Source organism: Ensifer sp. 1H6, assembly GCF_001976035.1.
Classification (GTDB): domain Bacteria; phylum Pseudomonadota; class Alphaproteobacteria; order Rhizobiales; family Rhizobiaceae; genus Ensifer; species Ensifer canadensis.
In genome coordinates this window covers 282,779-340,138 of record NZ_MOAI01000002.1, presented here as the reverse complement: position 1 = coordinate 340,138, position 57,360 = coordinate 282,779, and the positions used below count along the sequence as shown (strand labels likewise).

Below are 57,360 nucleotides of genomic sequence, written 5' to 3'. Positions count from 1 at the left end.
TGCGCTGCGGTGAATGAAACACTCTGGTTGAGTGTGCTGTGTTGCAGCGGGCTTTTTGCGTCTGCGAGAGAGCATATGCAGCAAAATACCAGCATTTCTGCACAAAAAATATCAAAATCAGCGCGTTATCAACCCGCTATGCCGGATCTTCATGGTCTTGCCCGTGATCAGTTCACGTCTCTTTGATGTCCGAAAGTACGCCTGTAGATTGCAGAAAATGTTTCTGTTTAAATTCATTGGGGTGGGAGTTGCGGACCGGGATCGTTTCCTCTAAGTTTTTTACGGTAACGTTACAGTGAGGGAGGAGACTCATGAATTTACGTTCTTTCGCGGCCGCTTTGGCGGTGACGGTGGCGCTGCCATTTGGTGCAGCAAACGCAACCGATCTCGAGGTGACGCATTGGTGGACGTCGGGCGGGGAGGCTGCTGCGGTCGCCGAGCTTGCAAAAGCGTTCGATGCCACCGGAAATCACTGGGTTGACGGTGCCATTGCCGGCGCCGGCAGCACGGCGCGGCCGATCATGGTCAGCCGCCTGACCGGTGGCGATCCGATGGGTGCCACGCAATTCAACCATGGACGCCAGGCAGAGGAACTGGTCGAGGCTGGGCTGATGCGCGACCTGACCGATGTCGCCTCCAAGGAGAACTGGAAAGAGATCATCAGGCCGGCGAGCCTGCTCGATTCCTGCACCATCGACGGCAAGGTCTATTGCGCGCCGGTCAACATTCATTCCTGGCAGTGGCTCTGGCTGTCGAACGCTGCCTTCAAGAAGGCCGGCGTCGATGTGCCGAAGAACTGGGACGAGTTTGTCGCAGCGGCACCGGCACTTGAAAAAGCCGGCATCGTGCCGCTCGCCGTCGGCGGACAGCCGTGGCAGTCGGCCGGTGCCTTCGACGTTCTCATCGTCGCTCTTGCCGGCAAGGACACGTTCCTCAAGGTCTTTGGCGACAAGGACGAGGAAGTGGCCGCCGGTCCTGAAATTGCCAAGGTGTTCAAGGCTGCGGATGACGCGCGTCGCATGTCCAAGGGCACCAATGTCCAGGACTGGAACCAGGCGACCAACATGGTCATCACCGGCAAGGCCGGCGGCCAGATCATGGGCGACTGGGCGCAAGGCGAATTCCAGCTCGCCGGCCAGAAGGCCGGAACCGATTACACCTGCCTGCCGGGCCTCGGCGTCAACGAAGTCATCGCGACGGGCGGCGACGCTTTCTATTTCCCGGTGCTGAAGGATGAGGAGATATCCAAGGCCCAGGAAGTGCTGGCATCGACGCTCCTGAACCCGGCGACGCAGGTGGCGTTCAACCTGAAGAAGGGTTCGCTGCCGGTGCGCGGCGATGTCGATCTGGCTGCCGCCAACGACTGCATGAAGAAGGGCCTGGACATCCTCGCCAAGGGCAACGTCATCCAGTGGACCGACCAGCTTCTGTCGGCTGACAGCCAGAAACAGAAGGAAGATCTCTTCTCCGAGTTCTTCGCCAACCCCTCCATGACGCCGGAGGAAGCGCAGAAGCGCTTTGCCGACATCATCGCTTCGGCGGACTGATGGAGCTTCCTTGATCCGTCGGCCCCGCCCTCGGCGGGGTCGGCCAAGGCTCCCATTCGGCACGACACGTTCAGGCGGACCAGCGTGCCTTTGCCTGGCAGGCGTATTGGGAGAACGGCTTCAACGTGGCGAGGCGGTTTTCGAGCGACGGCACATCCGTTCGTCATCGACGCCGCCTGCCATCGGCAATCCAATGCAGTTCCGGAGGAACGAAACATGGGTCACACACGCGGTTCGGGTCGGCCGAACCAGTGGCTGCGGAATCTGAATGCGAAGCTGGCCTCGATCCCGATGATCCTGACGGCCGTGGTCATTTTCCTCGGCGGCACGGTCTGGACCGTGGTCTATTCCTTCACCAATTCCAAGCTCTTGCCGCGGCTTTCCTTCGTTGGCCTCGACCAGTATGAGCGGCTGTGGGCCGCGCCGCGCTGGCTGATGTCGGTGCAGAACCTGGCGATCTACGGCTTGTTTTCGCTGATTTTCAGCCTGGTCATCGGCTTCCTGCTGGCGGCGCTGATGGACCAGAAGATCCGCTTCGAGAACACGTTCCGCACGATCATGCTCTATCCCTTCGCCCTGTCCTTCATCGTGACGGGCCTCGTGTGGCAATGGCTGCTCAACCCGGAATACGGCATCCAGTCGGTGGTGCGCTCTCTCGGCTGGACGAGTTTTGCCTTCGACCCGCTCTACAATTCCAATATCGTCATTTACGGCATCCTGATCGCGGCGCTGTGGCAAGGGACCGGGCTCGTCATGTGCCTGATGCTCGCCGGCTTGCGTGGGATCGACGAGGATATCTGGAAGGCGTCGCGCGTTGACGGCATTCCGATGTGGAAGACCTATGTCTTCGTCATCATCCCGATGATGCGCGGCGTCTTCATCACCACGCTGGTCATCATCGCAAGCGGCATCGTCAAGGTTTACGATCTCGTGGTGGCGCAGACGAGCGGCGGCCCGGGCATCGCCTCGGAAGTGCCGGCCAAATACGTCTACGACTACATGTTCCAGGCGCAGAATCTCGGCCAGGGATTTGCCGCCTCGACCATGATGCTCATCACCGTCGCCATCATCATCGTGCCCTGGGCCTATCTCGAATTTGGGGGAGGGCGCAAGCGTGCCTGAGATCGTCGCTTTCAACGCCATCGCCGCCGGTATCGACCCCGAGGCGGAAAAGACCTCCGTTGCCCTTTCAGGCCCGCGGGGCCGCAAGCCGCGCCGGGCGCTTTCGGGCCGCAACATCATGGTCTACGGCACCCTGATTGTCGTGGCACTCTACTACCTGCTGCCACTCTACGTCATGGTCATGACCTCGCTGAAGGGCATGCCGGAAATCCGACTCGGCAACATCTTCGCGCCGCCGCTCGAAATCACCTTCGAGCCCTGGGTGAAGGCCTGGTCGAGCGCCTGCACCGGCCTCAACTGCGATGGCCTTTCGCGCGGCTTCTGGAACTCGGTGCGCATCACCGTTCCCTCGACCATCGTCTCGATCGCGATTGCCTCGATCAACGGCTATGCGCTGGCCAACTGGCGCTTCAAGGGCGCCGACCTGTTCTTCACTATCCTGATCGTCGGCGCCTTCATCCCCTATCAGGTGATGATCTATCCGATCGTCATCGTGCTGCGCGAGCTCGGCGTCTATGGCTCGCTGACCGGCCTGATCATCGTTCACACCATCTTCGGCATGCCGATCCTGACGCTTCTGTTCCGCAACTATTTCGCCGGGCTGCCGGAAGAATTGTTCAAGGCGGCGCGCGTCGACGGCGCTGGGTTCTGGACCATCTATTTCCGCATCATGCTGCCGATGTCGATGCCGATCTTCGTGGTGGCGATGATCCTGCAGGTGACCGGCATCTGGAACGACTTCCTGTTCGGCGTGGTGTTCACCCGGCCGGAATATTACCCGATGACCGTCCAGCTCAACAACATCGTCAATTCGGTACAGGGCGTGAAGGAATACAACGTCAACATGGCGGCAACCATCCTCACCGGTGCCGTGCCGCTTTTCGTCTACTTCGTCTCCGGGCGGCTTTTTGTCCGCGGCATCGCCGCCGGCGCAGTGAAAGGGTAAGGGCATGGAAAACGTCAGCGTATCGGTCAAGGATCTGTCGTTGAGCTTCGGTGCCGTCACTGTGCTCGACACGCTCAACCTCGACATCAAGGATGGCGAATTCCTGGTGCTGCTCGGCTCATCCGGCTGCGGCAAGTCGACCTTGCTCAACTGCATCGCCGGGCTCCTGGACGTCAGCGACGGCCAGATCTTCATCAAGAACAAGAACGTCACCTGGGAGGAGCCGAAGGACCGTGGTATCGGCATGGTGTTCCAGTCCTACGCGCTCTATCCGCAGATGTCGGTGGAGAAGAACCTCTCCTTCGGGCTCAAGGTGGCCAAGGTCGAAAAGGCCGAGATCGACAAGCGCGTCAGCCGCGCCGCCGAGATCCTGCAGATCCAGCCGCTGTTGAAGCGCAAGCCCGCCGAGCTTTCCGGCGGCCAGCGCCAGCGCGTGGCGATCGGCCGGGCACTGGTGCGCGATGTCGACGTGTTCCTGTTCGACGAGCCACTGTCGAACCTCGACGCCAAGCTGCGTTCGGAACTGCGCGTCGAGATCAAGCGGCTGCATCAGTCCCTGAAGAACACGATGATCTACGTCACCCACGACCAGATCGAGGCGCTGACGCTAGCCGACCGCATCGCGGTGATGAAGAGCGGTGTCATCCAGCAGCTTGCCGATCCGATGACGATCTACAACGCGCCGGAAAACCTGTTCGTCGCCGGCTTCATCGGCTCGCCGTCGATGAACTTCTTCCGCGGCGAGCTGCAATTGAAGGATGGGCGGGCCTTCGTGCGCGCCAATGGCGTCGATTTCGACGTGTCGGCCTATCCGTCGCGCGGGCCGTTCAAATCTGGCCAAAAGGTCGTCCTTGGCCTGAGGCCGGAGCATGTGCGTGTCGACGAGGCACCGAACGGCCAGCCGTCGCACCAGGCGGTCGTCGATATCGAGGAGCCGATGGGCGCCGACAACCTGCTCTGGCTGAAACTTGCCGGCCAGTCGATGTCGGTGCGCATCGGCGGCCAGCGCCGCTACAAGCCGGGAACGGCGGTGACGCTTTCCTTCGACATGGCGGTCGCCTCGATCTTCGACGCGGTCAGCGAAAATCGTCTCTGAACAACGGGGAAACGCGCCGGCTTTCATCATCCGGCGCGTTTCGACACACTGGCATGCCGGCAGTTTCGCCGGCAATCAACGGAATATGGAAATGCTCTCCCAGGACCCGAATCGAACCGCTTGCTATCTCGACCTCGCGGGAGAATGGCAGCTCGCTTCCAGCGATAAAAGCCACGCGACGACCATGGCGCTGCCGGGCGACGTGCACACGGCTTTGCAAAGGGCCGGCATCATCGACGACCCTTATGTGGGTCGCAACGAGGATGACGTGCAATGGGTGGCGCACGAGGATTGGGTGATCGAGCGCACAGTGTCGATCGATGCGGATGATCTCGGCGGCTACTGGTATCTCGACCTCGAATGCATCGACACGGTCGCCTCGGTCTTCGTCAACGACCGGCTCGTGCTCGAGGCCGACAATTGCTTCCGCCGTCATCGGCCCGATGTCTCCCGTACGCTGGTCGCCGGTGAAAACCGTATCCGCATCGTGCTGCCGTCCTCGATATCAGAGGGTGCACGCCGGCAGAGGGCGCAGCCCTTCTACGTGCCCTACCACCCCGGAAATTCGCCGATCGCCAACGGCAACATGCTGAGGAAGCCCCAGTGCCATTTCGGCTGGGACTGGAACATCGCGATTGCGCCGCTCGGTGTCTACGGTACGCTGGCGCTGCGCCGGCTGGAGATCGCCCGCATCGAGCATGTGACGACAAAGCAGATCTGGCTCGGCGACGGCTCGGTCGATCTGCAGGTAACGGTCACGCTCTTTGCCGATGGTCCGGGCATCGTCCCGGTTCATTTCTCTCTCGACGGCCAAAGGGAGCGGCTCGATTGCGCCGTCGGCACCGGCGAGACCCGCATCACCCACGTCTTTACCGTCAGTGAGCCGAAACGCTGGTGGCCGGCCGGCAGCGGCGAGCAGAACCTTTCGATGCTGACCGTGGAAGTGCCACAGGAGCAGGTGACGCGTCAGATCGGCTTTCGCACGATCGAGCTTCTGACCGACAAGGACGAGGCGGGAAGCCGCTTTGCCTTTCGCGTCAATGGCCGCGAGATCTTCTGTCGGGGCGCCAACTGGATCCCGGCCGACGCGCTGATGTCACGGGTGACGCCTGATGGTGTCGAGGACCTGCTGCGCTCAGCGTTTGACGCCAACATGAACATGATCCGCGTCTGGGGCGGCGGCTTCTACGAGCCGGACTGGTTCTACGATCTCTGCGACCGGCTGGGCCTGATGGTCTGGCAGGACTTCATGTTCGCCTGCAACCTCTATCCCTCGACGCCCGATTTCCTCGACAACGTCGCGGCCGAGGTCGACTACCAGGTCAAGCGCCTGTCGTCCCATCCGTCGATCGCGCTCTGGTGCGGCGACAACGAGCTGGTGGGGGCGCTCACCTGGTTCGACGAGCCGCGCAAGGATCGCGACCGTTATCTCGTCTCCTATGACCGCCTGAACCGTACGGTCGAAGTTGCGCTGAAGGCGGCGCTGCCGGACGCACTGTGGTGGCCCTCAAGCCCGGCCTCCGGCTATCTCGATTTCGGCGACGCCTGGCATTCCGACGGTTCCGGCGACATGCACTATTGGTCGGTCTGGCACGAGAACAAATCCTTCGACAATTACCGGTCCGTGCGCCCGCGCTTCTGCTCGGAGTTCGGTTTCCAGTCCTATACCTCCATGCCCGTCATCCGGCAGTTTGCTGCCGAGAAGGACCTCAACATCGCGTCGCCGGTGATCGAGAGCCACCAGAAGAACGTCGGCGGCAACGAGCGCATTGCCGGCACGATGTTCCGCTATTTCCGCTTCCCCAAGGACTTCCCAAGCTTCGTCTATCTCAGCCAGATCCAGCAGGGCCTGGCGATCCGCACGGCCGTCGATTACTGGCGCTCGCTCAAGCCCCATTGCATGGGCACGCTCTACTGGCAGCTCAACGACACCTGGCCGGTCGCTTCCTGGTCGAGCCTCGACTACGGCGGCAGCTGGAAGGCCATGCATTACATGGTGCGCCGCTTCTTCCAGCCGGTGGCCGTTGCCGCCATTCCGTCCGCCGACGGCAAGGAAATCACCTTTTCGATGGTCAACGACACCGCCGCGCCGGTGACTGTGGAACTGCAGGCCTTCGTCGTTACGCTTGACGGTGCGCGCACGCCGCTGATGGCGGCAGCAGGCACCTGCTCGCCGGACCGCGCGGCGACCTTGGTGAGCATCGCGGCGCGCGACATTCCCGAAAACGCACTGTTGTTCTGGTCGTTCGAGGCGTCGAACGGCATGCGTGGCGAAGGCCATCACGTGCCGGGCACCTATAAGGCTCTCGATCTTCAGCCCTCCAAGCTGTCGCTTGAGGTCTTGCCAATCGGCGACGGCGCCTACGACGTCTCGATCAAGGCGAGTGGCCTGGCGCTGCATGTGATGATCGAGGCCGACGTCGCCGGGCGCTACGCCGACAATGCCTTCGATCTCACATCAGGTGAAACGAAGGTCATCCGCTTCACGCCGAAGACATCACTTGCCGAAGGCACGGTGCCGCGCTTTGCCGCCTTCGATCTTGAATCCTGCCAGGGAAAGGGGTGACCCACCGTGAAACGCAGCCACGTCAATGACATCATCGCCAGCAGCGATGCCTTCATGCGCAGCTTCGGCTTCGTGCTTCCGCCCTTTGCCTATTGGTCGCCGGAAGAAATGAAGTCGCGCGTCGCTTCGGATTGCCCGACGATCTTCGATGCCCGGCTCGGATGGGACATCACCGATTACGGCAAGGGCCGCTTCGATGAGGTCGGTCTCGTGCTCTTCACGCTGCGCAATGGCGATGCCTCGAACCTGACGACGGGGCAGGGCATGGTCTATGCCGAGAAACTGATGATCACCCGCAACGGTCAGGTCAACCCGCTGCATCGCCACGCCGCCAAGACCGAGGACATCATCAACCGTGGCGGTGGCACGCTGGTGCTGCAGATGTACAATTCGCACTCCGACGGCTCTGTCGACGACGAAAGCGACGTCGAGGTAGCGACCGATGCGCGCCTGCGTCGGCTGAAGGCCGGCGACCTCCTGAAACTCATGCCCGGCGAAAGCGTGACGCTTTTGCCCGGCAACTGGCACGCCTTCTGGGCGGAAGACGGAGACGTGTTGATGGGCGAGGTTTCGACCGTCAACGACGACCTTACCGACAATTACTTCCGCGAACCCGTTGGTCGCTTCTCGGCGATCGAGGAGGACACAGCCCCCGTCCATCTGCTGGTGTCGGATTACGACGCCTGGCTCAGGGCCGGATGACGAAAAACCCGGCCGGTCTCGTCCCGCCCCTGGCCGATCAGACCGATCACGATGATTTCCCGAGGAGGATTTTCGATGAAAGACGTCAGTTTTCAGCTCTATAGCGCCCGCAACTTCCCGCCCTTCGCCGATGTGCTGAAGGCGATCGGCGAGGCAGGATATAGCCAGGTCGAAGGTTACGGCGCGCTCTATGCGGCGCTCAGCGATGCGGAGATCGCAAGCTTCAAGCACGGTCTCGACGAGAACGGCCTCGCCATGCCGACGGCGCATTTCGGCCTGGATATGCTCGAAAGCGATCCGGCACGGGTGCTTGAAATCGCCAAGGCGCTCGGCATCCGGGCGATCTATTGCCCTTATCTCCTGCCCGAGCATCGCCCGACGAACGCGGCCGGCTGGCGCGCCTTCGGCGAGCGCCTGCAGGCGGCGGGCAAGCCCTACCGCGATGCCGGCCTCATCTTCGGCTGGCACAACCACGACTTCGAATTCTTCGCCCTGCCGGATGGCAGCATTCCGCAGGACCTGATCTTCGAGGGTGGGCCGGATCTTTCCTGGGAGGCCGACATCGCCTGGATCATCCGCGGCGGCGCCGACCCGATCGCCTGGATCAAGAAATATGCCAACCGGATCACTGCCGTGCATGTGAAGGACATCGCGCCGACGGGCGAGAAAAAGGACGAAGACGGCTGGGCCGATGTCGGCGAGGGTACGGTCGACTGGAAGGGCCTGTTCCAGGCGCTCTCCGGCACCAAGGCGCGCTATTTCATTGCCGAGCACGACAATCCGAGTGACTTCCAGCGCTTCGCCAAGCGCTCGCTCGCCTCCATCCAATCCTACTGAAAAACAGGTAGATCCATGACCAAGGAACTTGGCGTCGGCATCATCGGATGCGGCAACATCTCCACCACCTATTTCAAGCTTGCCCCGCTTTTCAGGGGCATCAAAGTCGTCGCCTGCGCGGATATCAATCCGGCGGCAGCCGAAGCACGGGCGACTGAGTATGGCGTCAAAGCGCAGAGCATCGAAGCGCTTCTCGCCAACCCGGATGTCGATATCGTCGTCAACCTGACGATCCCTGATGCGCATTTCCCGGTATCCAAGAGTATTCTCGAAGCGGGAAAACACGTCTACTCGGAAAAGCCGCTGGTGCTCTCGCTGGAGCAGGGTGAGGAACTCCGCGCCCTTGCCAAGGCCAAGGGCCTGACGGTCGGTTGCGCCCCCGACACCTTCCTCGGTGGCGCCCACCAGCTTGCCCGCAGCTATATCGACGCCGGCAAGATCGGCCGCGTGACGTCGGGCACCTGCCACGTGCTCAGCCCCGGCATGGAGATGTGGCATCCGAACCCGGACTTCTTCTTTCTTCCCGGCGGCGGTCCGATCCTCGATCTCGGGCCCTACTACATCGCCAACCTGATCAACCTCATCGGTCCGGTGAAGCGCGTGGCAGCGCTGTCTTCGATGGCCAATCCGACACGCACCATTACCAGCGAGCCGCGCAACGGCGAGGTCATCCCGGTGAAGACGCCGACCAACATCCATGCGCTGCTGGAGTTCGCAAACGGCGCAACGATCACCCTGTCGGCGAGCTGGGATGTCTGGTCGCATCGCCACGCCAATATGGAGCTCTACGGCACGGAGGGCTCGATTTTCGTCCCTGATCCCAACTTCTTCGGCGGCAAGGTCGAAGCGAGCGGCAGGGACAAGAACATCCAGCCGCTGGAAATGTGGGATCATCCCTTTGCCGTCGAAAACCAGGAGCACCCGCAGGGCCCGATGGCGAACTACCGCACGGCTGGCCTTGCCGACATGGCGATCGCCATTCTCGAGGGTCGCGATGCCCGCTGCTCGCTTGACCGCGCGCTGCACGGCGTCGACGTGATGGTATCGATCCTGAAGTCGGGCGAGGAAGGGCGGTTCATCGAACTCAGTACCACCTGCACCCAGCCGGCAGCCCTCGGGATCGAGGAGGCGCGGGCGCTGCTCATCGAACCTCAAGAAGAAATATCGGGAAATCGTGCCGCTGCCGCTTCATAGCTGCATCGGACCAGTTTAGACGTTTCTGAACAGAGGTTTCCGCAGCCGCGGAAACCTTTCTCATTTGCAGGATGGCGGTCTCTTATTCGCCATCAAAACCCGATCGCGGAGGAATTGCGATGACCTGGCTACCGGCGGAAAACCGCTACGACACCATGAAGTACAACCGCGTCGGACGGTCCGGCCTGAAGCTGCCGGCGATCTCGCTGGGGCTTTGGCACAATTTCGGCGGCGACACCCCGCACGACCGCAAGGTCGACATGTGCCGTACTGCCTTCGATCTGGGCATCACCCATTTCGATCTCGCCAACAATTACGGTCCGCCTCCGGGATCGGCCGAAACCGCTTTTGGCGAGATCATGCGCACGGACTTCGCGCATCTGCGCGACGAGTTGATCATCTCATCCAAGGCCGGCTACGACATGTGGCCGGGTCCCTATGGCGAGTGGGGCAGCCGCAAGTATCTGATCGCGTCCTGCGACCAGAGCCTGAAGCGCATGGGGCTCGACTATGTCGATATCTTCTATTCGCACCGCTTCGATCCGGACACGCCGCTGGAAGAGACCTGCGGCGCCCTCGACCATATCGTGCGGTCGGGCCGGGCGCTTTATGTCGGGATTTCCTCCTACAACTCGCAGCGCACCCGCGAGGCGGCCGCGATCCTGAAGGAACTCGGCACACCCTGCGTGATCCATCAGCCGAGCTATTCCATGCTCAACCGCTGGATCGAGGACGACGGCCTCGTGCACACGCTCGAAGATCTCGGCATCGGCTCGATCGTCTTCTCGCCGCTCGCCCAGGGCATGCTGACGACGAAGTATCTCGGCGGCATTCCGCAGGACAGCCGCGCCGCACAGAACCACTTCCTCAAGAAGGACTTCATCCGTCCGGCGATCATCGACAACATCCGCAAGCTCAACGGCATTGCCGAAAAGCGCGGCCAGACGTTGGCGCAGATGGCGCTCGCCTGGGTGCTGCGCGGCGGGCGCATCACCTCGGCGCTGATCGGTGCCAGCCGTTCCGAGCAGATCGTCGATTGCGTCAAGGCGCTTGAAAACGACACGTTCACGGCGGAAGAGCTGGCCGAGATCGACCTTTACGCGCGCGAAGCCGACGTCAATCTCTGGGCCTCTTCGGCCGAGCTCTGATCCTGCGAATACATTGATTTGCCTCGATTTTGAGCAATTCCGATTACTTTCCGGCGCATTAGACAAAAGTCGAATATGCGCCGGAAAGCGTCCGCTGGACATGCATAAGTGAGCGTGTAAGGTGCGTCGATGCCACCGGTTCGCGCTGCGACACGGATGGCTCCAAAGCATGCCGTGCGCAGCGGCTTTGCAGAAACTACAGCGCCGCGCGTCTTATGAGACACGCAAAGGTCGCTGTAGCACTTTGAATTGCTGCATGTTTTTATTCTTAAATCGAATAGGATTTAAGGAAACTGCAGTAGAGCTTAAAGCGCAGCGAGCGAATCCTGGAGATCGCGACGCTTTGGGAGGAGGAGCGGGGCCTCGCACGTGCCGCAAAGGCGGTGAGGTTCCATTGGGCGGAGGCGCGACCACGGTTGCGCCGGATTCTGCCTCGGCGGAAATAGGGAGGAACCATGGATCGCCGTTCATTCATTAAAAACGCAAGCCTCGGTGGCCTGGCTGCGGCTGGCGCATCGGCGCTCGCATCGCCTGCGATCGCGCAGGCAAATCCCAAGATCAACTGGCGCCTTGCCTCGTCGTTCCCCAAGTCGCTGGACACGATCTATGGCGGCGGCGAAGTCCTTTCGAAATATGTCTCTGAAGCAACCGACGGCAATTTCCAGATCCAGGTCTTTGCAGCCGGTGAAATCGTGCCCGGCCTGCAGGCTGCGGATGCTGCCGCTGCCGGTACGGTCGAGGCCTGCCACACGGTCGCCTACTATTACTGGGGCAAGGACCCGACCTGGGCGCTTGGCGCTGCCGTTCCTTTCGCGCTCAACGCGCGCGGCATGAACGCCTGGCACTACCATGGCGGCGGCATCGAACTATTCAACGAGTTCCTGGCGACCCAGGGTCTCGTCGGCTACCCCGGCGGCAACACCGGCGTGCAGATGGGCGGCTGGTTCCGCAAGGAAATCAAGACCGTTGCCGACATGCAGGGCCTGAAGATGCGCATCGGCGGCTTCGCCGGCAAGGTGGTCGAAAAGCTCGGCGTCGTGCCGCAGCAGATCGCCGGCGGCGACATCTACCCGGCGCTCGAAAAGGGCACCATCGACGCTGCCGAATGGGTCGGCCCCTATGACGACGAGAAACTCGGCTTCTACAAGGTCGCGCCCTACTACTACTATCCCGGCTGGTGGGAAGGTGGCCCGACGGTCCACGCCATGTTCAACAAAGCGGCGTTCGACGGCCTGCCGAAGAACTACCAGTCGCTGCTGCGCACCGCCTGCCACGCAACCGACGCAAACATGCTGCAGAAGTACGACTACCTGAACCCGTCGGCGATCAAGCGCCTGGTGGCTTCGGGCGCCAAGCTCAGCCCGTTCAGCCCGGAAATCCTGTCGGCGTGCTTCGAAAAGGCGAACGAAGTCTATGCCGAAATGGAAGCTTCGAACCCGACCTTCAAGAAGATCTGGGACTCGATCAAGGCATTCCGCGGCGAGTACTACCTCAACGCCCAGATCGCCGAATACAACTACGACACCTTCATGATGATCCTGCAGCGGGGCGGCAAGCTCTAAGCCTGCGACTGGCTACAGCGCTTTCCATCGCTGATGGGAAGCGGCATCGAACCGGAATGAAAGCCGCTTGCAACTTCGGTTGCGGGCGGCTTTTTCGTTCCGGCTTGCGGGTGGACGCGGTCTCCAGATTTCGTGGTAAGGTTGCTGTCTTAACGCTCGATGAGGAGGATGCCATGCCGAGCGAAAGCCAATCGATCGTGCACGGGCCGGACGGCGGCCGGCGCTACGACATGGGCGCGATACAGGCCGTGTTCAAAGCCGACGGCCCGGAGACCCAAGGTCGGTTCTCGATTTCCGAATGGTGGGTGGAGGCGCGGCACGAAGGGCCGGGGGCGCATAAGCACGACGACAATGACGAAATCTTCTACGTGATCGAGGGGACCGCCAGCATCCTGGTCGGCGACACCTGGCACCAAATGGAGAAGGGATCGATCTGTGTCATCCCGCGCGGAACGATGCACGACTTCCGCAACGAGAGCACGTCGCGCATGGGCCTGCTCAATGTTTTCGTCGGCGGCCCGTTCGAGGAGATGATGCCGATGATCGTCGACTGGTATCGCGACAATCCGGCCAAGCGGCTGGATTGAGCGGACATCGGTGGCTGGAGCAGGCTTGTTGCCACATGAAGAGGGCGGCCCTTGTGGGGCCAGCCCTGACTGCCGACAAGGGCATGTTCGATCATCGCAAGTTTGCGGGGGAAAGCCCGAACGCCATCCAAAACCTCCATCATTCCTGTGCTTGTCACAGGAATCCAGTCAGCCCACGTCCTTGGGCTGAAAAGAGTCTTTTGGCCCGACGGACGTCAGGTCGCTGGATCCCCGCCACAACGGCGAGGATGAGGGAAAATGGGATGCCCGTTTGCCAGAAAGCGATCTTCGGGGGGCAGCAAGCTGAGAGGGCGGCCCTTTACGGGGCCGCCCTCTGTCTGCATAAGCCGAACGTTACTTGAACGAAGGCGGCTGGCTCAGGTCGTTTGACGGCGCCGTCTGCGGTTGTGCGCCAGCCCCGCCGTTCTGGTCCGCCGGCTTCTGGTCGAGCGGGCTGCCGCCCGGAAGCTGGAGACCGCCGGGAAGGCCGAGGCCGCCGCCGTTGTCGGGGAGCGTAAGCCCGCCGCCACCGGTCCCGAATCCGGGCACCTCGATCTTGATGGTGTTCGGATCGATGACTTCGCCGCTTCCCTTGTAGTGCATGACCATCTGCGGGAACATGATCGTCAGCGCCACCATGATGATCTGGATGCCGACGAAGGGCACAGCCCCCCAGTAAATCTGCCCTGTCGTCACCGGTTGTGTCATCTTTCCGGTGACCCTGTCGAGATAGGGCACCTTGGCCGCGACCGAGCGCAGATAGAAGAGCGCGAAGCCGAACGGCGGATGCATGAAGCTGGTCTGCATGTTGATGCCGAGCAGCACGCCGAACCAGATCAGGTCGATGCCGAGCTTGTCGGCGGCCGGAGCCAAGAGCGGCACGATGATGAAGGCAAGCTCGAAGAAGTCGAGGAAGAACGCCAGGAAGAAGACGAGCAGGTTGACCGTGATCAGGAAGCCGGTCTCGCCGCCCGGCATCGCCGTCAGCAGGTGTTCGACCCAGATGTGGCCGTTGACGCCGTAGAAGGTCAGCGAAAACACGCGGGCGCCGATGAGGATGAACAGCACGAAAGCGGAAAGCCGGGTGGTTGCCGCCAGGGCCGAGCGAACGACGTCCATGCTCAGGCGGCCCTTGGCCGCCGCCATGATCAGTGCACCGACCGCACCCATGGCGCCGCCTTCTGTCGGCGTGGCGATACCGAGGAAGATGGTGCCGAGCACGAGGAAGATCAGCGCCAGCGGTGGGATCAGCACGATGATGACCTGCTGGGCAAGCCGCGACATCGCATTGATCTTCAAGCCGCGATCCAGAAGAGCGACGACGTAGATGAAGCCGACGCCAACGGTGGCGCCGAGGATGTCGGCGTTCTCGCCATGGGTCGGATAGAGATAGATATGCGCCGCGTAGGCAAAGGCGCCGGCGACGATGAGCGCGACGATCAGTGAGGTGACGCCGGAGCCGAGTGTGCGGGCGGCCAGCGGCAGGGCCGGCATCGAGTCACGCCGGACGAAGGTCATGATCAGGATATAGATCATGTAGAGGCCGGTCAGGACCAGGCCCGGGATAAGCGCGCCGGCATACATGTCGCCGACTGAGCGGCCGAGCTGGTCGGCGAGAACGATCAGAACGAGCGATGGCGGGATGATCTGGGCGAGCGTGCCGGAGGCAGCGATGACGCCCGATGCGACCCTGCGGTCGTAGCCGTAGCGCAGCATGATCGGCAGCGAGATCAGGCCCATGGCGATGACCGAGGCTGCAACCACGCCGGTGGTGGCTGCAAGCAGCGCGCCGACGAAGATGACCGCATAGGCGAGACCACCGCGGATCGGGCCGAAGAGCTGGCCGATTGTGTCGAGCAGGTCTTCCGCCATGCCCGATTTCTCGAGCACGATCCCCATGAAGGTGAAGAAGGGGATGGCAAGCAATGTGTCGTTCGACATCACCCCCCAGAACCGGTCGGGAAGCGCGTTGAGCAATGGCCAGGACAGGTTGATCGAATCCGACAGCGGAGCGAGCTCCACGCCGATGATGAAGAACAGGAGGCCGTTGGCGGCGAGCGAGAAGGCGACGGGATAGCCCAGCAGCAGGAACACGATCAGCGAGACGAACATGATCGGTGCCAGGTTTTCAGCAATGAATTCGATCATGGACGGGCCTCCGGAGCGACGACGTCGTCAAGCGGTGCATGGGTCGGCACATAGGGTGTCGGGTCGTCCATGTTGCCGGTCATGATCGCGACCTTCTTGATGATTTCGGATACGCCCTGGAAGGCGAGCAGCAGGAAGCCGAAGAGCAGGATGGCCTTGGCCGGCCAGATGATCAGGCCACCGGCGCTGGAGGAGCCCTCGCCCGAGATGTAGGACATCTTCACGTAGGGCACGAAGTAATAGAGCATCAGCAGCACGAACGGCATCAGGAAGAAGACGTGACCGAACAGGTCGATCCAGTGCTGCACGCGGCGCGAGAACTGGCCGTAGACGACGTCGATGCGGATGTGTTCGTTCTGGCTCAGTGTATAGGCGGCGGCGAACATGAAGGCCGCCCCGAAGAGATACCACTGCGCCTCGAGCCAGGCGTTCGACGACATGTTGAACATTTTCCGGATGATGGCATTGCCGGCGCTGACGAGCACAGCGACCAGAATGAGCCAGGACACCGATTTGCCGATGAACTCGGTCGTCGTGTCTATGAGTCGGCTGAAGCCGAGTAACGCTTTCATCGATTTCCTCCCCGCAGTGGCTGTTTTGGTTTTTGTGCCAAGCACAACCAGAGTGCCGATTTCAAGCCAGCGTTCAAGTCCGAGGCTCGATTTTCCCGGTTAGTTCCGCCACCCCAGACTAAAGTCGAATGGAGCTGTCAGGCGATTGCCCAATCATTGTGCACAACAGGGTGCCAACCAGTATCGCCAGTGGGTTTCACTGCAGATGTGAAGGGCGCAAATGGCAATACTGCGTGAACCACTCGTGCCGCGTCGTGGGCTACGTCACCAACTGTAACGTTGCAGTCTTGAAAATCACGGCGGTTTGGGGCTGGATGCGGCCGACAATTGGAGGATGCCCGAGGAATGACTGCCCTGATTCGCAATCCGATCCTGCCCGGCTTCAACCCGGACCCGTCCATCTGCCGGGTGGGCGATGACTATTACATCGCCACGTCCACCTTCGAGTGGTATCCGGGCGTGCAGATCCACCATTCGCGCGATCTGGTGAACTGGCGTCTGGTGCGCCGGCCGCTGGAGCGGGCAAGCCAGCTGGACATGCGTGGCAACCCGGATAGCTGCGGCGTCTGGGCGCCGTGCCTTTCCTATAACGACGGCCTGTTCTTCCTTGTTTATACCGACGTCAAGCGCTTCGACGGCAACTTCAAGGACGCACACAACTACATCGTCACGGCAGAGGCGATCGAAGCCGTCTGGTCCGATCCTGTCTACGTCAATTCCTCCGGCTTCGACCCGTCGCTGTTCCATGACGACGATGGGCGAAAATGGTTCCTCAACATGCAGTGGAACCATCGCAGAGGCGGCTCGCCGAAACATCCGGCCTTCGACGGTATCCTCTTGCAGGAATGGGACGAGCGCGCGCGCAGGCTGGCCGGGCCGGTGAAGAACATCTTTGCCGGCTCGCCGCTCGGTCTGGTCGAAGGGCCGCATCTCTTCAAGCGCAATGGCTGGTACTATCTGACGACGGCGGAAGGCGGCACGGGATACGACCATGCCGTGACCATGGCGCGGTCGCGCACGATCGACGGTCCCTACGAAATCCATCCCGATACCTACCTAATCACGTCAAAGGATCACCCTGATGCGCCGCTGCAGCGCGCAGGGCACGGGCAATATGTCGAGACGCCGGACGGGCAAGCCTATCACACCCATCTCTGCGGCCGGCCGCTGCCGCCGGAGCGTCGCTGCACGCTTGGCCGCGAGACGGCACTGCAGAAATGCGTCTGGCGCGATGACGGCTGGCTCTATCTCGAAAACGGCGGGCCGGTTCCCGAAGTCCTGGTCGCAGCTCCAGGCCCGGTCGGGGCCTTGGTGGAGCCGCGCGTGGTCGAAACCGATTTCGATGGGGCCGCGCTTCCGGCCGAGTTCCAGTGGCTGCGCACGCCGCTGCCGGAGCGGATCTTTTCGCTGGAAAGGCGGGCAGGGCACTTGAGGCTCTTTGCCCGCGAAAGCATCGGCAGCTGGTTCGAGCAGGCTTTGGTCGCCCGCCGGCAGGAGCATCATTCTTTCCGCGCTGAAACCTTGGTCGACTTCGCGCCGGAGACCTATCAGCAGGTCGCCGGGCTGACGCACTACTACAACCGCCACAAGTTTCATGCGCTCGGCCTCACCTGGCACGAGACTCTTGGGCGGACGCTGACGATCCTGTCCTGCCCGGGCGACTTCCCGCTTGGCCGGCTGCAGTTTCCTGTCGGAAGCGGCATCGCCGTGCCCGGAGGGCCGATCGGGCTTGCCATGGAGATCCGCGACAATGACCTGCAGTTCTTCTGGCGCGCAGACGGGGCGGTCGATTGGCAGGCCCTCGGCCCGGTGCTCGACGCTGGCGTGGTGTCGGACGAGGGCGGCCGCGGCGAACATGGATCGTTTACCGGCGCTTTCGCCGGCATGTTCGCCTTCGACACGTCGGGTGCGGGACTGGCGGCGGATTTCGATCTGTTCCGTTACGTCAGCCTCTCAGAGTGAGAATATCAGTCTGTAAGGTAACGCTTATAAGTACTCGATATCATTACGTATTTGTAATGTAGCGTTTCATATTCGGTTCAGGAAGCCGGACCTATTTTCGGGGTGCAAATAACGAAAGGATACCCCGATGAAACGTCTCCTGACCGCTCTGGTCGCCAGCTCCTTCCTGATCACACCGGTAGCAGCCTTTGCCCAGCCGGCAGGTTCCTTCGAGGTCGCACAGAACTACGACCGCTATCAGCGTCGACCTGTCGACCGCCACGTGGACCGGCATGTCGACAAGCACGTGACAATCGAAAAGCGTGTCATCGTCAAGAAGAAGGAACGCTGGTCGCGCGGCCATCGGTTGAGCCCCGCCGAGCGCCGCCACATGGCGCAGGTGCGCGATTATCGCCGCTACAAGCTGCGCCAGCCGCCGCGCGGCCAGCAGTGGGTGCGTGTCGACAACGACTTCCTGCTGATCAGCCTTGCGACCGGCGTCATCGTCGGCCTGACGTCTGCGCGTTGAACGATTTGATCGAGGGCAGCCTTTCGGGCTGCCCCTTCAAACTTATTACAGCCTCTGAAAGAATCTATTGACGAAGGGCGAAACCCCCTCTCCTCATCCTCGCCCTTGTGGCGGGGATCCAGTGGCCCGACGTCTGTCGGGCCAAAAGACCCTTTAGCCCAAGGACTTGGGCTGACTGGATTCCTGTGACAGGCACAGGAATGAAGGAAGTTTCCGATCGCCTTGAGCTTGCCAATGGTCGGCAGATAACCAGCGGCAACTTTGTCAGCAGTCCGGGGGCGCTTTATGGCTACCCCTTCGATTTTCCCTACACCGTCGTTCGACGCAGCGACGGAATGTCCGCGGCTTCAGTCCGACCCCGCTCTCCGAAAAGCAGTCGCTCCAGCGGGCCGGGCGGGGCGAGTGCCTCCTCCCCATTATCCTGTCCATCAAAGAACGGATCGAACATCGGCACGGGCCTGCCGGCGGCATTGAGGCCCATGCAGGTGAAGCGCGGTCGACGTGGTCTTGGACCGGCCGCCTGCATCAGGCCGCCCGCTGCGACCAGTTCGCGAAGGGATCGGGCAGATCCCGCCAACGGTCCGGCTGGAAGCTGGTGTCATTGACCAGGCAGGCGTCGAGTTCGGCCGTCAGCATCGCCTGATCCATGGGGTCGGCGCCGATGAAGACGATCTCCTGGCGGCGATCGCCCCAGACGGGATCGATGTAGGGACCGACAGCCTTCAGGAAGCCCGGGTCGCGCGGCCATTGCTCCCTAGGCACTGCCGCCCACCACAGGCCCATCTTTGATGTTCTGACCAGCGGCCCGGCCTGGCTCAGTTCGCCGACATGATAGGGTCGCGTCGCCAGCCAGAAGAAACCCTTGGCCCGCACCACGCCCTGCCAGGAGCGATTGAGAAACGCCTGGAACCGGGTGGGATCGAACGGGCGGCGGGCCTTGTAGACGAAGGAGCGGATGCCGTATTCCTCGGTTTCCGGAATATGATTCTTGAAACCATGCAGCTCCTTGTACCAGAGCGGGTGCTGTTCGGCCTTGGCAAGGTCGAAGCGGCCGGTGCCGAGCACGTCGCGCAGTTCCACCTGGCCGAAATCCACTTCCACCAGCTGCGCATCCGGGTTCAGCCCGACGATGATCTTGCGTGCGGCATCGCGCTGCTCTGATGTAGCCGTGCCGATCTTGTTGAGCACGACGACATCGGCGAACTCGATCTGCTCGACAAGCAAGTCGACCAATGTGCGGGTATCGCCTTCGCCTGCCGTCTCGCCGCGATCGGCAAGGAAATCGAGCGAGGAGTAGTCAGCAAGCAGATTGGCGGCATCGACCACGGTGACCATGGTGTCGAGGCGGGCGACGTCGGTAAGGCTTTCGCCATCCTCGTCGCGAAAATCGAAGGTGGTTGCGACGGGCAGGGGTTCGGAAATGCCGCTCGATTCGATCAGCAGGTAGTCGAAGCGGTTCTGTTCGGCGAGATCGCGGACTTCGCGCAGCAGATCGTCGCGCAGCGTGCAACAGATGCAGCCATTGGTCATTTCAACGAGCTGCTCTTCGGTGCGCGACAGGTTGGCGCCGCCGTCGCGGATCAACGCGGCGTCGATATTGATCTCGCTCATATCGTTGACGATGACGGCTACACGCAAGCCGTCGCGGTTGGACAGCACATGGTTGAGCAGCGTCGTCTTGCCGGCGCCAAGGAAGCCGGACAGCACGGTTACGGGAAGTCTTTCCATCGTTGTTTCCTGTATGTTATACCATTACGCTTGACGCGCCTATAAAAGGCGGACGCTTACGCCCGCCTGAACAATCCGGTCGCTCGTGGACTGGCTTTGCCATCGGCCGCGAGGCTTCGGCCTTGTGCGCCGGTCCTGCCTCGACCGGTCTCAGTCATCGGTTAGACCTGTCCGCCGGTCACTTCCGGGGCTTGATCTGTCCTTTCGTCATCCTCGGGCTTGACCCGAGGATCCAGCGGCTGAAAGCCCCACAGGGAGGCACGCTGGATGCTCGGGTCAAGCCCGAGCATGACGGAGAGGGGCGGCGCGTGGCGCGCCTTTGCCGCCTTGGGAGGACGGCTATGCCGCCTTGGGAGCACGGATCAGCTTGCCGAGGCGAGGCAGGTCTTGAGCGACGTGCCGATACCTTCCATCAGCTGGAAGTAGAGGTCCGGCCCGGCATCGAGCGTGGCCGCCTCTGGATCGAGCGTCCCGGATTTCGCCGGCGTGCCTTCGATCACCACATTGATCAGTTTCGGTTCGAACTGCGGTTCGGCAAAGACGCAGGTCGCACCCAGTTCCTTGATCTTGGCGTGGATCTGCGACAGCCGATCGGCGCCGGGCAGAACCTCCGGGCTGACCGTGATCGAGCCCGCCACCCGCACCTGGTAGCGATGCTCGAAATACTGATAGGCATCGTGGAAGACGACGAAGGGCTTGTCCTTCACCGGCGCGACGGTTGCGACCAGGCTCTTGTCCAGCGCGTCGAGGCGCTGGTTGAGTTTCTCGAGATTGGCCTTGTAGGCGCCGGCATTGTCCGGGTCGGCCTCTGTGAGCGTCTTTTCGATCTCGGCTGCCATCGCCCTAGCATTTTGCGGGTCGAGCCACAGGTGCATGTCGAAGCCTTCGTGATCATGGCCCTCATGCGCATGATCGTGGTCATCTGCGGCAGCAGCCTCGGGAGCTGCGGCATCGTCGTGTTCCGCTTCGCCCTCGGCGTGCTTGTGGCCCTCCTCACCATGGCCCTCGTCGTCGTGATCATGCGCCTCGAAGGCGCGCCTTCGCGGAACTTCAGCTTCTCAAGACCCGGCGCTTCGCTGAGCTCCACCACCTTGGCGCCGCCGCTCAGCGCATCGAGCGGCTTGTCGAGGAAGGCTTCGAGCCCCGGGCCGACCCAGAAGACCACCTTGGCCGCCTGCAGCGCCGCGGCGTTCGACGGTTTCATGTTGTAGGTATGGGGCGAAGCAGCACCCTCGACGATCAGCGACGGTTCGCCGACGCCCTGCATGATCGAAGCGACGAGCGAGTGGACAGGCTTGATCGAAGCCACCACATTGGGGCCGGCCGCTGCAACGGGCGAAGACAGCAGGATTGTGGAGGCAAAGAGCAGGGCGGAAGACGATTTCATCGGTTTCTCCGGGCTTGAATGTCACGCAAGGCCCTGAACCGACTATCGTTTTCGGCCAGGGACAGGCGCAGTTCGGACACTTGAAACACCGAGCATACGTCCGGTTGAACGTGTCGATGTTTCAATGTAATGTTATTACATCAATTGCGTTATGCTATAACGTGTGCGATAGCCAGTGGCAACCGCCAATCCGGAATTTTTTGATGCTGAATTTCCGATCCCCAGAAACGACACCGCTGGTGCGGTTGAACAATGCCGGCGTCAGCCGCAACGGCCGCTGGCTGGTGCGTGGCGTGGAGTTTTCCATCAGCCCGGGCGAGATCGTCACGCTGATCGGCCCCAATGGCTCTGGCAAGTCAACGACCGCGAAGACGGCGATCGGCGTGCTGAAGGCCGACGAAGGTTTTGTCGAGCGCAAGCCGGGCCTGAAGGTCGGCTATGTCCCGCAGAAGCTTGCAGTCGACTGGACGCTGCCCTTGACAGTCGAACGGCTGATGACGCTGACCGGCCCGCTGAAGGGCAGGGAGATCGAGGAGGCGCTGTCGGCGACCGGCGTTCTGCATCTGGCGAAAGCCGAGGTGCAGCATCTGTCGGGCGGTGAATTCCAGCGGGCGTTGCTCGCGCGGGCGATCGCCCGCAAGCCGGACCTGCTGGTGCTCGACGAACCGGTGCAGGGCGTCGACTTCAGCGGTGAGATCGCGCTCTACGAACTGATCAAGCAGATCCGCAACCGCACCGGCTGCGGCATCCTGCTGATCTCGCACGATCTGCATATCGTCATGGCCGAAACCGACACGGTCGTCTGCCTCAATGGCCATGTCTGCTGCCGCGGCACGCCGCAGGCCGTCAGCCAGAGCCCGGAGTACCAGAAGCTGTTCGGCAGGCGCGCTGCCAGCACGCTTGCGGTCTACAGCCACAATCACGACCACACGCATCTGCCTGACGGGCGCGTGCTGCATGCTGATGGTTCGATCACCGAGCACTGTTACCCGGGCGACGGCCATCACCACGACGAGGACGACAACGTGCATGACCATGGCGAGGATTGCGGCTGCGGCCACCACACCCGCCTGCATGGCTTCGAGGTGAAGGAGAAGCGCGATGCTTGACGATTTCTTCGTCCGGGCGCTGATCGCCGGCATCGGTATCGCCGTGATGGCGGGGCCGCTCGGCTGCTTCGTCATCTGGCGGCGCATGGCCTATTTCGGCGATACCATGGCGCATTCGGCGCTGCTGGGTGTGGCGCTGTCGCTGCTTCTCGATCTCAACCTGATGGTGGCGGTGTTCATCGTTGCGGCTGCCGTGTCGATATTACTGCTGTTCCTGCAGCGGCGCGGGGCGCTGTCGACCGATGCGCTGCTCGGCATCCTGTCGCATTCGGCGCTGTCGATCGGCCTCGTCATCGTCGCCTTCATGACCTGGGTGCGCATCGATCTCGTCGGCTTTCTCTTCGGCGACATTCTCGCTGTGTCGGAATCCGACATCTACATCATCTGGGGCGGCGGCATCCTGGTGATCTTCGCGATCGTCTATCTCTGGCGGCCGCTGCTGGCCTCCACGGTCAATCCTGAACTCGCCGAGGCCGAGGGCATGAAGCCGGAGCGGGCGCGGTTGTTCTTCATGCTGTTGATGGCGCTGGTGATCGCCATCGCCATGAAGATCGTCGGCATCCTCTTGATCACCTCGCTGCTGATCATCCCGGCGGCCACAGCCCGCCGCTTTGCGACGTCGCCGGAAATAATGGCGGTTCTTGCCTCGGTGATCGGTGCGCTTGCCGTTACCGGTGGGCTTTTCGGTTCGCTGCACTGGGACACGCCGTCGGGACCGTCTATCGTCGTTGCTGCACTTGCGCTTTTCGTACTGAGTCTGCTGCCGATCGGGCGGCGTCGGTTGGAGACAGCGTCTCATTCCACGCCTGGAGGGCATCATTGATGACGACCCCGCAACTGACCAAGAACCAGACGATGGTGATGAATGCGCTCAGCCATTCCGAAGGCCCCTTGAGCGCCTACACAATCCTCGACAAGCTGCGCGACCAGGGGTTTCGCGCGCCACTGCAGGTCTATCGCGCGCTCGACAAGCTGCTCGAGTATGGCCTCGTGCACCGGCTCGAAAGCCTCAACGCCTTCGTTGCCTGCACATGCCCGCACGAGCACGAGCATGATCACGGGGTCACGGCGTTTACGATCTGCGAGGGGTGTGGGCAGGTAACCGAGTTCCACGACACCGCGATCGAGCAGCGGTTGTCGGCGCTGACGCGTGCACAGAACTTCAAGACGGAAAAGACCACCATCGAGATCCGTGGTCACTGCCAGAGCTGCGCCTGACTGAGCGCGGCGGGCTCGTCGCGCTTAGAGCAATTCCAGGAAAAGTGCGAAGCGGTTTTCCGTCAGCGTTTTGTGACTCCGTTTAAACCGGAAACGCTCTAGTCGAGCTTCGTCAGCTGCATCGCATAGCGCTGCCAGTTCTTGACGTAGTGGCTGGCCGAGCGCTTCAGCCCTTCGACGGCGGCATCGTCAAGCGTGCGGATGGCCTTGGCGGGCGCGCCGACGATCAGCGAATTGTCGGGGAACTCCTTGCCCTCGGTCACCAGCGCATTTGCGCCGACCAGGCAGTTGCGGCCGATCTTCGCACCGTTCAGCACCGTTGCGCCCATGCCGATCAGCGAGTTGTCGCCGATGGTGCAGCCGTGGATGATGGCGCCATGACCGATGGTGCAGCCTTCGCCGATGGTCACGGGAAAGCCGGGGTCGACGTGAATGACGGTGTTTTCCTGGATATTGGTGCGGGCGCCAAGCCGGATCAGCTCGTTGTCGCCGCGCAGCGTGGCGCCGAACCAGATGCCGACATCCTCGCCGATTTCCACCTGGCCGATGATGTTGGCATCAGGCGCCACCCAGTAGCTGCCCTCAGTAGGCGTTTGCGGACGCAGCGGTCCAAGGGCATAGAGCGGCATCGGGCAATCCTTGTTGTTGGAGCATTCCCTGAAACCGCGTGCAGCGCTTCCTTTATCGGGAGATGCGTCAAGACAATGCGATGGGGCGCTTCCGCGATGCGTTCCGAAACGAAAGCGGAAGCGCTCCGATCTTAGAGAACGGTAACGGCAAGCGCCGCGACGCCATCGACGCCGCAGGTCACCGCGTCGCCGCGCACCACCGGACCGACACCCGAAGGGGTCCCGGTCATGATGATGTCGCCGGGGGCGAGCGTGAACAGCCGTGAAAGCTCCGAGATGACTTCGGGTATCTTCCAGATCATCTGCTCGAGATCGCCCTGCTGGCGTAGCTCGCCATTGACCTTCAGCCAGATATTGCCGTTGACGGGATGACCGATCGCCTCGACCGGCACGATCTCGGAAACAGGCGCCGAATGTTCGAAGGCCTTGGCCGCTGCCCAGGGCTTGCCCGCCTTCTTGGCCTCGGCCTGCAGGTCGCGGCGGGTGAAGTCGATGCCAACAGCATAGCCGTAGACGCAGTCGAGCGCCTGTTCGACAGGGATGTCGGCGCCGCCGCTTTTCAAGGCGACAACCAGCTCGACCTCATGGTGCACATCGGCCGTGCGCGGCGGATAGGGGAAGGTCTTATCGGCCACCAGCAGGTTGTCCGGGTTCTTCTGGAAGAAGAACGGCGGTTCGCGATCCGGGTCGTGACCCATCTCGATGGCGTGGGCCGCATAGTTGCGGCCCACGCAATAGACCCGGCGCACCGGAAAACCCACGAGGCTACCGGCGATCGGCAACAGGACGGGTGGTGAAGGTGGAATGACTGTTTGCATGATTGTCCGGCTGTTTCGAATCCCAGCCGGACGTTAACACCCTGTTCGGGTGCTGCAAGGGTTTATCTCAGGCGCAGCAGGCGTAGGCTTGCAACTGGGCGCGCGTGAGAAACCGTCCATCCGACCGAGAGTTCAGTTCCGGATGGCTGTATTCGAGGCTCGGTACTTGAAGTTCCAGGGCTTGGCGCACGGTCATGATGCCGACATCGCGACGATCGCCGTCGCGCTTCACACTGACTTCAACGATGCGATAGAGATTCTGCTCGCTCATGATATCTCTCCCGTTTTCGTTGTCCCTTTTTTCTGGGACATTATGCTTTTTCCCTTGATGGGACTCAGACGCTTCGAAATTGGTTTTTGTGAGGCACCTCATGATATAGCGCAGAGAAATGAAGGCTTCACGACAGAAATCGGGCCATTTCCGGGAAATTTGCGTGCTATTTGAAGATGCTGCGCCGAATCGGCACGGTAACTCCACCACCGGATGCCATGCTCAGGCACTGTCTGGGGCGCGATCGCGCCGCCGCAAGTCATTTCTTCCAAGAGGGCGCAGATGCCAATCAACAGGCCCTCCGGCGTGCTCTTCGCATGCCAACGGCAAGGGGCGAGTGCAGGGCACTCAATGCGGGTGGCAAATGCCTCTTAATGCGCTTTCAATTCGGCTTCATTTGCAGCCGAGATGAACAGCGATCGCGCTTCTTCCACCGTGCGACGGCCGTCGATGGCGGCGCGGCAGGCGCTGCGGGCGGCGACGTAACTCGGTCCGCGCCGCGGCCAATGGTCGGCAAGGCAGGCAAGCGCGTCTGACGGGCCCTTGACGGTGCGGACATCGCCCGTCACGAAGTCGAGTTCGATCGGCTGGTTCCAGATGATTTGATGCATGCGTCTCCTCCTCGAGATCATCTCAATGAATGTCGGCATCGCGACTGCTTGCGACAGGGCTCCTCCCACGCGGCAAGGGTCAACTGTGCTAATGTAGCGCAGGATAACGCTTTTGTAAGCAGCTTTTCCGGGTGCGTCTTGCCGAAGCACAACCGCTGGACTTCGCCCCTAGGCCGAGGTCGATGTCTCCGCCAAGCGTGAGGCGAACAAGCGGCCGACGACAAGCAGCAATTGCTCATTGGTCGTGCCGGCCAGATATTCGTCGATCAGCATGCGTGCATGGCGGCGGGCACGGGCGCTGTCGCGCGGCCAGTGTTGCTCGGCGCAGATGTTGTCGAAGACGCGCTGCAGCGTGTCGATATCAGGCTGCGACAGCGCGATACATTGTGTCGAGCGCAAAGGGTTCACGTCTTTCTCCCCCGGCACCCAAGCCCCGGTGCCCGGCGAACTATGCCATAACCCCCCATAATAGAACCCCTTGGGAATAAGGGGTTCGCGAAGCGGATTGGAGAGAAAGCTCGATCAGCGCCAGGCGCTCGTCTGGACGGGCAGGGCGAATTTCGAGCGCGGGCATCTCCGCCTTTCTGAAGCATTGCCGCGACGCTGGTGCCCGCAGCGCTGTCGCCGGTTCAGGCCGGTCCGACGCCTGCCACCTTGGTCTGGCGGCCGCCTTCCTCGATCCTGACATAGTCGGGTCCGATCCGGGCGAATTGGTCGCAGCGCCTGCCACCATCCTCGAAGGTGATGCAGACTTCGTCGCCCGCAATCGTGTAGGTTCCGCCGTCGCGCACTTCGTAATCGCGGTAGCCATATCGGCCGTCGGCAAAATAGGAGGAGACGACGCCGTTAATGGTGTAGCGCAGCGACTTGCCGACGATAAGGGCCTGAAGATCGGTGCCGGAGAGCGTCGGCACGGAAGGCGGTTTCGGCTTCGCGATCTCCTGATCCTCGAGCGCCACTGACTGGCAACCCGCGAGCTGGAGGGTGAGGAGTGCCACGATCGCACGTTTCATGCCGTCTTCCCTTGTTCCTGCCTTCTGTATCGATACAGGGACGCTGCCCTAATCGCCTGTGATACCGCCTGTCAAGCCGAAGATGCTTGCGTCTGGTTGTTTGCGCGGCCCGGCCACCTGCGAATTCGTTTCCGTGCTGCGGTTCGAGCCATATCTACCGCTTCAATATTGCGCGTTGGCGAAGATCTCGCTCAACGTCCACCGGGTATCGCCCTCGGTGCTTTCGATGTCGTCGACCTGCCAGTTTCCGGCTTCGTTCATCAGACTGTAGCGCAGGGTGACGGGCGCCGAAAAATTCTCGAAGCGCACGGTGACGACAGCGGATGGGCCGGTGATTTCGGCCTTGCCGATGCGCAGGTTGGCGATGTCCCAATCCTGCCCGTTGATGACGGGGTCGAAGCCGATGGCGCCGACCTCACCCTGGCTCTTCTCCGCGTCGGTCTCGTAAAGCTTGGTGAGATCGTTGGAGAAAAACGCGTCGCGCTCCGAGGTGTCGCCGTCGCCAAGATATGGCGCATAGAGCGCCTCGATGAGCGCGGTCGGGGACCTGAATGGCTGAGCCCAGGCGCCTGTTGCAACCGCCGTCGCAAGCCCCAGCACAAAAGCAAATATGACATTTTGCATGAATGGTCCCCGATCGAGTCGCCTGTGATTTTTTATCAAGGATGACGGCTCGAGCGTGAGCCATTTTTGGTGCGTTTTTGCGCCCGGCTTTCCGGCCCCGCCGAACTGCCTCCGCCCGACGAAGGCTTCGGATGTCGCGACGCAAGTCTTGCAGGCGGCAGGGCGCAAGCCATCAAAGTCTGCCAGAAACTCTGGCGCGAAATGAAGCGTCTGTCGCAACAGCCCGTGGCGTTGCCGGCATTTCTGATCCGAAGCGTCCCGCCGTGCCGTTCGCGTGAGCAGCCACGCCCGATGACGGCGATCCGCAGCCAGGAGCCTTGCTGCCCGTCAAAGGCTCGCTTTCTTGCCTGCGCCATTATATAAGCCGGCAACGGTACAAGACGCTGGCCGTCGGCGGGCGCGTGGCCATCGCGCTGCCCTTTGCCGCCGCGAGCGAACAAGAGACAGAAGAAATGACTGAGAACGCAGCAAAATCTGCGGCCGGAAGAGCGTATTTCAAGGCTCCGATCTTCGCCGTGGCGCCGATGATCGACTGGACCGATCGGCACTACCGGTTTTTTGCGCGCCGGCTTTCGCGGCATGCGCTGCTCTATACCGAGATGATCGTCGCCGACGCGATCCTCAGGGGCGATCGGGTGAAGCTGCTCGGTTTTGATGCGTCGGAGCATCCGGTGGCGCTGCAGCTGGGCGGCAGCGATCCGCGCAAGATGGCGGAGGCGGCCCGCATTGCCGAAGCGTTCGGCTATGACGAAATCAACATGAATGTCGGCTGCCCGTCCGACCGGGTGCAATCCGGCACTTTTGGCGCCTGCCTGATGCAGGAGCCTGGCGTGGTGGCGGAATGCGTGGCGGCGATGAAGGCCACGGTCACGATCCCGGTGACGGTGAAATGCCGCATCGGCGTCGACGAGCAGGATCCGGAAGTGGCGTTGCGCGATCTGGTGTCGCGCGTCGTCGACGCCGGTACGGACGCGGTCTGGGTCCATGCCCGCAAAGCCTGGCTGCAGGGGCTCTCGCCCAAGGAAAACCGCGACATCCCGCCGCTCGACTACGCTCTCGTGCACCGGCTGAAGGCTGAAAACCCTAATCTTTTCATCGGCCTCAACGGCGGACTTCAGACTTTGAATCAGTCGCTTGACGAGCTCAAGCATCTCGATGGCGTGATGCTCGGTCGGGCCGCCTATCACGACAGCGCCATGCTTTCGTCGGTCGATGGCTTTTTCCCGCATCCGCTGACCGGCGCGCCGACGCTCATTCACGACGCTGCCGACTTCTCAGAGCGCGGCCACCGGCTGGACCTGTCCTTCTGGGCGGAATTGCGCGAAGCGATGGCCGATTATGCGGCCGGCCACATCGCCAATGGCGGCCGGCTCGCCCATGTCACGCGGCATATGGTCGGGCTGTTCCAGGGCTGGCCGGGTGCACGGCGCTACCGCCAGATCCTGTCGTCTGACGCCACCCGCCAAGGGGCTGGGCCGGAGGTCATCCACGCCGCCTTCGATGCCGTGTTCGAGGCGGCAGCCGCAAAGCAGGCGGCCGAGTAGGTCCGGAGACGTCGCGGAACGTCATCCTCTGCATGTCGCAGAGGGCCAGCGTCGGCACGGCCGGAATGTCTCACATGGCGACTAGGGACTGCGCCTACAGCTGCAACCTTGCGCCGCGGACGCGGCGCTGCTGGATTTCTGTGACGAGCACAGAAATGAGGGGCGACTTGTTCGAGGCAGAGCGGTGGCCCCGCTTGCTGGCCACATGGTGTGTTGTCGATCCTCACGGTGATCGAGAACGCCTGAGGCCAAATGAAAAGAGCTGGCGGACCCGCCAACATCGGCCGTCGTCCTCACACCGACGCGAGTCTCTCATTTGAGCCGGCGCCATACTCAGCCTTGAACCGCTGTCATCCTCGGCCTTGAGCCGATGATCCCCCTGGCCGCCCCGCGAATACTTGCGGATGCGGATGCCGAGGTCTCCTCGGTCGAAGCGAAGGCGGCTTCCGGCCAATGCGTCGGCACCCGCCCCGACACAAACCAACAGCCCAAGCGAAAACGGCGCCCCCTGGGGAGCGCCGCTTCCAAAAAGTCCAGTCGGACGATCCGGCTTACGAAGCCTGGATGTTGACGGCCTTCGGGCCCTTGCCCATGCGGTCAGCTTCGGTGTCGAACGTGACAACCTGGCCGTCCTTCAGCGTAGCAAGGCCAGCGGCCTGTACAGCGGAGATGTGGACGAATACGTCCTTAGCGCCGCCGTCCGGCGTGATGAAACCAAAACCCTTGTCCTGGTTGAAGAATTTTACGGTGCCCTTAGTGGCCATGGAAGAAGTCCTTTTCCTTCAGTCTTAAAGCTATACCCGCGCCCCCGTGAGGATGTGGGTGTGTCGTCTTCCGCATACAAGCGGATAGGCGTCGAGTAGTCACGATAACGGGGAAAGAACGTCCATTTGCCGCTTCCGGCCGGCCCGGCAAGCCGGGCACAAAAGAGAAAGTCCAGTCTCCGGGATTGAAAACGCCCGAACGGTAGCAGCAGTGACAGTATTTGCAAAAAAACGCAAGAGCCATTCGCGCGGCTTATTTCGGGAAAATGTGCCGCCAACCACAGCATTCTCAGGGGTTTTGGGGTTCTGCAATTCAAAGCGCCACAGCGACCTTGGCGCGTCTGATTAGACGCGCGGCGCTGTAGCGGCTGCCGCTTGGTGCAGACGAACGGCGAGGGGACGCAGAGCCGGGCGGGCTATCGGCGAGCATGTTGCAGACTGCCGCGTTCCGGCCGCTGGATGATCGCGATCTTGGTGTCATTCCTCAGCGGGCAACCATCGCCGCTATCGGCAAAAGTGGAAGAGGCGACCAAGGTTTTGGGGCAGGCGCGTGCCGCAGAAAAGAGCGAAGGTCACCCGCGGCGGGCGGAGTGCGTGTGAGGGCCGTTGATGGCGACGTCCGTTGATTGTCGCGGCCACGCGCGGGCCGATAAGCAGCCGAACAAGCGGGCCGAACGCGCATCGGTTTCCGCGTGCGCCAAGGTGCGTCGCCCTTCGATGGACCGCCTTCCGGCCATCGCTCCTGTTGCGGGCGACGCAGGTCACGTGGTCGGTTTGCGCCGTAACCATTGGTCCTGCATGGAAAAATCGGGGACGGCCCGTTTCCGACCACAATTTCGTCCCGACCACGGACGAACGTGCGCGCCGCCGCGTCGGAAGGGCGAGTGCTTCGGCGCGCCTCGACTTGATGAACGCGGCGCCCGGATGCGGTGATGATCCCATCACGCCGCATCAGCACTTGAACAAGTTTGGGATAACGCGCAGGCTTTACCGGTGATTGGTTCCGGTCTTCGGTTGCGTGCGTTAGGTCAGGCGGAGAAATCGGAATGCGAGACGAACAGGGGGCAGCGTGATCGATCCCTACGAGATGCTTGGCGTGGACCGCGACGCGAACGACCAGGCCATCCGCACGGCCTATCGCAAGGCGGCCAAGGCGGCCCATCCCGACTCGGGCGGCGATGCCGAGCAATTCGCCCGGCTGCAGGCGGTCTATGATCTCCTGAAGGATCCGGTGCGCCGCAAGGTCTTTGACGACACCGGCTACGACCCGCAGCTCGCCGAGCCGCGCGACCTCAAGGGCCTGATGATGCTGGAGACCCTGGTCAACGACTTCATTCTCGACGAGCGCGAGCCCGGCAGCTTCGACCCCGTCGCCGCCATGCGCCGCAAGCTTTCCGACGATATCGTCAAGAGCCGCTTCCACATCCTCGAGCTGGAGCGCCACCGCGCCCGCGTGCGAAAACACCTCGACCGCCTCGGCCGCCGGCCGGAAACCGACGTCCTCGGCTCGATGCTGCGCGCCCGCTCACGCTCGATCGCCGAGGCGATCAAGACCACCGAAGAGCAGATCAAGACGATCGAGCAGGCCTATGAAATGTTGGAAGGCTATTCCTACGAGCTGGAGGCGCTGGAGGTAAAGGCGCACGCCGCGGAGTAGCGCTGCTCGCATCTTGCCGCAGAAGGCAAGGGAGCCGTGCCGCTCGCCACTCGCGGCCCGACGCCGGCAGCCTGCGGACGTTCTGCCTCCAACTGGCCGTCACTGCGCTTGAAAACGCGGCGATCCGGTTCGCGTACAGCGCCGCGCGTCTTAATCAGACGCGCAAAGTCGCTGCAGCACTTTGAATGGCCGCCTGTTTTGCTATGGGCTTTGCGAGATGCAGGAATACTCGTCAACGGCGTGCAGCTGCAGCCGTCTGCACCATACTCGACGGTCGTTTTTGGGACACGCAAGGCGGTCGCGTCGGTTCAGAGCGCAGGGAATGAGTTTGCGGCGGTGGTGGCGGAACGGAGACGGGCTGGTGCAGGATCGGCATGACCATAACCACACGTTGCTTTCCTGGCTGTTTCAGGTTTAGCTGATATCGCCTTTAGCTGATATCACCGCACCGGGACTAGGGTGAACGCAGATGACCCGTCGCAGGAAACTTCATGCATCTCTGAGCGTCCTGGCGGTTGTGCTGGTCGCCTATCTGCTGGTCAGCTATTTCCTGCTGCCGGAGCTCTGGATCTTTCACGACAGGAGCCGGGTTGACGATTTTAGCGCCATGGTCACCACCACCGAGCAGGATATTCCCGGCGACCCTATCAACGTCGGCCTCGTTGGCTCCAAGGAACAGGTGATCCGCGCCTTCGCCGCGGCCGGCTGGGATCCGGCCGACAAGATAACCCTGCGATCCTCCGTCGACATCGGATTGAGCGTGGTGCTCGATCGGCCGGACCTCGATGCACCGGTCAGCCCTTTGTTCTTCGAGGGCCGGAAACAGGATCTGGCGTTTGAAAAGCCCGTCGGTAACAGCGCCGACGAGCGAAACCACGTGCGCTTCTGGCAGACCAAACATACCGGCTCGGATGGCAAGCCGCTTTGGCTCGGCTCGGCCAGCTTCGACCGCGGTGTCGGCTTCAGCCACGACACCGGCCAGATCACCCACCATATCGGCCCGAACCTGGACGCAGAGCGAGACTTGGTCATCGGCGATTTGCAAAAGGCCGGACAGGTTTCCTCGACCTACGACATCCCCGGCATAGGCGCCACCACGACCGGCCGCAACGGCGGTGGCGATCCCTATTTTACCGATGGCAAGGCGCTGGTTGGAGTGCTGGGGCAGGTGACGGCTGGCACTGGCGGCTAAAGCGTGGCCCGCAAGACGATGGCTCAAGCTCGGCGATGTCGTGAACTGACGACCGGGCTGCCGCGGATTCGAGACCGTCGGCCAACACCTCAGCCGTTGCGGACTTTGATAAAGTTCCTATCCTACAGCGCCGCGCATCTGACTAGATGGGCAAAGGTCGCTGTAGCACTTTGAACTGCTGCATGTTTCTTTAAAGCGAATAGGATTTAAGGAAACATGCAGTAGCCGCCCATGGGACGCGCCAGACGGACAGAGGGCAGTGGAATAACGGGAACGGGGCCGGAATGAGTGCGATCTTGATTGCCGTTGCCGCGTTCCTTTGCCTGAGTGTGGCGGCGCTTGGCATGATGCACCTCTATCCGAAGCTGCCGGCGCGTCATCGCGATGATGACACCAATACCGTCGTGCGGCTCGTTGCCAATATCTTCGTGGTCATGGCGTCGTTGGTCTTCGGCCTGATGATCAATTCGGCCAAGAATACGTTCGAGGGGATCGACGACAATGTGCATTCCTTCGCCATCAATCTGATCCTTCTCGACCGGACGCTCAGGACCTATGGCCTCGCCGGCAACGATGCGCGGCAATATCTGATCGCCTATGTAGAGGGGGTGATTGCCGATCCCGAAAGGGTCGACAATGTGCAGCACCAGGGACCCAATTCCACGCAACAGCGGCTGGATACGGTCGGTAACAGCCTCGCGGCCATTCAGCCCGCCGACAGCCTGCATGAATCCATGCTGGTGAGTGCCCGCCAGCAATATAACCGCATCGTCGAACAGCGCTGGACGATCGTCGAGCAATCGGAAGGCGCAATACCGATGCCCGTCATCGGCATGCTGATGGCGTGGATGACGCTGATCTTCGCCAGCTTCGGCTATCGCGCGCCGCAAAACGTCGTGGTCGTCGCCATGTTCGTGGTTTCGGCGATGTTCATCGCCGCCTCTGTCTATGTCGTGCTCGACATGGACATTCCGTTCACCGGCGCGATCCTGATTTCAGATGCGCCCCTGCATAGGGCGCTGGCGGAGATGAAGCTGTAGCGCGGAGCGGTGATGCATGCTGGGCTAGCCGCTGCCGTCCGCAAAGCTTTGCGCGATTCCGGGCAATTTGCCCGGCTGCAGGCGGCCTGCGTTCTCCTGAAGGATCTGGTGCGCCGGAAGATCCATGCCGACACCGGCTACGATCCGCAACTCGCCGAGCCGCGCGACCTCAAGGGCCTGATGATGCAGGAGCTTGATAGGCACAGGGGGGGTGGAGTTGAATTAGCCAGCCCATCATTCGATTAAGACGTGCGGGGGTACTCAAGCCATCGGGCCGGAGCGCGGTCTTATGGAAAGCTAAAGCAGAGGAAGCCCACGTGGCCGCATAAGGCAGTCCTGTTTGGCCAGGCCGCCTGAGGCGACGGAACTGGATGAGTTCAGTTCTGCCGAATGATTGACGACTCTGCGGCTGCTCTCCCAAAAAGAACTATGCTTTGATGTAGCGGAAGTTAAACGCAGATGCGTTCTCATTTACGGGTTTGATTCGACCGGAACCTCTCAGTTTCTGGAGTGCCAATTTAACTTTCTGCATATCATCCTCGCCGCGCGGTCATCTCGTCTGGTCAGGTCACGTCGACAAGATACTCATAGAAGTGGATCCCAAGCTTGACGCCAGCGATAGGCTTTGCAACCCGCGCCGCCCTCACATTGAATGGCGCTGCGCCTTGAGAAAGGTCCTATCCTTGGCGCGTCTGGTTCGCGCATACTGGGCGTGGTGTGATGAGAGCTGCGCCGGGATAACGCAAACTTGTTCGCCGTTGCCGACGCTACTTCCCCGGCCGCCCCGTCTTGCCCTTCGTCCGCCCCTTCTGACGCTTTTCGTCGACGGGGTCTTCATAGGAACCGACGCCCGGTTTGGCGCGGATGAGCGGCTTGTCCGGCACCTTGCCGATGACGGGTTTTTCGGTGCGGCCGACAGTCATTTCGTCGAGGCTGTTCTTGCGGAAGAGCGATTGGCTCTCGGCATCCTTGCGGCCGGCCGGCGTTGCCACGTCGCGGCCCATTTCGTCGAGTTCGGGCTTGCGAAACAGCGGGCGTTCGGTGTCGGTGCCCGGACCCATGTCGTCGAGCGACGGTTTCTGGAACAGGGAATTGTCGTCCGCGATGGTGGTGGGTCCTCGGCTCAAGGCTGAGGATGACGGCGAGGGGGAGGCCTTACCGCTATTTGGTGCCGTTGCCTTTTTCCGCCCCGTTCCACCTTCGATCGCCTTGGCTTCTTCCCGTGCCATCGGGTCGTCCATGGCGGCGAGTTCGGCGGCTTTGAGGCGCTTGATCTCGTCGCGCAGGCGGGCGGCCTTTTCGAAGTCGAGGTCGGCGGCGGCGTCGCGCATCTGCTTTTCCAGCGCGTTGAGGTGCGCCTGGAGGTTGTTGCCGACGAGGTGGCCGCCATCGGCAAAGCCCTTGCCGGCGACGCCGGAGATGTCGGCGCGCACGTGGTCCTTCTCGTAGACCGAGTCGAGGATGTCGGAGATCTTTGCCTTTACTGATTCCGGCGTGATGCCGTTGGCCTCGTTAAAGGCCATCTGCTTTTCGCGGCGGCGGCTGGTTTCGTCCATGGCGCGCTGCATCGACCCGGTGATCTGGTCGGCATAGAGGATGACCTTGCCGTCGACGTTACGCGCGGCACGGCCGATGGTCTGCACCAGCGACGTCTCCGAGCGCAAAAAGCCTTCCTTGTCGGCGTCGAGGATGGCGACGAAGCCGCATTCGGGAATGTCGAGGCCTTCGCGCAGGAGGTTGATGCCGACGAGCACGTCGAAAGCACCCAAACGAAGATCGCGGATGATCTCGATGCGCTCCAGCGTGTCGATGTCGGAGTGCATGTAGCGGACGCGAATGCCCTGTTCGTGCAGGTATTCGGTCAGGTCCTCGGCCATGCGCTTGGTCAGCACCGTCACCAGCGTGCGGTAGCCGGCAGCGGCCGTCTCGCGGATTTCGCCCAGCACGTCGTCGACCTGGGTTTTCGCCGAGCGCACTTCCACCGGCGGATCGATCAGGCCGGTCGGGCGGATGACCTGTTCGGCAAAGACACCGCCGGACTGCTCCATTTCCCAGCTGCCGGGCGTGGCCGAAACCGCGACGGTGTCGGGGCGCATGGCGTCCCATTCCTCGAAGCGCAGCGGACGGTTGTCCATGCACGAGGGCAGGCGGAAGCCGTATTCGGCCAGCGTCGCCTTTCGGCGGAAGTCGCCGCGATACATGCCACCGATCTGGCTGACGGAGACGTGGCTCTCGTCGATGAACAGCAGCGCGTTGTCGGGGATGTATTCGAACAGCGTCGGCGGCGGCTCGCCGGGATTGCGGCCGGTGAGGTATCGCGAATAGTTCTCGATGCCGGCGCAGGAGCCGGTGGCCTCCAGCATTTCGATGTCGTAGCGGGTGCGCTGCTCCAGCCGCTGGGCTTCGAGGAGGCGGCCGCCCTTTTCCAACTCGGCCAGCCGGTGCTTCAGCTCTTCCTTGATCGCCTTGATGGCGCCGTTCAGCGTCGGGCGCGGGGTGACGTAGTGCGAGTTGGCGTAGATTTTTACCGATTTCAGGTCGCCGGTCTTCTGGCCGGTCAGCGGATCGAACTCGGTGATGGCGTCGATCTCGTCGCCGAACATGGAGATGCGCCAGGCGGCATCTTCCAAGTGGGCCGGAAAGATTTCGATGGTATCACCGCGCACGCGAAACGAGCCGCGCTGGAAATCCATGTCGCGGCGCTTGTATTGCTGCGCCACCAGGTCGGCCAGCAGCTGCCGCTGGTCGAGCGTGTCACCGACGCTCATCTGGAAGGTCATGGCGGTATAGGTCTCGACCGAGCCGATACCGTAGATGCACGAGACCGAGGCGACGATGATGCAGTCGTCGCGCTCCAGCAGCGAGCGGGTGGCCGAGTGGCGCATGCGGTCGATCTGCTCGTTGATCGAGGATTCCTTCTCGATGAAGGTGTCCGAGCGCGGCACGTAGGCTTCCGGCTGGTAGTAGTCGTAATAGGAGACGAAGTACTCGACCGCGTTGTCGGGGAAGAAGTTCTTGAACTCGGAATAGAGCTGGGCGGCCAAGGTCTTGTTGGGCGCGAGGATGACGGCGGGGCGCTGGGTCGCCTCGATCACCTTGGCCATGGTGAAGGTCTTGCCCGAGCCGGTGACGCCGAGCAGCACCTGGCTGCGCTCGCCGGAGGCAAGGCCCTCGACGAGATCGGCGATCGCCGTCGGCTGATCGCCGGCGGGCTCGTAGTCGGAGACCATGCGGATCTCGATGCCGCCTTCGGATTTCGGCGGCCGGGCAGGGCGGTGCGGCGTCCAGAGCTTGCCGTCCTTGAACAGCGGATTGCCGCTCTCGATCAGCGCCGACAGCGCCTCCACGGTGGCGGTGACGCCGGAAGTGGACAGCTTGTCGGCATCCTCAAGCGACACGTCGAGGCCGGCGACCGGATTGAGGCCCGCCGCGGCGCGCGTCTTCGGGTCGGTCGTGCCGCCCATGGACGTCCCGCGGGACGTCCTTCCGCTCACGCTGTCGGCGCCTTGCGCCTTCGCTCCGCGTGGGCCTCGCATTGGCTCGGACGCCCCTTCGGGCTTGCGGCCTGCGGCCGATTTCGCGGCGATCTCCACCTTCTTGCGGTGCTTGCCGGCCTTGGAGGCGACCTCGCGCTGGCTCTCGAAGGCGGAAGCCTCGGCATCGGCCTCGAGCTGTTTCACCCAATCGGAGACGTTGCCGGATAGCGGCGTTCCCGACAGCGGCGCCTGCGGGGCTTCCTCGAAGCCGCCGGGCACTGTGGTTTTCCTGGGGGGATTTTTTGCAGACGTCTTCGGATCCTGGGCCATGGCGGGAATATGGACAGAGTCATAACGAAAATAAAGGGGGAATGAGTACAAAAGGGAAACGAAATGCATGGATTCTTCCGGGTGTTTACCGGTCCTGGGGCGACGGTTTGCCCATGTCGGTGGCCGAGCTTGCCCGCCAACGGGGAGAGGTAGTCTGCGGGCGCATGTGCGACCCCCGATCTAGCAAGATCAACTGGAGCTTGCAGTCGTTCCAACTGCTGCATCTTGCCGTCATCGGTTCCGGCTCAAGAAAACAGCCGGCAATGACGCCAGTCGCAGCTGAAAGCGCGACGCTTGCATCGTGTGCATCTTGGCTTCCCTATGGCCCGGCGGAAGCAGACTACCAGCCCGTTCGCCTTGGCCAGGCAATGCCCACCGTTTCCTCGTCTTCCTGTCGGCTCACGGCAGCTTTCGACGGGTGACTTCCGGTGTGTCGGTGCATTGAGTTGTCTATCTGGCGTTGTATTTGCGCCTGCCGTTCGTGAGGCAACATGCCCGGCGCATCTGGCGTTTTGGACGTATTGTTTTCGCGCCGGCAACGGGGAGGGGTTGGCTTTTGCTAGTTCTGGTTGCCGCCGGTTACCTCGAATGGGCGAGCAGACATCCGGCCATGCCGCGTGGTAAAAAGAGTGGTTTGGAGGGGCTCATGTCGCGTTTGCGCAGTGCCGCACTCATCGCTGTTAGTGCCACGCTTTTTTGTCCAGTGCCGAGCTTTACTGCCGAGCCCATTGGCCAGGCAGTCTCGATCAGGACGGAAGTCTCCGGCAAGAGTGGTCCGTTGGCGGTCAGGGACCCGGTCTACCGGGATGAACGGATCCGGACGTCAAAGTCCGGCCTTGGACAATTCGTCTTTCAGGACGGGACCAAGCTGGCTGTCGGCTGGGGATCATCCGTGGTCATCGATCAGTTCGTCTATGACGGCAGCAAGTCGGTGAAGAAACTGACGATCATGGCCGCCAAGGGAACCTTTCGCTGGGTCAGCGGCAAATCCAAACATTCGGCTTACGAAATCGTCACGCCGGCCGGCACCATCGGCGTGCGCGGCACGGCGTTCGATTTTTATGTCGGCAGCGATGGAACGACCGCGATGGTGCTGCTCAGCGGCGCGGCGAGCTTCTGCGGCGCCGGCGGATGTCGCCAGCTGACGCAGCGCTGCGACTGTGTGGTGGCAAAGCCCGGCGGCGCCGTCAGCCAGGCCAGCCGTGTCAACCGCCGTACGCTGCAAGCACTCGGCAACGCCCAGGCCTTGCCGTTCTTGTCTGGCGGCCAGCGGCTTTCCGGCGCCATGGGTTGGGCCGGAGGCGGCTGCGGGCTACGGGCTGCAATCCAGCGCGAGAGTTCTCCGGCGCAGCAACCGGATCCGGTCGTCCGCGAAGAGCCTAAGCCGGAAACGCCGCGACCACAAAAGCAGCTTCGCGAACAGGGCCATGACAAGCATGATCGAGGTGTGAAGCACGATCGAGGTGAGAAGCATGATCGCGGTGGCGAGAAGCACGACCAGGGCCGCGACAAGCAGGATCAAGGCGGCGACAATCAGGATCAGGGCGGCGACAACAACGACACCGGACCTGGCAGCACGGAACAGAGCAGCGGCAATCAGACCAACGGCACTCAGAGCAGCGCCGGCCAGAACGTCGGCGCCCAGAGTGGCGGCAACAGCCAGGATGGCGGCAAACGCGGCGGTGGCGACCGTGGTCGCAACACCGGTGAGTAGCAGGAGACCGCGCAATAGGTGCCCCACCGGGCTGCCAAACGCGTCCTTGATGGTGACAATGACGATTGATCGCTACTCGGCGATTCGGCTTTCCTGCTCGGCGGGAACATCGATGAAATGCTCCGCCCGGCGAGTGATCCTGCCGTAGAAGGTCACCAGACCCGGCGTGATCGCCGCCGCCTTGAGCTTGGCGGCATTGGCCAGGCTGCGGCTGGTCGAGGCGCGTGCACGCAGGTTTTCGATCAGCCTCGAATGTAGTCTGTGCAACTCACCGAAGTCGAGCGAAGAGGCGACGCCTTCGTCGCCGGCGACGGCAAAGAGCCGGGTTCGCGTCGTCTTTCCCTTCAGCCCCAGGGCGCCTGCTTCCAGCAGCGCGCAACCGGGCAGCGCCTGCGCCGTCGCTTCCGATACGAGAATGTCGAAGCTCACCTCCTTGCACGCCGCCTCGATGCGGGCGGCGATGTTGACCGTGTCGCCAACAGCCGAATAGTTGAAGCGCGTCTCGGCGCCCATGTTGCCGACACAGGCGATCCCCGTATGGATACCGATGCCGATACCGACCGCCTGCGTCGCGCCGAAACCGAAGGCGTCGTCGGCATTGAGCCGCGCCAAGGTCTCACGCATGCCGAGCGCTGCCCGCAGCGCCTTTCGCGGATGGTTGGCGACATCGACCGGTGCGTTCCAGAAGGCCATGATCGAATCGCCGATGAACTTGTCGAGCGTGCCCTCATTGGCAATGACGTGCCGGCTCAGCGCATCGAGCAGGGTGTTGAGAAAGGTAACGACATCGGTCGGCGCCATGCGCTCGCTGATCTCGGTGAAGCTGCGCACGTCGACGAACATGACCGTCAGTTCTCGATCGTCGCCGCCGAGCCGAAGGGCGTTGCGATTGTGTTCGATCCGATAGAGCAACGACGGTGAGAGATAGCGGCCGAAGGCCTGGCGAACCTCGCGGCGCTCGCGGTCGGTGACGAGGAAGCGGAACGCCGTGGCCGAAAAATGGGTGATGGACGCCGCAAGGATCGGCGCCAGCGGATCGAAGAGCAGGCCGGCATAGGCGAACGCGACCCATGAGGCGACGAGCGCCAGCGCCGTGATCGCCATGCCGCAGGCAAGCGCCATGACGGGACTGACGAAAGTCGTCAACAGCACGAGCAGGCAGCCGGCAATCGCAATCGCCAGGATTTCCAGGCCATTGGCCCAGTCCGGGCGAGAGAGATAGTGGCCGGAGAGGATCTGCTCGACGATCTGGGCATGCAGCGAGACGCCGGGAACGTTCTGGCCGAGCGCCGTCGTGCGAACGTCCTGCAGGCCGGCGGCGGAGGTGCCGATGAACACGATGCTGCCTTCGATTGCCGCGCTGACGTCGGGAGACATGTCTCCATCCTCGAGAATGCGCCGTGCGGAGACATAGCGCTCGGTTGTATCGGGACTGACGTAGAGCCAGAGTTCGCCGGCGGCGGTCAAGGGCACGACGAAATCGCCGATCTTGGCAGCCGTCATCGTATCGGGCAGGTCGGGCGCGCCGGCGATGACATAGGTCGATGCGCCTTGCGCCACACGCAGCGCCTCCATTGCGAGACTAGGGTAGAGTTGCTGGCCGTCGCTCAGGAACAGGGGCACCGCTCGCACGACGGCCGAGGAGTCGCTGGGGTTGAGGCTGATATGGCCAAGACCGGCGGCATTGCTCTCCAGTTGCGGTCGCAGCGGCGTGGCCGACAGAATGCGCGGCGGTGCGCCGATCGGACTTTCGCCGGTGAAGGCGAAGCCCGCCTTGACCGGCGGCAGGTAGCTTCCTTCGTTGGTCAACCCGAAGCCGAGGACGACGGGCTTTTCCGCGATCGACTGTGCAAAGACCTCGTCATTGTCGGGCAGGCGCTCAAGCAGCGTGGGATCGATCTCCGGCACGTCGCGCAATACGTTGCGTGGCGACAGCCGATCCGGCTCGGCAAACAGGATGTCGAAGGCGATCGCCGACGCCCCCATCTCCGCCAGCCTGTCCGTCAGCTTCGCCAGCCGGTCTCGCGGCCAGGGCCATTGCCCGAAGGCGCGCAGCGAGGCTTCGTCGATATCGACGACCTTGACCGGCATCGGCTCGTAGGCGCGCGGGGACAGCCGCTGATATTCGTCGAAGGTGACGTCGCGCGCCTGTTTCAGAAGCTGCGGATCGCTGGCGCGCAGCAATGTCAGGACTACCACGACGGCCAGACCGATCACGACGCCGAGCTGTTGCGCACGTGTCATGGCGCCTCACGGTATAGCGGGCAGGCCCGCCTTGCGCAGCCCGTCGGTGAAATGCGCGTAGTCGGCGGGATCGACATAGGCGGTGAGGATCTGCCAGTAGCGCTTGAGATCAGAGGGGGCGTTGGCGATCGCCTCGTCGATAAGCTTGCAGGTATCCTCCGTGCGCCCGAGCTGGCCGAGGCAGGCGAGCACAACGACCAGATTGAAATAGGTGCGCCGCAACAGCAGTCCGCGCTCGGCATGGTGCTGCGCCTCCTCGTAATTGCCGAGATGATAGTGGGCAAGCGCGAGCCGGTTAAGGAAGAGATAGGTCAGCGGATCGTGCGGGCTCAGACGCAAGGCCTTGTGCAGTGGATCGAGCGCTTCGGCGAAGCGGCCGATGAAAATGCGGGCCCAGCCGAGTGCCATATAGGCCAATGCGAGATTGGGGTTGAGATCGATCGCCTGCTGCGCTTCGGCAACGGCCGCATGCGGACGATGGGCTGCGAAATTGGCAAGGCACATGACGTAGTGCGAATAGGGATCCCGATCTTCGAGCGCGATGGCGCGCTCGGCTGCGGCGAGCAGTTCAGTCCTGTCGCGGTCGATATCGTCGCTGAAGCCGAAGAAACATCGGGCGTAGAGCGAACGCGCCAGCATCATATGGGCGCGGCCGAAATCCGGATCGAGCGCGATGGCACGACGATGCCAGTCGATCGCCTCGGAGAAATGCGCGGCCGTGTCCTGGGCGTTGTGCAGCAGCGTGCCGCGCATATGGCATTCGTAGGCGTCGAGGTTCTCGGTGCCGCGCAACAGCGCTCGCCGATTTTCGCCGATCAGAATTTCCGGCTCGATGGCGGCGACGACGTGCTGGGTGAGTTCGTCCTGGATGGCGAAGATGTCCGCCACTTCGCGATCGAAGCGCTGCGCCCAGAGATGCACGCCGGTCTCGGCCTCGATCAATTGCCCGGTGACACGCACGCGGCTTCCTGATCGGCGCACGCTGCCCTCGACGATGTAGCGCACGCCGAGATCGCGGCCGATCTGCTTCGCGTCCGCTGCGTGCCCCTTGTAGGCGAAGGAGGAGTTCCGCGCGATGACGAAGAACCAGCGACAGAGCGAGAGCCCGGTGATGATGTCCTCGGTCAACCCGTCGGCGAAGTAGTCCTGGCCGGGATCGTCCGACATGTTGAGGAAGGGGAGCACGGCGATCGACGGCTTGTTCGGCAGGCGGAGCGGCATGCCGGGCAGGTCGGGCACCGTCGGGTCTTCGCGCCAGTCGACGCTGTGCACCAGCACCGGCCGCGGCATGTTCTTGAGCGTCTGCTCGCCGAGCTTGACCATGGGGAAGTCGAGCTTGCCCTCGATCTGGTCGTGCAGCGTTCCCGAGATGCAGACGCCGGCCGGTCGCGCCACCTGCTGCAGCCGCGCTGCGACGTTGACGCCGTCGCCCAACAGGTTTGTGCCTTCGACCACGACGTCGCCGAGATTGATGCCGATGCGGAACTCCATGCGTTTCTCCGGCGCCAGATCGGCATTGCGGCGTTGCAGGGCGCGCTGGATAGCAACGGCGGCGCGGACCCCCTGGACGGCGCTGTGGAACTCGGCGACGACGCTGTCACCGGCAGTGCTGAAAATGCGACCGCCATGCTCGGCGACGAGGTCGCCGATCGTGGCGCAATAGGTGCCCAGCGTCGCAAGCGTACCTTCCTCGTCGGTCGCGACGAGGCGACTATAGCCAGCGACATCGGCAGCGAGGATGACTGCGAGCTTCCGTTCCAAAGGGGCAAGCCCCTCCCGCGGCGTACAGCTAGAGGAAATTAAGGGTAACGTAATTTAGCAATATCTAGAAGCGCGAAAAGCGCGGCGATCGTGTGTCGGCATCGATTGCTGCGCCGATTTTGGGGCCATTTGCGGGCCGAAGGCGCTTTCGCCCGTGGATTGCACGTTTGAAGCGATGGAAGGACCTGCGTTGTGTTGGGGGCCTCAATCCCTATTTCCAGCCGGCGACGTAACGTGCGAAGTTTACCGGCAGCGAGTGGCCGACGGCGACCGCAAAGCGCGAATCCAGCGTGAGGGAAAGCATCTTGATCATCGCGTGCCTGCATACCGCCGACAGCAACGTCGCCGTCTTCGAAGCCGCCGCGCGCGAACTCGGCCTTGCCGCGGGCGTGCTTCGCCATGCGGTGCGGCCGGACCTGCTCGAGGCTGCGGAACGGGCAGGCGGGCTCACGACGATATAGCCGAGGAGACGGCTGCAGCGCTGACGGCGCTTGCAGGCGGCGCCGACGCCGTGCTCCTCACCTGTTCGACGCTCGGGCCGAGTACCGCGATCGTGCGTGAAGCGCCGGTGCCGGTGTTGCGGACTGATGCCGCGCTTGCCGAAAAGGCAGCGTCGATCGGAGAAAAGGTGGTGGCGCTCTGCGCCGTCGAAACGACCGTGGCGCCGACCACTGCGCTTTTTGCCGAGGCCACGAAGCGAAAGGGTGTGGCGCTCGAGGTGCGTCTCGTCGCAGGCGCATGGGGTCTGTTCAAGGCCGGTGACCGCGATGGCTATCTCGCCGCAATCGCCGATGCAGCCGACGCCGCCTATAACGATGGCGCGGCGATTGTCGCTCTCGCTCAAGCCTCCATGGCCGGGGCGGCCGAGCTTGTGCGTCGAGGAACGCGCCCCTTGACGAGCCCGTCTGCGGGGCTGAGCGCCGCGTTGGAACAGATCGCGCAGATGGCCTCGCGGGTTGCGCGATGAGTAGAGTGTTTGATTGTTGATTCAGGTGTTTAGGGCGAAGATTTAAAATTCGGAATCCGGTTGCCGGCGTCACGGATTGCCGTGACGCGGCGGGTCTATGCGGAGAGGATCTTTCGCCCAGCAGCCAATTTTGGAACCGTGCTGTCTTCCTTTCAACCCCGCCGGCTTGATTGCCCCAGACGTCGACCTCCATCGGGCGCTATGCCTCGATGGTCATTCGCGCCATCCAGAGGCGTTCGGCGCCGCCTTTGAAGATGAGGCGAAGCAGCCGCTCGACTGGTTCGTCAACCGGCTGACCATCGCCACGGTCATTGGCGGTTTCGATGCTGCCGGCGGGCTTGTGCGTTATGCGCCTGACGGTTCCGCCGGGGGCGGATCGCGTGTGGTTGGCGAAGATATGGGGATAAGCGTTTGTCTTCATGGAGAAAACTCTAGAAACGTATCGTCGTTATCGCTTACTTGGGCGTTCTATCGAAAGACTGTTTCGACGGACCAAATTCCGTCGATAGGATGCCGCCATGAACGCCCTGATACGACTGACCCGTGAAGACGATGCGCCAGCGCTGCCCGATATCGAGAGATCGTCGGGTGAGGCATTTCGCACCGTGCCCGAGCTTGCCTGGATTGCTGACGACGACGTCCAGTCGGTCGCATCGCATCTGGAATTCGTTCGCTCCGGTCTTTCCTGGGTTGCGGTCGACGATCGCGACCGCCCGCTTGGATTTCTTTGCGCCGAGATCAGCGATGGTGCTCTGCACATCTGGCAGCTCGCGGTGCTGCACGAGCGGCAAGGCCTTGGACTTGGGCGCGCCTTGTTCGCAGCCGCTATCGCGCATGCGCGCGACCGCTCGCTTGGCGAGGTGACGCTGACCACGTTCCGCGAACTCGTCTGGAACGAGCGCTTCTATCGCAAGCTCGGCTTCCTGACGCTCGGCGAAGAAGAGCTCGGCTCGCGGCTGGCCCAGATCCTGGCGAAGGAGGCGACAAACGGCCTACCGGCCGAGCGGCGCTGCGCGATGCGCCTGTCGCTCGACGGTGCGCAGCCGGACATGCGCGACGATAGCCTCGTTCGTTGACCGCAGATCTTTCCGTCGTCGGCTAACGTCTAACTGCGACCACCTGACCGCGGGTGAACTGCGAAACCGTGACGCGACCCGATTGGTTGCCGCCAATCACCTTCGCCGTCGATTTGGACAGGGCGGAGATGATGCCGACGTGATAGCTGCGGCCGGTGCGCACAACGATGATGTCGCCGGGACGGGCATAGGACAGCTTGACCGGCGCGCCGAAACGCAGCCAGGAGCGGGCGATGCCGAAGCTTTGTGGCGGTGTTCGGCCAGCCTTACGGGCTATCAAGCCCATGAAGTGGCCGCACCAGGGGGTGCGGGCCGGATTGATGCCGAGCGCGGTCCGGAGCCGCTTGTTGTTCTTGACCTCGTGCAGGCCGTTATATTGCTGGGCCTGGGCCAACATGCCCGCCGTGGCCACATCCGGTGTCAAAAGCGCGACATAGGCAGCCGCGAGAAACGCCAGGACCTTCATGGTCAGGTCTCCTTGCCAAGTTGTTTGGTGCGTGCATCCCGGATGTGCCTGGCGATCGCCGAACACTGCCCCCGGTTTTCATCTGCATCGATCACTGTTTTCGGGGATATCGGCGGTTCGCGCCTCGTGCGTTGCACCTTGAACGCAGCATCAGCGCGTCGGCGAACCGCGATGAAACGCGGTGCCAACTTCACGGCGATTGCCGTCGGAGTGTGGTATTCCCCTGCCTGTCCCGTCGGACGGTGCGCGGACTTTGCTCACCGTCTGGTGCAAAATTGTGGCAAAGGGCAAAAAATACGAATATTCGTGCGCAATCTAATCCATTTGGGTTAGATATCGCCGTGTTTTCTGGGTTTGGTGCGTTATTTTTGTGTTCTGCCTGGCCCCTGGCGCAGGCACCGCGATCCATTGATCGCATCTTCGGGCCCTAATTAAGGCAGCAATGTCAATTGTAGCCGAATGCGGCAGAACGGGCAAAGCCATGGAAAGGAACAGGAATCGACGCGGGCGGCCGCAAAGGTCGGGCGACCGCGCACCAAGGCGCCGGAGGTCGGGCGGCAGAAGTTGATGGATGCCGGCGCGTCGCTGTTCCTCGAACGCATAACTCCATGCGACGACGATCAGCGGCATAGCTGCGCCGACCGGCGCAAATTAACGTCTTTACAGCAGTTTACCGGGATTTTGTCAACGACAAATTCAGGTCTCGTGCGCTGCCGATCGCGCGTCTCAGATGATGTTTGCGCTTGTCATAGCGCGAGCGGCAAGATCATCCTGCCGGAACGATTCGCGCCTTCGAGGATCCTCATGTCGTTCTCCATCAATCCGGCCTATCTCTGGCCGATCCTGCTGCTCCTGATCTCCAACGTCTTCATGACATTCGCCTGGTATGGGCACCTGAAATACACGTCGTCGCCGCTGTACATGGCGATCGTCGCCAGTTGGGGCATTGCCTTCTTCGAATATTGTCTGGCCGTGCCGGCAAATCGTATCGGCCACGAGGTCTACTCCGCGGCACAGTTGAAGACGATGCAGGAGGTAATCACGCTCTTGGTGTTCGCGGCGTTCTCGGTCTTCTGGCTGAAGGAATCGATCGGCTGGAACCATCTCGTCGGCTTCTCCCTGATCGCCATCGGTGCCTCGTTCATCTTCAAGGGGTGAGCGGGTCAGCCTACTGCATAATTCCTTAAATCGAATCTGCTTTAGCGGTAAAATTATGCAGCTAGTTCAAAGCGTTACAGCGTTCTTGGCGCGTCCTGTTTGACGCGCGGCGCTGTAATGGCGTCATCTGTCCGTCAGGACGCTGTCGCTGCAGGTGAACCCGCCGTTCGCTGAACGGTTCGCCTGACGCGACATGGGAGCCAGTCAGACGATCGTAGATTGTCTGGCCGCGCCAGCGCATGAAGGGAAAAACCCACCAGATCAGAGCGAAAAGCGTGAAGACCAGAAAGCTGGCCAACAGGATGACCTGGGCGGGAGCGCCGAAAACAGTCACGGTTTCGACTGCATCCATCAGAATGTCGCCGGTGCCAAAGATCGCTAACGCCGACAGGAGCATCATCGGCGCACCGAATACAGTGAGCAGTATTGACGGCAGCATCCGTAACGTCTCTCGCTTGGCGGCCGAGGCAAACGGCAGCGGTTCGCCGTTGCCCTGAACCACGCGCAAGGCGAGCAGCCGTTTGCCGGGCGTGGTGCCGAAGCGTGCTATGAAGCCGGCACTGCACAAGCAGAAGAAAACCAGCGGCGCGAGTTGGTCCAGAACGCCGCGTCCGACCTGCATGGATTCAAATTCAATCGGCTTGCCGGTCTCGTCGATCGCAAGACTGATCGAGCGTTGTGCCGGTTTGTCATCAACATCGATCAATGTTGAAACGAACGCCCTGCCTTCGGGCACTCCCCATATGGACGTCATGCAGATCTGGTTCTCACGCGTCTGTCCTGTGGCGAGCGGCCATTCGCGGTCGATTCTATCTGCAAGCGCGCTCTGCCCGGCAGGTTCGCATTGGGTTGTCGCGGAAACGAAGAAGCGTGGCGCTCAGGGAAGAACGAACGCAAGGGTGACCGCAATAACGATTGCGACGACGTAAAAGAGCAGAGTGTCAATCACAAAGGCTGCGAAGCGGCGCCAGAAGAAACGCGGAGGAACGGTATCGGCGGTCGCTGAGTTCATGTTCCAACCTACTATGCGGGCAATGATTGCATTGCTTCCACGGAGGGTTGTGTTCGTCAATGGGCATCGTCCCAAACAGCGATCGAAAGCGGCACCTTATCCCCGGCCGAACAATCGATCCAGGATTTGCCCTTCGAGCCGGGCGGTTTCGGGGCTGCCATGTCGGCGCGGGCGGGCGAGCGGGATCGACAGGTCGAGCGCAATGCGGCCTTCATCGATGACGACGACGCGGTCGGCAAGCGCCACGGCCTCGGCCACATCGTGGGTGACAAGTACGGCGGTAAAGTTCTGTTGTTGCCAGATGCGCTCCAGGAGCTGCTGCATCTCGATGCGCGTCAGGGCGTCGAGTGCGCCAAGCGGCTCGTCAAGCGCCAGGATGAAGGGGTGAGCGACCAGCGCCCGGGCCAGCGCCACGCGCTGCTTCTGCCCACCCGACAGCACCGACGGCCATTCCTCAGCGCGGTCGACAAGACCGACGTCTTTAAGGATCTGGAGCGAGAGGTCGCGGGCGACTTCGCCCTTGGCGATGCCGGTGAGGCCGATTTCGACATTGCGGCCGATCCTCGCCCAGGGCAAAAGCCGCGGCTCCTGAAACATGATGCGGCTGCGCCGCTCCGACGCCCTGCCGCCGGCAACGGTCAGGGTGCCACTCGTTGGGCTATCCAGCCCGGCGAGGATGCGCAGCAAGGTGCTCTTGCCGCAGCCGCTCTTGCCGATAACGGCGACGAACTGCCCCTGCGGTACATCGAGATCGATGCCGTCGAGAACGGTCTTGTCACCGAAGCGTTTGGTGATGCCGCGGAGCGAGAAGGCGAGCGGAGCGTTTGTCGAAACTGGTGACGGCGAGGTGGGAGCCAGGCTGGTCGCGGGGGTGTCGCTCGCTTCCTGTTTCTGTTTTGGATGTAGGGCGATGACGGACATCGGGATTGCTCCATTTTTCCTCGGGATCGGGCTCGTCCAGTTCAACGGCAATCAGGCCGGCTGGAAGGCCGGGTGCCATTGCAGCGTCAGTCGCTCGAGCAACCGTGCGAAGCTATCTGCGAGTTTGCCGAGCAGCGCGTAGATCAGGATCGACAGGATGACGACATCGATCAGCAGGAACTCCCGTGCCTGCATCGCCATGTAGCCGAGGCCTGAGGAGGCCGCGATCGTCTCGGCCACAATCAGCGTCAGCCACATGATGCCGAGCGCATAGCGCAGGCCGACGAAGATTGCCGGCAGGGCGCCTGGCAGGATGACGCGGAAGAAGAGTTCGCGCCTCGACATGCCGTAGATCCGGCCCATCTCCACGAGCTGCGGGTCGACTCCCTGGATGCCGAGCAGCGTGTTGACGTAGATCGGGAAGAAGACGCCGAGCGCGACGAGGAACAGCTTGGCCTCTTCGTCGATGCCGAACCACAGGATGACCAGCGGGATCAGTGCCAGATGCGGAATGTTGCGCACCATCTGCAGCGTCGTGTCGGTCAGATCCCGGCTCAAGCGTGACAGGCCGTTGGCAAGTCCGAATGCAAAACCGATCGAACCGCCGATGACAAAACCCGAAAGTGCCCGCAGCGTGCTGATGCCGATGTTTTCGACAAGCTCTCCCGAGGCGAGGAGACGGACGAAGGCGGCAAGCACGGCCGAGGGCGGCGCCATCACGCTCTCGGAAATCAGGCCCGCGCGGAAGCCGCTTCCCAGGCAAGGATCAGGGCGGCGGGCAGCAGCCAGCCCGCAAGGTTGCGCGCGACGGTGTTCGGTGCGGTTCTCACCATGGCTTAGGTCCTCGTCTGTTCGGGGCCTTCTGTCTTCGCGGCGCCGGCGCCGAAACTTCCGTCTCGACGCCGGCCGGTTCTCGCCTTGGGAGGGAGAGGGATCAGTTGCCCGGCGCGTCCAGACAGCATCGGAATGGTGATCTGCTTGGGGATGAGCCCGAGCTTGAAGAAGCGATCGGCGGTCTGCTGCTGGCCGGCGACGATATCGTCGGTGATCGGCCCGATCGAAAAGACGCTGCGGTTCGCCGCGATCGTCTGTGCCTCAAGCGGCACGCCGGTCACCTCATGCAAGGCGGCCGCCACCTTGTCGCGGTTGGCGTCGGCCCAGACGGAGGCCTCCTTCAGCGCTGCAATCGTGGTGGTGACGGCGTCTGCATGGTTGGCAGCGAAGTCGCGGTTGGCGAGGAAATAGGTGTTGACCTTCAAGGTCTCGGCCGACGTCGTCAGAATGCGTGGCTTGTAGCGCGTTTCGGCGATGGCGAAGAATGGATCCCAGACAGCCCAGGCATCGATCTTGTCGCTGGCGAAGGCGGCCGCCGCATCGGCGGGGCTCAGATAAACAGGGGTAACGTCGCCGAAGCCGATGCCTGCCTTCTCCAGAGCAGCGACCACCAGATTGTGGGCGCTGGTGCCCTTGCCGACACCGATCTTCTTGCCCTTGAGATCCGCGAGCGTCTGGATCGGCGAGCCCGGCTTGACGAAGATCGCTTCGCCCTTGCCGTTCGACGGAAGTGCAGCGGCATAGACGATCGCCGAGCCGGCGGCCTGGCCGAAGATCGGCGGTGCGTCGCCGGTCCAGCCGACATCGATGGAACCGACGTTCAACGCTTCGACCAGCGGTGGCCCGGCGGTGAACTCCACCCAGGAAACGGCGATGCCTTTCGGCTCCAGCGCTTTCTCGATAACCTTCTGCTGCTGGGCGACAACAGGCAGGCCGGTCTTTTGGAAGCCGATGCGGAATTCCTTCAGCTCTTCGGCCATGACGCCGAAGGAGGCCAGTACTGCGGCGGTGAAGAGGCCGGTGCCGAAAAGCCGTCTGGTCAGTTTGAACATCTGTCCCGCTCCTGTTTGCTGGCGGGCCTAGGGCGCCGTCCGGTGAACTGGGATCAGTGTAAGAGAAGAATATAAAATTTATGGAGTTTGTTTGTTTTGTTGTCGGCGCATTTTGCGGAACGCTTTTGCGGCAGGAGAGGCAGCTCGGGAATAACGTCATTGTGGTGGTCAAGAACAGCCTTGGCGGTGTTCAATCCAAGAGGTCGAAGGCGCGGTACATCCAGACAAGCTGATAGGTGACGGCGCCGATGAGGAACGCGGCATGGAAACGCCGGTTCGGCGTCCAGGCGGCGATCAGGCAGAGCACAATGTAGGTCACGTTGCGGATCGGGTATTCCAGTCCGTAGGACGTGAAATAGGCCTTGCCCTTGAGCGCGGTGTCGACGAGGTCGACGGCAAAGGCGAGTGCCAGAAACGCAAAGAACCAGCTTCGCCGCGACATGAAGTAATGCTCGTAGTCGCTGTAATCCTCCAGTGTCGTCGGAAACAAGAGCACGCAAAGAAAGAAGAAGACGCAGCAATAGAGGATGAGAAAGAGATAGACGGTGACGTCAAGCACAGGCAGGGCATGGAGGTGGAATTCCCACCACCAGAAGTGCACGAGAAAGACGAACATGAACAGGACCCAGCCGAGGTGGATCCAGTAGACCCCGGTCTTTCCCGGATGCTGCACGAAGAGGGCAAGCCCGCTCAGCAGTCTCGCAAGGCTGAGACTGACGACCATGCCCATGACGACGCGGATATGCGAGAAAATCGCCGGATCAGGTAGGGTCGGATCCATGAACGCTCCTCCTATTCCTCCGGTACCGCCTTCGGCTTGCCATTTTCGTCGAGCGCGACCATGACGAAGATCGCGTCGGTCACCTTTTCCATCAGATGCGAGAGATAGCGCTGCGCCCAGGCCTCGACCTTGAGCGTCATCGATGTGCGTCCGACCTTGACGACATCGGTGTAGATGCAGAGCGTATCGCCGATCTTGATCGGTAGCGCGAAGGCCATTTCCTTCACCGCTGCCGTCACCACGCGGCCACGGGCCCGCTCGGCGGCGCGAATGCCGCAGGAAAGGTCCATCTGCGCCATGACCCAGCCGCCGAAAATATCGCCGGCGGCATTGGCGTCGGCAGGCATTGCGAGCGTGCGCAAGGTCAGTTCGCCGGTCGGTTTGTTGTCTGCGGTCATGCGGCCTGTCTCCCTGTGTCGGGAAAGATGTAGCGCATGGTTGCTTCGTCAGGGAAGAGCGGCGGGCGACAAATCGCGTTAGTCCATGATGGCGAACGCCATTCCTTTCGAAGGTGATAATTCAGAATTGTAAAAATTAGGGATCGTTTGTTAGGGGCTTTGCAAAGCGCGGTCCCTATCCTGCACGCTTCTACTGGAGGCAGGGGACTGGGGATGAAACGATTCAGGATTTCGGTGCGGCTCTACGCGCTCGTCGCGTTCGCACTTTTGACCATGGCGGCGGCGCTGACCTTCGGTCTGCTTCAGGCGCAGGACAAGCTCGTGGGCGAACGCAAGGCGATGCTGTCGGCAATGAACGAGAACGCCATTGCGGTGTTCGACGCCTACCACAAACAGGAAGTGGCCGGCACGCTGTCGCGCGAAGACGCGCAGAAGCGCGCCCTCGAAGCGATCAAGGCGATGCGCTACCAGGGCAGCGGTTACTTCTGGATCAACGACATGCATCCGACGATGATCATGCATCCGATCAAGCCGGAACTGGATGGCAGGGATCTTTCCGCCAACAAGGATCCCAATGGCAAGCACCTCTTTGTCGAATTTGTGAAGACGGTGGAAAAGAGCGGGCAGGGCTTCGTCGACTACTACTGGCCGAAGCCGGGCGCCGACGAGCCTGTGCTGAAGTATTCGCACCTCGCCGGCTTCAGGCCCTGGGGCTGGGTGGTCGGCACCGGCGTCTATTCCGACGACCTCACCGCCATGTTCCGTGAACGCGCGTGGCAGGTGGCCGGCATTCTTCTCGCCGCGGCGCTGGCGATCGTGATGGCGGCGCTGGCGATCGTGCGCAGCGTCGTCAAGCCGGTCGAAAAGCTGAAGGCCTCGATGCGGTCGATTGCCGATGAGGACCTGTCATCCGAAGTGCCGGAAACCGACCGCGGAGACGAGATCGGCCAGATGGCCAAGGTTCTCGTCGTGCTGCGCGACTCGGTGCGCGAGCGACTGGAGCTGCGCTTCCGCGAGGCCGAGCAACAGGACAGGCTGGCGTCCGAGCGGCGCGGCAATGAGCAGCGCCAGCGGGCAACGGCCGACGCACAGGCCGATGCGATGGAGACAGTCGGTGCCGCCCTCGAACTGCTGGCAAGCGGTGACCTGACGGCTGAAATTGGCGATATCGCCCCTGAGTACGGCAAGCTGAGGCAGGACTTCAACACGGCCGTTGCTGCTCTGCGCGATGTCATCGGTTCAATCTCGCATTCGACCGAGATCGTCACCGCCAGCGCTGGAGACATTTCGGAGGCGGCCAACAACCTGTCGCGCCGTACCGAACAGCAGGCGGCGGCACTGGAAGAGACGGCAGCTGCCCTCGACGAGATTACGTCGACGGTGCGTCATTCCTCCGACCGGGCCAACGAAGCGCGCAACATGGTCGATGAGACCAGGGCGAGTGCTGCGAAATCCGGCGGCATCGTGCGCAATGCCATCGACGCCATGGGGCGGATCGAGACCTCATCGAGCCGGATCAGCCAGATCATCGGCGTGATCGACGAGATCGCCTTCCAGACCAACCTTCTGGCGCTGAACGCCGGCGTCGAAGCGGCGCGGGCAGGCGAAGCCGGCCGTGGCTTTGCCGTGGTTGCGCAGGAAGTGCGCGAACTGGCGCAACGTTCTGCCGGTGCCGCCAAGGAGATCAAGGCACTGATCGGAACATCGGTGCGCGAAGTTGGCGCCGGCGTCGAGCTCGTGCGCTCGACCGGCGATGCGCTGACGGAGATCGAAGCGCTGGTCAACCGCGTCAACGAACAGGTCGCCTTGATTGCAACGGCAGCCCGCGAACAGGCGACCGGCCTGGCGGAGGTCAATACCGCCGTCAACAGCATGGACCAGATGACCCAGCAGAACGCCGCCATGGTGGAGGAGACGACGGCAGCAAGCCAGACGCTCGCAGCCGAGAGCCGCGAACTGAAGATGCTGCTGACCAAGTTCCGGTTGCGGGAAACAGCAAGGCAGACCGCTTACGGTCGCGCTGCCTGAGCACGACGCCAGCGTGATCAATGAAGGGCCTGTGTGCGGCAGCACGCGGGCCTTTCTGCATTTCGGACTGTATGCGGCACGCGCCGATCAAGCTGAAATTTGAGTGCGGTGTGAGGCGGGTTCGGCTTGCTCCCGTTCGTTGACGACCGAGCAGTTCAACCATTGGTTTGTCGAAGCGGGAGCGGGCTTGACCAATCCGTGTGCGGAGATAGATACGGCTGAACGGGAGGTGGAATGACGCGGCATGGCGCCGGGTCGCCTGTCTGCCGGTGTTAGAGGGATATTGATGGCGCTTCTCAGACTTCTTTTTACGCGGCCGGGGGCGGCAATTCTGTTGGCATTCGGATTTCTGTCCGCGTGTACCGTCGTGGTTGACGAGCCGAGGCCCGGTCCGGGGCCGATCCGTCCGCCGATGTGCACGATGGAATATGCGCCGGTCTGCGGGGCGCGGGGCAACCGCACGCGTACCTTCTCGAATTCGTGCCAGGCGCGGGCCGACGGCTTCAACGTAATCCACCGCGGCGAGTGCCGCCCGGATTACCGTCCGCCGGAGCCGCAGCCGCAGGCCTGCACGCGTGAATATGCTCCGGTGTGCGGCCAGCGCGGTCGCCAGCAGCAGACGTTCTCGAATGCCTGCATGGCGCGGGCCGATGGCTTCCGGGTGGTTTCGCCAGGCGAATGCCGCCGCGACGACGACCGTCCGCCGCAGGGCCAGTTCTGCACCCGCGAATACGCACCGGTCTGCGGTCAACGCGGCAGCAGAGTTCAGACCTTCCCGAATTCCTGCGAAGCGGGCGGCGCCGGCTTCCGGGTCGTACACCCCGGTGAGTGCCGCTAAGCACGCCTACTGCATGTTTCCTCAAATCGTATTCGATTTAAGGATAAAAACATGCAGCAATTCAAAGTGCTACAGCGACCTTTGCGCGTCTAATAAGACGCGCGGCGCTGTAAGCTGTAAGAACAAAGGCCCGCGTCGAGCAATCTGCGCGGGCCTTTTTGCGTCGGCATGCCATCGGTATCGCTGATGCCGGCGTCGCCGCGGAGAAAATCATGCCGCAGGTTTCATGCGTTACAGCGTCCTTTGCGCGTCAGCGCGGCGCTGTAAGCCCGACACGATTTCGACTGCCGACCTGCTTGATGTTGGGTGTGCCTCGCAAGGCTTCATTTACCGTGTTTGCATAAAATAGGTTCCAAATCGGGCTTTTTCGGCGGCGTGCCCGGTTTGCGACACAGGCGGCCTGCACCGTTTTGATTTCGGGTGGGTGCGCACGTATGGGCTTCTTCGAAAATCGATGCCGATTTTCGGGCGCATACGCTGGATGAAGGCGGCAAATCGGTATGGCGTATGTTTCCTCACTCCATCGTCCGTTGGCGGCGCTCGCGCTGTCGCTCTCTCTTGTCGCCTGCACGACCGATGTATTGACGCCCTCGGCCCGTATCGACGGCGGCGAACGCGTTGGTGCGATCAGGCCCGTTCCTGTCGATGCCGTGCCCGAGCAGGAGGTAGCCGCCTATCCTTCCGGAGAGCCGGTTTCGACTTTCAGCAACAGCGGCGGCACAACAATGCCTGCCTCGACGCATCAGCAGAAACGCCGCGCCTTGCCGATGATCGACAGCGAGGAGGCGGCGCGTTCGGGCGCCCAGCAGGTCAACACTGGTTCGACCGCCATTCCGTCCGAAGGCGTCAACATGGATCAGATGCTTGGCGTGGAGCCGGTGGTCGGGCTGGCGGAGGAGCAGAGCAACGAGATCGCCGAGGGCAATGCCAGCCAGCCTGTCGTCGGTGGTATCGGCGAGGACAATGTCCGCCAACTTGGCAGTCCGCCGCAGACCTTGAACGAGGCGCAGGCGAGCCTTGGCGGCGACCCGGATCTGCCACCGCTGACGGAAGAACAGATTGCAGCCGAAGAGGCTGAGCGTATCCGTGCCTTCGAGCGGCAAAAGGCGATGCAGCGCGCTCAGGAGCCGCAGCAGGTGGCGATGCTGCCGCGCACCCGCAATCCGATGGCGGAGCCGGAATCACAATACACCGGCCAGATGCCTCGCTCTGAAGTCGCCTGCCGCCAGCGGCTGCGCAAGCTCGGCGTCGAGTTCCGCGATATCCCGCGCATCAGCAACGGCCCTTCCTGCGGCATCGACTATCCGATCGAACTCGGCGGTCTGTCGGGCGGCATCGACGTCAAGCCCGCCGTCAAGCTCAACTGCGAAGTGACCGAAGCCTTCGCGAAGTGGGTGAAATACGAGCTGGCGCCATCGTCGCGCTATCGCTACTGGTCCGGCGTCAAGACGATCAAGCCGCTCGGCGGCTACTCCTGCCGCACCATGAACTCGCGCCGGGGCAACCCGATGTCCGAGCATGCGCATGGCAACGCCATCGATGTCGGCAAGTTCGTGCTGAAGAACGGCAAGGAAATCGACGTGCGCAAGAAGGGCTTCTTCGCCTTTCGCGAGAAGGGGCTTTTGAAGGCCGTTCGCACCGACAGCTGCAAATACTTCAATACGGTTCTCGGCCCCGGCAGCGATCCCTTTCACAAGGATCATTTCCACTTCGACCTGCGGACGCGCAAGACCGGTTATCGTCACTGTGATTGAGCATCCGTCAGCATCGCGCCTATCGTGAGCCGGCAAAAAAAGAGGCCGGCGGAGGTGGTGCCGGCCTGTATCCGGAGAAAGGGGGAGGCTCCGGAGATCAAGTGATGCGTGCAAATCACGTGGCGGGCGTGCCGCGTGCCACGCCAAACTGATTGAAAAGCATCACCGTTTTGTGACAGAACTGCCGCGTCGGCGGCAATGTTGCGTTCGTTCGCCGGATTCCCACTATTACGATGGAGCACGCCGTGCCGCCGGTTTCGGAACTGATGATGTTTGCCCTGGCGCTGGCCGCCGCCGGCGTGGTCGCAGGGCTGCTTGCCGGTCTCTTTGGCATTGGCGGCGGAGCGATCCTCGTTCCCGTCTTTTACCAGGTCTTTGGGCTGCTCGGCATCGACGATGCGGTTCGCATGCATCTTTCGGTCGGGACGTCGCTTGCCATCATCGTGCC

The 57,360-nt window shown here is 62.2% G+C and carries 49 protein-coding genes and 4 pseudogenes (1 of these 53 running past the window's edge); 30 read left to right on the top strand and 23 right to left on the bottom strand.

What is annotated here, in order from left to right; all coding sequences use genetic code 11:
- Positions 1 to 311 precede the first annotated feature (311 nt).
- From BKP54_RS04480 to BKP54_RS04425, 11 genes are all read left to right on the top strand, one after another.
- The gene (locus tag BKP54_RS04480; protein ID WP_084814291.1) at positions 312 to 1,547 is read left to right on the top strand and encodes an ABC transporter substrate-binding protein; all 1,236 of its coding nucleotides are present in this window, start codon (positions 312 to 314) and stop codon (positions 1,545 to 1,547) included.
- Between the two features lie 216 nt (positions 1,548 to 1,763).
- Positions 1,764 to 2,669, top strand: a complete 906-nt coding sequence (locus tag BKP54_RS04475) for a sugar ABC transporter permease (RefSeq protein ID WP_025427336.1) — start codon at positions 1,764 to 1,766, stop codon at positions 2,667 to 2,669.
- A 118-nt stretch (positions 2,670 to 2,787) separates the two neighbouring features.
- Positions 2,788 to 3,615 (top strand): carbohydrate ABC transporter permease, encoded by an 828-nt coding sequence (locus BKP54_RS04470; protein ID WP_225906378.1) that lies wholly within the window; start codon positions 2,788 to 2,790, stop codon positions 3,613 to 3,615.
- Positions 3,616 to 3,619: 4 nt separating this feature from the next.
- Complete coding sequence (locus BKP54_RS04465; RefSeq protein ID WP_057208724.1) at positions 3,620 to 4,711, top strand: ABC transporter ATP-binding protein; 1,092 nt, start codon at positions 3,620 to 3,622, stop codon at positions 4,709 to 4,711.
- 91 nt (positions 4,712 to 4,802) lie between these two features.
- Positions 4,803 to 7,277: a glycoside hydrolase family 2 protein gene (locus tag BKP54_RS04460; protein WP_025427333.1), complete on the top strand. Its 2,475-nt coding sequence runs from the start codon at positions 4,803 to 4,805 to the stop codon at positions 7,275 to 7,277.
- Between the two features lie 6 nt (positions 7,278 to 7,283).
- Positions 7,284 to 7,979, top strand: coding sequence for a D-lyxose/D-mannose family sugar isomerase (locus tag BKP54_RS04455; RefSeq protein ID WP_025427332.1), 696 nt, complete (start codon positions 7,284 to 7,286; stop codon positions 7,977 to 7,979).
- 75 nt (positions 7,980 to 8,054) lie between these two features.
- Positions 8,055 to 8,816: a sugar phosphate isomerase/epimerase gene (locus BKP54_RS04450; RefSeq protein ID WP_025427331.1), complete on the top strand. Its 762-nt coding sequence runs from the start codon at positions 8,055 to 8,057 to the stop codon at positions 8,814 to 8,816.
- Positions 8,817 to 8,831: 15 nt separating this feature from the next.
- Positions 8,832 to 10,010, top strand: coding sequence for a Gfo/Idh/MocA family oxidoreductase (locus BKP54_RS04445; RefSeq protein ID WP_025427330.1), 1,179 nt, complete (start codon positions 8,832 to 8,834; stop codon positions 10,008 to 10,010).
- 119 nt (positions 10,011 to 10,129) lie between these two features.
- On the top strand, positions 10,130 to 11,158 hold the full coding sequence (gene mgrA, locus BKP54_RS04440; protein ID WP_025427329.1) for an L-glyceraldehyde 3-phosphate reductase: 1,029 nt from the start codon (positions 10,130 to 10,132) through the stop codon (positions 11,156 to 11,158).
- A gap of 455 nt (positions 11,159 to 11,613) precedes the next feature.
- Complete coding sequence (locus BKP54_RS04430) at positions 11,614 to 12,720, top strand: TRAP transporter substrate-binding protein (RefSeq protein ID WP_025427328.1); 1,107 nt, start codon at positions 11,614 to 11,616, stop codon at positions 12,718 to 12,720.
- A 173-nt stretch (positions 12,721 to 12,893) separates the two neighbouring features.
- Positions 12,894 to 13,307 carry a cupin domain-containing protein gene (locus tag BKP54_RS04425; protein ID WP_057208722.1) on the top strand — a complete coding sequence of 138 codons (414 nt, stop codon included), beginning with the start codon at positions 12,894 to 12,896 and terminating at the stop codon, positions 13,305 to 13,307.
- A gap of 354 nt (positions 13,308 to 13,661) precedes the next feature.
- Here BKP54_RS04425 and BKP54_RS04420 read toward each other — a convergent pair whose 3' ends face one another.
- Together BKP54_RS04420 and BKP54_RS04415 are read right to left on the bottom strand one after the other, a co-directional pair.
- On the bottom strand, positions 13,662 to 15,455 hold the full coding sequence (locus BKP54_RS04420) for a TRAP transporter large permease subunit (protein WP_025427326.1): 1,794 nt from the start codon (positions 15,453 to 15,455) through the stop codon (positions 13,662 to 13,664).
- Entirely contained in the window at positions 15,452 to 16,027 is a 576-nt protein-coding gene (locus BKP54_RS04415) for a TRAP transporter small permease subunit (RefSeq protein ID WP_025427325.1), read from the bottom strand. Before BKP54_RS04415 ends, BKP54_RS04420 begins: the two co-directional genes overlap by 4 nt.
- A gap of 345 nt (positions 16,028 to 16,372) precedes the next feature.
- Between BKP54_RS04415 and BKP54_RS04410 the strand changes: the two genes are divergently transcribed.
- Both BKP54_RS04410 and BKP54_RS04405 read left to right on the top strand, forming a co-directional pair.
- On the top strand, positions 16,373 to 17,989 hold the full coding sequence (locus BKP54_RS04410; protein WP_025427324.1) for a glycoside hydrolase family 43 protein: 1,617 nt from the start codon (positions 16,373 to 16,375) through the stop codon (positions 17,987 to 17,989).
- 127 nt (positions 17,990 to 18,116) lie between these two features.
- A complete protein-coding gene (locus BKP54_RS04405) occupies positions 18,117 to 18,497 on the top strand; it encodes an RcnB family protein (protein WP_025427323.1) in 381 nt (126 codons plus the stop codon).
- Positions 18,498 to 19,022: 525 nt separating this feature from the next.
- Here BKP54_RS04405 and zigA read toward each other — a convergent pair.
- Complete coding sequence (zigA, locus tag BKP54_RS04400) at positions 19,023 to 20,225, bottom strand: zinc metallochaperone GTPase ZigA (protein ID WP_084814290.1); 1,203 nt, start codon at positions 20,223 to 20,225, stop codon at positions 19,023 to 19,025.
- A gap of 362 nt (positions 20,226 to 20,587) precedes the next feature.
- Positions 20,588 to 21,612, bottom strand: a pseudogene (znuA, locus tag BKP54_RS04395) (zinc ABC transporter substrate-binding protein ZnuA).
- 203 nt (positions 21,613 to 21,815) lie between these two features.
- Between znuA and BKP54_RS04390 the strand changes: the two are divergent.
- From BKP54_RS04390 to BKP54_RS04380, 3 genes are read left to right on the top strand one after another with little or no spacing between them, the layout of a single operon-like run.
- Positions 21,816 to 22,721: an ATP-binding cassette domain-containing protein gene (locus BKP54_RS04390; protein WP_025427320.1), complete on the top strand. Its 906-nt coding sequence runs from the start codon at positions 21,816 to 21,818 to the stop codon at positions 22,719 to 22,721.
- Positions 22,714 to 23,544: a zinc ABC transporter permease subunit ZnuB gene (znuB, locus tag BKP54_RS04385; RefSeq protein WP_084814289.1), complete on the top strand. Its 831-nt coding sequence runs from the start codon at positions 22,714 to 22,716 to the stop codon at positions 23,542 to 23,544. The genes BKP54_RS04390 and znuB overlap by 8 nt, the downstream gene beginning before the upstream one ends.
- Positions 23,544 to 23,939 carry a Fur family transcriptional regulator gene (locus BKP54_RS04380; RefSeq protein ID WP_025427318.1) on the top strand — a complete coding sequence of 132 codons (396 nt, stop codon included), beginning with the start codon at positions 23,544 to 23,546 and terminating at the stop codon, positions 23,937 to 23,939. The genes znuB and BKP54_RS04380 overlap by 1 nt, the downstream gene beginning before the upstream one ends.
- Before the next feature lie 98 nt (positions 23,940 to 24,037).
- On the opposite strand, the gene BKP54_RS04375 is transcribed toward BKP54_RS04380, so the two are convergent.
- From BKP54_RS04375 to BKP54_RS04345, 7 genes are all read right to left on the bottom strand, one after another.
- Entirely contained in the window at positions 24,038 to 24,568 is a 531-nt protein-coding gene (locus BKP54_RS04375) for a gamma carbonic anhydrase family protein (protein WP_025427317.1), read from the bottom strand.
- A 131-nt stretch (positions 24,569 to 24,699) separates the two neighbouring features.
- Positions 24,700 to 25,386 (bottom strand): fumarylacetoacetate hydrolase family protein, encoded by a 687-nt coding sequence (locus BKP54_RS04370; RefSeq protein WP_025427316.1) that lies wholly within the window; start codon positions 25,384 to 25,386, stop codon positions 24,700 to 24,702.
- A 67-nt stretch (positions 25,387 to 25,453) separates the two neighbouring features.
- On the bottom strand, positions 25,454 to 25,657 hold the full coding sequence (locus tag BKP54_RS04365; RefSeq protein WP_025427315.1) for a hypothetical protein: 204 nt from the start codon (positions 25,655 to 25,657) through the stop codon (positions 25,454 to 25,456).
- A 371-nt stretch (positions 25,658 to 26,028) separates the two neighbouring features.
- Positions 26,029 to 26,268, bottom strand: a complete 240-nt coding sequence (locus BKP54_RS04360; RefSeq protein WP_025427314.1) for a DUF982 domain-containing protein — start codon at positions 26,266 to 26,268, stop codon at positions 26,029 to 26,031.
- A gap of 168 nt (positions 26,269 to 26,436) precedes the next feature.
- Complete coding sequence (locus tag BKP54_RS04355; protein WP_171519872.1) at positions 26,437 to 26,676, bottom strand: hypothetical protein; 240 nt, start codon at positions 26,674 to 26,676, stop codon at positions 26,437 to 26,439.
- 221 nt (positions 26,677 to 26,897) lie between these two features.
- Complete coding sequence (locus BKP54_RS04350) at positions 26,898 to 27,281, bottom strand: hypothetical protein (RefSeq protein ID WP_057208715.1); 384 nt, start codon at positions 27,279 to 27,281, stop codon at positions 26,898 to 26,900.
- Positions 27,282 to 27,443: 162 nt separating this feature from the next.
- Complete coding sequence (locus tag BKP54_RS04345) at positions 27,444 to 27,905, bottom strand: DUF3828 domain-containing protein (protein ID WP_063963317.1); 462 nt, start codon at positions 27,903 to 27,905, stop codon at positions 27,444 to 27,446.
- 452 nt (positions 27,906 to 28,357) lie between these two features.
- On the opposite strand from BKP54_RS04345, the gene dusA reads away from it, so the two are divergent.
- Complete coding sequence (dusA, locus tag BKP54_RS04340) at positions 28,358 to 29,449, top strand: tRNA dihydrouridine(20/20a) synthase DusA (protein WP_025427310.1); 1,092 nt, start codon at positions 28,358 to 28,360, stop codon at positions 29,447 to 29,449.
- A 551-nt stretch (positions 29,450 to 30,000) separates the two neighbouring features.
- Here the strand turns inward: dusA and BKP54_RS04335 are convergent.
- On the bottom strand, positions 30,001 to 30,213 hold the full coding sequence (locus BKP54_RS04335; protein ID WP_025427309.1) for a cold-shock protein: 213 nt from the start codon (positions 30,211 to 30,213) through the stop codon (positions 30,001 to 30,003).
- 1,087 nt (positions 30,214 to 31,300) lie between these two features.
- On the opposite strand from BKP54_RS04335, the gene BKP54_RS04330 reads away from it, so the two are divergent.
- The 4 genes and pseudogenes from BKP54_RS04330 to BKP54_RS34890 all read left to right on the top strand — a co-directional run.
- Positions 31,301 to 31,870 (top strand): J domain-containing protein, encoded by a 570-nt coding sequence (locus BKP54_RS04330; RefSeq protein ID WP_107027611.1) that lies wholly within the window; start codon positions 31,301 to 31,303, stop codon positions 31,868 to 31,870.
- Between the two features lie 469 nt (positions 31,871 to 32,339).
- On the top strand, positions 32,340 to 33,062 hold the full coding sequence (locus BKP54_RS04325; protein WP_025427307.1) for an LssY C-terminal domain-containing protein: 723 nt from the start codon (positions 32,340 to 32,342) through the stop codon (positions 33,060 to 33,062).
- A 284-nt stretch (positions 33,063 to 33,346) separates the two neighbouring features.
- Positions 33,347 to 34,102, top strand: a complete 756-nt coding sequence (locus tag BKP54_RS04320) for a DUF4239 domain-containing protein (protein ID WP_057208713.1) — start codon at positions 33,347 to 33,349, stop codon at positions 34,100 to 34,102.
- Positions 34,103 to 34,156: 54 nt separating this feature from the next.
- Positions 34,157 to 34,294 (top strand): annotated as a pseudogene (locus tag BKP54_RS34890) (molecular chaperone DnaJ); the annotation flags it as partial.
- A gap of 575 nt (positions 34,295 to 34,869) precedes the next feature.
- On the opposite strand, the gene uvrB reads toward BKP54_RS34890, so the two are convergent.
- Complete coding sequence (gene uvrB / locus BKP54_RS04310; RefSeq protein ID WP_084814294.1) at positions 34,870 to 37,908, bottom strand: excinuclease ABC subunit UvrB; 3,039 nt, start codon at positions 37,906 to 37,908, stop codon at positions 34,870 to 34,872.
- 646 nt (positions 37,909 to 38,554) lie between these two features.
- On the opposite strand from uvrB, the gene BKP54_RS04305 reads away from it, so the two are divergent.
- Entirely contained in the window at positions 38,555 to 39,622 is a 1,068-nt protein-coding gene (locus BKP54_RS04305) for a FecR domain-containing protein (protein ID WP_025427303.1), read from the top strand.
- Positions 39,623 to 39,694: 72 nt separating this feature from the next.
- Here the strand turns inward: BKP54_RS04305 and BKP54_RS04300 are convergent, their stop codons facing one another.
- The gene (locus tag BKP54_RS04300) at positions 39,695 to 41,866 is read right to left on the bottom strand and encodes an adenylate/guanylate cyclase domain-containing protein (protein ID WP_025427302.1); all 2,172 of its coding nucleotides are present in this window, start codon (positions 41,864 to 41,866) and stop codon (positions 39,695 to 39,697) included.
- A gap of 6 nt (positions 41,867 to 41,872) precedes the next feature.
- Positions 41,873 to 43,627: an adenylate/guanylate cyclase domain-containing protein gene (locus BKP54_RS04295; protein ID WP_025427301.1), complete on the bottom strand. Its 1,755-nt coding sequence runs from the start codon at positions 43,625 to 43,627 to the stop codon at positions 41,873 to 41,875.
- A 305-nt stretch (positions 43,628 to 43,932) separates the two neighbouring features.
- On the opposite strand from BKP54_RS04295, the gene BKP54_RS36380 reads away from it, so the two are divergent.
- On the top strand, positions 43,933 to 44,088 hold the full coding sequence (locus BKP54_RS36380; protein WP_245317799.1) for a hypothetical protein: 156 nt from the start codon (positions 43,933 to 43,935) through the stop codon (positions 44,086 to 44,088).
- A gap of 50 nt (positions 44,089 to 44,138) precedes the next feature.
- Positions 44,139 to 44,594, top strand: a complete 456-nt coding sequence (locus tag BKP54_RS04290) for a hypothetical protein (RefSeq protein WP_245317797.1) — start codon at positions 44,139 to 44,141, stop codon at positions 44,592 to 44,594.
- Positions 44,595 to 44,793: 199 nt separating this feature from the next.
- On the opposite strand, the gene BKP54_RS04285 is transcribed toward BKP54_RS04290, so the two are convergent.
- Positions 44,794 to 45,015, bottom strand: a complete 222-nt coding sequence (locus tag BKP54_RS04285) for a hypothetical protein (RefSeq protein ID WP_025427298.1) — start codon at positions 45,013 to 45,015, stop codon at positions 44,794 to 44,796.
- Between the two features lie 97 nt (positions 45,016 to 45,112).
- Here BKP54_RS04285 and BKP54_RS04280 point away from each other — a divergent pair, with 97 nt between their 5' ends.
- Positions 45,113 to 45,670, top strand: coding sequence for a GNAT family N-acetyltransferase (locus BKP54_RS04280; RefSeq protein ID WP_025427297.1), 558 nt, complete (start codon positions 45,113 to 45,115; stop codon positions 45,668 to 45,670).
- A 22-nt stretch (positions 45,671 to 45,692) separates the two neighbouring features.
- Here BKP54_RS04280 and BKP54_RS04275 read toward each other — a convergent pair whose 3' ends face one another.
- Complete coding sequence (locus tag BKP54_RS04275; protein WP_025427296.1) at positions 45,693 to 46,136, bottom strand: TIGR02594 family protein; 444 nt, start codon at positions 46,134 to 46,136, stop codon at positions 45,693 to 45,695.
- Positions 46,137 to 46,940: 804 nt separating this feature from the next.
- On the opposite strand from BKP54_RS04275, the gene BKP54_RS04265 reads away from it, so the two are divergent.
- A complete protein-coding gene (locus tag BKP54_RS04265; RefSeq protein WP_025427294.1) occupies positions 46,941 to 47,294 on the top strand; it encodes a DMT family protein in 354 nt (117 codons plus the stop codon).
- A gap of 61 nt (positions 47,295 to 47,355) precedes the next feature.
- On the opposite strand, the gene BKP54_RS04260 is transcribed toward BKP54_RS04265, so the two are convergent.
- The 6 genes and pseudogenes from BKP54_RS04260 to BKP54_RS04235 all read right to left on the bottom strand — a co-directional run bounded on the left by BKP54_RS04260 (position 47,356) and on the right by BKP54_RS04235 (position 52,292).
- Positions 47,356 to 48,000 carry an RDD family protein gene (locus tag BKP54_RS04260; RefSeq protein ID WP_158071673.1) on the bottom strand — a complete coding sequence of 215 codons (645 nt, stop codon included), beginning with the start codon at positions 47,998 to 48,000 and terminating at the stop codon, positions 47,356 to 47,358.
- 402 nt (positions 48,001 to 48,402) lie between these two features.
- Complete coding sequence (locus BKP54_RS04255; RefSeq protein WP_025427292.1) at positions 48,403 to 49,227, bottom strand: ATP-binding cassette domain-containing protein; 825 nt, start codon at positions 49,225 to 49,227, stop codon at positions 48,403 to 48,405.
- A 51-nt stretch (positions 49,228 to 49,278) separates the two neighbouring features.
- A pseudogene (locus tag BKP54_RS04250) lies at positions 49,279 to 50,060 on the bottom strand (ABC transporter permease subunit).
- A gap of 132 nt (positions 50,061 to 50,192) precedes the next feature.
- A pseudogene (locus BKP54_RS04245) lies at positions 50,193 to 51,113 on the bottom strand (aliphatic sulfonate ABC transporter substrate-binding protein); the annotation flags it as partial.
- A 190-nt stretch (positions 51,114 to 51,303) separates the two neighbouring features.
- Positions 51,304 to 51,894 carry a hypothetical protein gene (locus BKP54_RS04240; RefSeq protein WP_025427289.1) on the bottom strand — a complete coding sequence of 197 codons (591 nt, stop codon included), beginning with the start codon at positions 51,892 to 51,894 and terminating at the stop codon, positions 51,304 to 51,306.
- Between the two features lie 11 nt (positions 51,895 to 51,905).
- The gene (locus BKP54_RS04235) at positions 51,906 to 52,292 is read right to left on the bottom strand and encodes an acyl-CoA thioesterase (RefSeq protein ID WP_025427288.1); all 387 of its coding nucleotides are present in this window, start codon (positions 52,290 to 52,292) and stop codon (positions 51,906 to 51,908) included.
- A gap of 213 nt (positions 52,293 to 52,505) precedes the next feature.
- On the opposite strand from BKP54_RS04235, the gene BKP54_RS04230 reads away from it, so the two are divergent.
- The 4 genes from BKP54_RS04230 to BKP54_RS04215 all read left to right on the top strand — a co-directional run.
- Entirely contained in the window at positions 52,506 to 54,320 is a 1,815-nt protein-coding gene (locus BKP54_RS04230; RefSeq protein WP_057214291.1) for a methyl-accepting chemotaxis protein, read from the top strand.
- A gap of 286 nt (positions 54,321 to 54,606) precedes the next feature.
- Positions 54,607 to 55,158 carry a Kazal-type serine protease inhibitor domain-containing protein gene (locus BKP54_RS04225; RefSeq protein WP_025427286.1) on the top strand — a complete coding sequence of 184 codons (552 nt, stop codon included), beginning with the start codon at positions 54,607 to 54,609 and terminating at the stop codon, positions 55,156 to 55,158.
- 500 nt (positions 55,159 to 55,658) lie between these two features.
- Positions 55,659 to 56,912 (top strand): extensin family protein, encoded by a 1,254-nt coding sequence (locus BKP54_RS04220; RefSeq protein WP_025427285.1) that lies wholly within the window; start codon positions 55,659 to 55,661, stop codon positions 56,910 to 56,912.
- Positions 56,913 to 57,157: 245 nt separating this feature from the next.
- Positions 57,158 to 57,360, top strand: partial view of a sulfite exporter TauE/SafE family protein gene (locus BKP54_RS04215; protein ID WP_025427284.1) — the beginning only. Its footprint extends 619 nt past the window's final position; the window shows 203 of its 822 coding nt (coding positions 1-203); its start codon is at positions 57,158 to 57,160; its stop codon lies beyond the right edge, outside the window.

Coding starts and splice junctions, on each gene's coding strand:
- BKP54_RS04475 (WP_025427336.1), top strand. CDS start 1,764: ATGGGTCACACACGCGGTTCGGGTCGGCCGAACCAGTGGCTGCGGAAT.
- BKP54_RS04235 (WP_025427288.1), bottom strand. CDS start 52,292: ATGACCGCAGACAACAAACCGACCGGCGAACTGACCTTGCGCACGCTC.
- BKP54_RS04275 (WP_025427296.1), bottom strand. CDS start 46,136: ATGAAGGTCCTGGCGTTTCTCGCGGCTGCCTATGTCGCGCTTTTGACA.
- BKP54_RS04330 (WP_107027611.1), top strand. CDS start 31,301: ATGCTTGGCGTGGACCGCGACGCGAACGACCAGGCCATCCGCACGGCC.
- mgrA (WP_025427329.1), top strand. CDS start 10,130: ATGACCTGGCTACCGGCGGAAAACCGCTACGACACCATGAAGTACAAC.
- BKP54_RS04405 (WP_025427323.1), top strand. CDS start 18,117: ATGAAACGTCTCCTGACCGCTCTGGTCGCCAGCTCCTTCCTGATCACA.
- BKP54_RS04390 (WP_025427320.1), top strand. CDS start 21,816: ATGCTGAATTTCCGATCCCCAGAAACGACACCGCTGGTGCGGTTGAAC.
- BKP54_RS04280 (WP_025427297.1), top strand. CDS start 45,113: ATGAACGCCCTGATACGACTGACCCGTGAAGACGATGCGCCAGCGCTG.
- BKP54_RS04240 (WP_025427289.1), bottom strand. CDS start 51,894: ATGGATCCGACCCTACCTGATCCGGCGATTTTCTCGCATATCCGCGTC.
- BKP54_RS04345 (WP_063963317.1), bottom strand. CDS start 27,905: ATGCAAAATGTCATATTTGCTTTTGTGCTGGGGCTTGCGACGGCGGTT.
- BKP54_RS04325 (WP_025427307.1), top strand. CDS start 32,340: ATGACCCGTCGCAGGAAACTTCATGCATCTCTGAGCGTCCTGGCGGTT.
- BKP54_RS04305 (WP_025427303.1), top strand. CDS start 38,555: ATGTCGCGTTTGCGCAGTGCCGCACTCATCGCTGTTAGTGCCACGCTT.
- BKP54_RS04445 (WP_025427330.1), top strand. CDS start 8,832: ATGACCAAGGAACTTGGCGTCGGCATCATCGGATGCGGCAACATCTCC.
- BKP54_RS04465 (WP_057208724.1), top strand. CDS start 3,620: ATGGAAAACGTCAGCGTATCGGTCAAGGATCTGTCGTTGAGCTTCGGT.
- BKP54_RS04370 (WP_025427316.1), bottom strand. CDS start 25,386: ATGCAAACAGTCATTCCACCTTCACCACCCGTCCTGTTGCCGATCGCC.
- BKP54_RS04420 (WP_025427326.1), bottom strand. CDS start 15,455: ATGATCGAATTCATTGCTGAAAACCTGGCACCGATCATGTTCGTCTCG.
- BKP54_RS04480 (WP_084814291.1), top strand. CDS start 312: ATGAATTTACGTTCTTTCGCGGCCGCTTTGGCGGTGACGGTGGCGCTG.
- BKP54_RS04335 (WP_025427309.1), bottom strand. CDS start 30,213: ATGGCCACTAAGGGCACCGTAAAATTCTTCAACCAGGACAAGGGTTTT.
- BKP54_RS04410 (WP_025427324.1), top strand. CDS start 16,373: ATGACTGCCCTGATTCGCAATCCGATCCTGCCCGGCTTCAACCCGGAC.
- BKP54_RS04375 (WP_025427317.1), bottom strand. CDS start 24,568: ATGCCGCTCTATGCCCTTGGACCGCTGCGTCCGCAAACGCCTACTGAG.
- BKP54_RS04450 (WP_025427331.1), top strand. CDS start 8,055: ATGAAAGACGTCAGTTTTCAGCTCTATAGCGCCCGCAACTTCCCGCCC.
- BKP54_RS04460 (WP_025427333.1), top strand. CDS start 4,803: ATGCTCTCCCAGGACCCGAATCGAACCGCTTGCTATCTCGACCTCGCG.
- BKP54_RS04360 (WP_025427314.1), bottom strand. CDS start 26,268: ATGCATCAAATCATCTGGAACCAGCCGATCGAACTCGACTTCGTGACG.
- dusA (WP_025427310.1), top strand. CDS start 28,358: ATGACTGAGAACGCAGCAAAATCTGCGGCCGGAAGAGCGTATTTCAAG.
- zigA (WP_084814290.1), bottom strand. CDS start 20,225: ATGGAAAGACTTCCCGTAACCGTGCTGTCCGGCTTCCTTGGCGCCGGC.
- BKP54_RS04285 (WP_025427298.1), bottom strand. CDS start 45,015: ATGAAGACAAACGCTTATCCCCATATCTTCGCCAACCACACGCGATCC.
- znuB (WP_084814289.1), top strand. CDS start 22,714: ATGCTTGACGATTTCTTCGTCCGGGCGCTGATCGCCGGCATCGGTATC.
- BKP54_RS04225 (WP_025427286.1), top strand. CDS start 54,607: ATGGCGCTTCTCAGACTTCTTTTTACGCGGCCGGGGGCGGCAATTCTG.
- uvrB (WP_084814294.1), bottom strand. CDS start 37,908: ATGGCCCAGGATCCGAAGACGTCTGCAAAAAATCCCCCCAGGAAAACC.
- BKP54_RS04255 (WP_025427292.1), bottom strand. CDS start 49,227: ATGTCCGTCATCGCCCTACATCCAAAACAGAAACAGGAAGCGAGCGAC.
- BKP54_RS04430 (WP_025427328.1), top strand. CDS start 11,614: ATGGATCGCCGTTCATTCATTAAAAACGCAAGCCTCGGTGGCCTGGCT.
- BKP54_RS04230 (WP_057214291.1), top strand. CDS start 52,506: ATGAAACGATTCAGGATTTCGGTGCGGCTCTACGCGCTCGTCGCGTTC.
- BKP54_RS04425 (WP_057208722.1), top strand. CDS start 12,894: ATGCCGAGCGAAAGCCAATCGATCGTGCACGGGCCGGACGGCGGCCGG.
- BKP54_RS04320 (WP_057208713.1), top strand. CDS start 33,347: ATGAGTGCGATCTTGATTGCCGTTGCCGCGTTCCTTTGCCTGAGTGTG.
- BKP54_RS04350 (WP_057208715.1), bottom strand. CDS start 27,281: ATGAAACGTGCGATCGTGGCACTCCTCACCCTCCAGCTCGCGGGTTGC.
- BKP54_RS04220 (WP_025427285.1), top strand. CDS start 55,659: ATGGCGTATGTTTCCTCACTCCATCGTCCGTTGGCGGCGCTCGCGCTG.
- BKP54_RS04380 (WP_025427318.1), top strand. CDS start 23,544: ATGACGACCCCGCAACTGACCAAGAACCAGACGATGGTGATGAATGCG.
- BKP54_RS04470 (WP_225906378.1), top strand. CDS start 2,788: ATGGTCTACGGCACCCTGATTGTCGTGGCACTCTACTACCTGCTGCCA.
- BKP54_RS04300 (WP_025427302.1), bottom strand. CDS start 41,866: ATGACACGTGCGCAACAGCTCGGCGTCGTGATCGGTCTGGCCGTCGTG.
- BKP54_RS04415 (WP_025427325.1), bottom strand. CDS start 16,027: ATGAAAGCGTTACTCGGCTTCAGCCGACTCATAGACACGACGACCGAG.
- BKP54_RS04365 (WP_025427315.1), bottom strand. CDS start 25,657: ATGAGCGAGCAGAATCTCTATCGCATCGTTGAAGTCAGTGTGAAGCGC.
- BKP54_RS04265 (WP_025427294.1), top strand. CDS start 46,941: ATGTCGTTCTCCATCAATCCGGCCTATCTCTGGCCGATCCTGCTGCTC.